We start from the raw sequence: 55,532 nt of genomic DNA, 5'->3' as shown, positions 1-55,532 counted from the left end.
CGGTCCTCGGCGTCCAGCTCAAGGAGCTGGAGTTCGCCGGACTGCAGTGCTTCCTTGTTGACCCGGGCGGTGTCCAGGTCCAGCACGTAGGCCGTACCGCCGGACATGCCCGCGCCGAAGTTGCGGCCCGTGCGGCCGATGATCAGCGTCTGGCCACCGGTCATGTACTCACAGCCGTGGTCGCCGATGCCTTCAACAACCGCGGTGGCGCCCGAGTTGCGGACCAGGAAGCGTTCGCCCACCTGGCCGCGCAGGAACAGCTCGCCGCTCGTCGCGCCGTAGCCGATCACGTTTCCTGCTACGACGTTGCGCTCGGCCTGGAACACGTTGGAGCGGTCCGGGCGGACGATGATCCGGCCACCGGAGAGGCCCTTGCCGACGTAGTCGTTGGAGTCGCCGTACAGGCGCAGCGTGATGCCGGCAGGCAGGAAGGCACCCAGCGACTGGCCGGCGGTGCCGTTCAGCGTGATGTCGATGGTGTCCGTGGCCAGCACGTCCGTGCCGAACGTCTTGGTCACGACGTGGCCCAGCATGGTGCCCACCGAGCGGTCGGTGTTGATGACGTCAACCGTGATCTTTACCGGGGCACGGTCGGTCAGCGCCTCGGCGGCCATGGTGATGAGCCGCTGGTCGAAGTGCTTGTCCAGCTCGTGGTTTTGGCCGGTCAGGTTCCGCAGCGGGGCGTCGTCGTCGAACTCGAGGCCGTGCAGGATCGGATCCAGGTCCAGGCCTTCGGCCTTCCAGTGGCTGATGGCCTCCTGGGTGTCCAGCATTTCGGCGTGGCCGATCGCTTCCTCAATGCTGCGGAAACCGAGCTCCCCGAGGATCTCGCGGACCTCCTCGGCCAGGAACTCGAAGAAGTTGACCACGAACTCCGGCTTGCCGCTGAAGCGGGCGCGCAGCTCGGGGTTCTGCGTGGCGACGCCCACGGGGCAGGTGTCCAGGTGGCAGACGCGCATCATGATGCAGCCTTCAACCACCAGCGGTGCCGTGGCGAAGCCGAATTCCTCGCCGCCGAGCAGCGCGGCAATGACGACGTCGCGGCCGGTCTTGAGCTGGCCGTCCACCTGCACCACCACGCGGTCGCGCAGGCCGTTGAGCATGAGGGTCTGCTGGGTCTCCGCGAGACCCAGTTCCCACGGCACACCGGCGTGCTTGAGCGAGTTCAGCGGCGAGGCGCCGGTACCGCCGTCGTGCCCGGAAACAAGCACGACGTCGGCCTTGGCCTTGGTCACGCCGGCGGCAACTGTGCCGATGCCTACCTCAGAGACGAGCTTGACGTGCACCCGGGCGGAGGGGTTCGCGCGCTTGGCATCGTAGATGAGCTGCGCGAGGTCCTCGATCGAGTAGATGTCGTGGTGCGGGGGCGGGGAGATGAGCCCGACGCCGGGCGTCGAGTGGCGCGTCCGGGCAACCCAGGGGTACACCTTCTGCGCCATCAGCTGGCCGCCTTCGCCGGGCTTGGCGCCCTGGGCCATCTTGATCTGGATGTCGTCCGCGTTAGTCAGGTACAGGCTCGTGACGCCGAAGCGGCCCGAGGCAATCTGCTTGACGGCGGAGCGGCGCTCCGGATCCAGCAGGCGGTCGACGTCCTCGCCGCCTTCACCGGTGTTGGACTTGCCGCCCAGCCGGTTCATGGCGATTGCGAGGGTCTCGTGGGCTTCCTTGGAGATGGAGCCGTAGCTCATGGCACCCGTGGAGAAGCGCTTGACGATGCTGGAAACCGGCTCGACTTCCTCGAGCGGAACGGCCGGGCGGACGCCCTCCTTGAACTTGAGCAGACCGCGCAGGGTCATCAGGTTCTCGGACTGGTCATCCACGCCCTTGGTGTAGGCCTTGAAGATGTCGTAGCGGCGCTCACGGGTGGCGTGCTGCAGCCGGAATACCGTCTCCGGGTTGAAGAGGTGGGGCTCGCCGTCGCGGCGCCACTGGTACTCGCCGCCGCCCAACAGGGGCCGGTGCGGCTGCTCGATGCCACCCTCGGGGTACGCCATCTGGTGCCGCGCGGAAACCTCGGCCGCGATGACGTCCAGGCCCACACCGCCCAGCTGGGAGTGCGTGCCGGCGAAGAATTCATCCACGAGCTCCTGGCCCAGGCCCAGCGCTTCGAACGTCTGGGCGCCGGTGTAGGACGCCACGGTGGAGATGCCCATCTTGGACATGATCTTCAGGACACCCTTGCCGAGGCCCTTGATGAGGTTGTAGACGCCGTCCTGCGGGGTCACGCCCACCACGTCGCCGGCAGCGATGAGCTGTTCGACGGACTCCATGGCCAGGTACGGGTTCACGGCGGACGCGCCGTAGCCCACGAGGACAGCCACATGGTGCGTCTCCCGGACATCGCCGGCCTCAACCACCAGGGCGGTCTTGGTCCGGTTGGCACTCCGCAGCAGGTGGTGGTGCACGGCGCTGACCAGCAGCAGGGACGGGATCGGGGCCCACTGGGCGTTCGAGTCGCGGTCGGAGAGGACCACGTACTGCACGCCGCGGTTGATGGCACCGGACACCTGCTCGCAGATTTCGGTGAGCCGGGCGCGCAGCGCGTTCTCGCCGCCCTCGGGGCGGTAGAGGCCACGGACCTTCATGGCCACCTTGTCGCCGTCGGCGTTCTCGATGTTGGCGATCTTGGCGAGCTGGTCGTTGTTGATCACCGGGAACGGCAGGGAGACCTGCGGCTGGCGCACCTGCTTGGTGTCCAGGAGGTTGCCGTTGGGGCCGATGGCGCAGGTCAGGGAGGTGACCAGCTCCTCACGGATGGCGTCCAGCGGCGGGTTGGTCACCTGCGCGAAGGACTGCACGAAGTAGTCGAAGAGCAAGCGGGGGCGCTTGGACAGGACGGCCACCGGCGTGTCGGAGCCCATGGCGCCCAGCGGTTCGGCGCCGGTGCGGGCCATCGGGCCCAGCAGGATCTTCAGCTCTTCGGTGGTGTAACCGAACGTGCGCTGGCGGATGTTCACGGACGCCGCGGTGTGCACCACGTGCTCGCGTTCCGGCAGCTCGTTGAGGTCGATCAGGTTGTCCTTGACCCACTCGGCCCAGGGGTTCGCCGCGGCAACTTCGGCCTTGACCTCTTCATCACCGATAATGCGGCCGGCCTCGGTGTCCACCAGGAACATCTTGCCCGGCGAGACGCGGCCCTTCTTGACCACCTTTGACGGTTCGACGTCGATAACGCCCACCTCGGAGGCGAAGACGACCAGGCCGTCTTCGGTGATCCAGTACCGGCCGGGGCGCAGGCCGTTCCGGTCCAAGGTAGCGCCCACGAGGGCGCCGTCGGTGAACGAAACAGCAGCGGGGCCGTCCCAGGGCTCCATCAGCAGGGAGTGGTACTCATAGAACGCCCGGCGTGCCGGATCCATCGTGGCGTGGTTTTCCCAGGCCTCGGGGATCATCATCATGATGGCGTGCGTGATGGGGCGGCCGGACAGCCACAGCAGTTCGGCAACTTCGTCGAAGGACGCGGAGTCGGACGCGCCGGGGGTGCAGATCGGGAACAGCTCTTCCGGCGAGTCACCCAGCAGCGGGTTGGCGAGCTGGGACTGGCGGGCGCGCATCCAGTTCCGGTTGCCCTTGACGGTGTTGATTTCACCGTTGTGGGCGATGGTGCGGAACGGCTGGGCCAGCGGCCAGGACGGGAAGGTGTTGGTGGAGAAGCGCGAGTGGACAATCGCCAGCTTGGTCTTGAAGCGCTTGTCCGAAAGGTCCGGGTAGAACGGCTCCAGCTGGGCCGTGGTCAGCATGCCCTTGTAGACGATGGTCCGCGAGGACAGCGACGGGAAGTAGACGCCGAACTTGTTCTGGGCGCGCTTGCGGATGCGCCAGGCGCGGGCGTCCAGATCGTTGCGGTCCAGCTGCTCGCCGGTTGCCGAGGCGAAGAACGGCTGGGAGAAGTACGGCATGCAGGCGCGCGCCATGGCACCGACCAGGTCGGCGACGACGGGAACCTCGCGCCATCCCAGAACGGTCAGTCCTTCATCGGCCGCCAAGCCCTCGATGCCGGCCTTCGCGGCGTCGGCCTCGCGCTGCTCAGCGGGGAGGAAGGCGGTGCCCACCACGTACTGGCCGGGGGCCGGAAGTTCGAATTCGGTGACGGCACGGAAGAACTCGTCCGGCACCTGCATCAGGAGGCCGGCGCCGTCACCCGTCCCCTCATCGGCACCGACGGCACCACGGTGCTCGAGGTTGCGCAGGGCGGTAAGGGCGGCATCGACAATGTCGTAGCCGGGCTCACCGCGCAGGGTGGCAATGATCGCAAGACCGCAGGCATCCTTCTCCTGCTCAGGGTTATAGAGCCCGGAAGCCTCGGGGAGCGCCGCGAACCGCTTGAACGGCGACATGGCGGCGTCCGGCTGGTTCGGTTCAGACCAGCTGGGGCTTGAAAGAGTTTGGGTCATGGGAGACGTCCTTCCTCCTGATCGTGCGTATGGAAGGGACAACGTTGGCCCCACTCAGAGCGCCACTGTGATGGGCACAACAAAGTGTTACTGCTTATTGGAAATTGTAGGGCAGGCATGCGTGCTGAACTAACAGTTACGCAGGCTCACGCCCCGGGCTTGACCGGCCAGCAGCTCTATGCTGACCGGAGTGGGCCCCTGCCACGACGTTGTGGTGGTGGGCGCTCCGAGCGGTAACTCTCTGCTGCCCTGGGTACCGGTGCCTTTTAGCGTGAGCTGTCGGCCTCCGGTGCGGTTCCGGTGTCTGTGCCACCGGACTTTCCGGTGTTCCGCGACTCCGCGGCGGTTGGGGTGCCGCCGGTGGATGCCGGGACTGCTTCCGTTTGGGCAGAAGCTAGGCCGGAACCGTTTTGGTTATCAGGGAGATTATCACGCGATTCACTATCTGAGACAACATGGTCCGTATCACGGACTGGATGGCCGGTCACATTTGGGGCGGTCGACTTCACGCCGTCGGCCTCCCCGGCCACTGCTGCGGCTGGCTCCCGGCCCGGCAGGTAGACAGTGTCCGCGTTACCGTCCTTGCGCCGGCCCAGCACAATGAACACAGCCAGTGCGGCGACGAACACAAAGATGCTGGTCCAGACGTTCAGGCGGGTGGTGATGCCGAAGAGGCTGATCTGCTCGGCATCGTCGATCCGCATGGCCTCAATCCAGACCCGGCCCAGCGTGTAGTACATGGCGTACAGCCAGAAGAGCCTGCCGCGGCGGAAGTGGAACCGGCGGTCGAGGGCCAGGAGGATCAGCACACCCGCGATGTTCCACAGCGATTCATAGAGGAACGTGGGGTGGAAGAGCGTGTCGGCCGGGTACCCGGCCGGGAAGTTGGCGTTGTCCGCGTCCACCTGGAGTCCCCACGGCAGCGTGGTGGGGCCGCCGAAGAGCTCCTGGTTGAAGTAATTCCCCCACCGGCCGATGGCCTGTGCCAGCAGAAGGCCCGGGGCCGCCGCGTCCATGAAGGCCGTGAGCTTAACCCCGGCACGGCGGCAGCCGATCCACGCGCCGAAGGCACCCAGAACCACGGCTCCCCAGATTCCGAGGCCGCCGCGCTGGATCTGCGGAATCAAAGACAGGTCCCCGGTGCCGTCGAAGCCGGGACCGAAGTACGCGTCCGGGGAGGAGAACACGTGGTAGAGCCGGCCACCGATGATGCCGAACGGGATGGCCCAGATGGCAATGTCCCAAACACTGCCTTCAGGCGCTCCGCGCTTGGCCCAGCGGACGGAGGTCAGCCACAGGCCAACCACAATGCCGGCCAGGATGCACAGGGCGTAGGCATGGATGCGGAGCGATCCCCACGGCAGCGGAATATCGAATCCGGACCAGTCCGGGCTCGGGATGCTTGCGGGCACCATGCCGGCTGGAACCAGTGCGGCTGCGGTGAGGAGCGTCTGCATGGTTGCGTTACTTCCTGGTCAGTCCGGTACTGAGGTCTTTGGTGAGCTGTGCGACGGCGTCCACTCCGCCGTCGCGCACGGCCGCCACGAGTGCCGAACCGACGATCACGCCGTCCGCGTAGGCAGCGATCTCCGCGACCTGCTCGGCGGTGGAGACGCCGAGGCCCACGCACACGCGTTCAGCGCCGGCAGCCCTGGCCGCTGCCACGACGCCGGTGGCTGCGTCGCTCACGGCGGTGCGGGCACCGGTGACGCCCATGATGGAGACGGCGTAGACAAAGCCGCGGCTTGCGTCCACGGTCCGGCGCATGCGCTCGGGTGTGGAGGAAGGTGCCACCAGGAAGACACGGTCCAGGCCGTACTTCTCCGACGCGTCCATCCACTCGGCTGCCTCGTCCGGAATCAGGTCCGGGGTGATGAGCCCTGCTCCCCCGGCCTCGGCCAGGCGCCGCGAGAACTCGTCCACGCCCATCCGGACCACGGGGTTCCAGTACGTCATGACCAGGACTGCGGCGTCGGTCTCGCTGGTGATGCCGGCGACGACGTCAAAGACCTGCCGGACGGAGAACCCCTTGGCCAGGGCCTCGGTGGTGGCTGCCTGGATGACCGGGCCGTCCATGACCGGGTCGGAGTACGGAATGCCGACCTCGATCAGGTCAGCGCCGTTACGCGCCAGGGCGATGCCGGCGGCGATGGTCTCCTCGACGCTCGGGTACCCGGCGGGCAGGTAGCCGATCAGGGCGGCGCGGCCTTCCGCGCGGGCCTTGTCGATGGCAATGGCCGACTTGCTGGTGGTCTGCGCTGTAGTCACAGCTGCTCCCCTTCCTTGCCGATGGCTGCTTCGGCCGAGTCCTTGTCCAGAAGGTCGAACCACTCCGCTGCCGTGGCAACGTCCTTGTCTCCCCTGCCGGACAGGTTCACGATCACGATCTTGTCGCTTGCATCACCTTCGGCAGCCAGCCGCTGGCCCACCTTAATGGCGCCGGCGAGGGCGTGGGAGGACTCGATCGCGGGAATGATGCCCTCGGTGCGGCACAGGAGGCGGAACGCTTCCATGGCTTCGCTGTCCGTGATGGGCTCGTAGCTGACCCGCCCAATGTCCGCGAGGTAGGAGTGCTCGGGCCCGACCCCGGGGTAGTCCAGGCCTGCCGAGATGGAGTGCGACTCGATGGTCTGGCCGTCGTCGTCCTGCATCAGGTAGGACCGTGCGCCGTGCAGCACGCCGGGCCGCCCCAGCGTGATGGTCGCGGCGTGGCGGCCGGTTTCGACGCCGTCGCCGCCAGCTTCGAAGCCGTAGATCTTCACCGACGGGTCATCCAGGAAACCGTGGAAGATGCCGATGGCGTTGGAACCGCCGCCGATGCAGGCGCAGACCGCATCGGGCAGGCGGCCGGCCTGCTCGAGGATCTGGGCGCGGGCCTCCTCGCCGATGACTTCGTGGAAGTAGCGGACCATGGCCGGGAACGGGTGGGCGCCCGCCGCCGTGCCCAGGAGGTAGTGGGTGTTGCCGACGTTGGCCACCCAGTCCCGGAGGGCTTCGTTGATGGCGTCCTTGAGGGTCTGCGAACCGTTGGTGACCGGGATGACCGTGGCGCCCAGAAGTTCCATCCTGGCCACGTTCAGCGCCTGCCGGCGGCAGTCTTCGGCGCCCATGTAGACGACGCATTCGAGGCCCAGCAGCGCAGCGGCCGTGGCACTGGCCACGCCGTGCTGGCCGGCGCCGGTTTCGGCAATGACGCGGGTCTTGCCCATCCGCTTGGCAAGCAGTGCCTGGCCCAGCACGTTGTTGATCTTGTGCGAACCGGTGTGGTTCAGGTCCTCGCGCTTGAGGAAGATCCGGACGCCGCCCGCGTGCTCGGCAAAGCGTTTGGCCTCGGTCAGGAGTGAGGGCCGGCCGGAGTAGTTCTTGTTCAGGTCCGCGATCTGGGCGGTGAACTCCGGATCGGCCTTGGCCTTCTCGAACGTGTCCTCAAGCTCGTCCAGGGCGGCGATCAGTGACTCAGGCATCCACCGGCCGCCGTAGGCGCCGAAGTAGGGTCCCGGGGCGTGGCGCAGCGAGGTGCCTCCCTGCAGGAATGCATCCACCGCCCCCTGGTCAGAGCCGGCTGTTGGCGCGTCGGCCATCAGTCTCACCATCCTGTTCACTTTTTCTTATTGATGTCAGGCGCCAACTGTCCGCACGGTGTGCGGACAGTTGGTGCCACGGTTGGGTGGAAGCTCAGGCCCGGGCGGCGATGGCCGCGGCCCCGGCCGCTGTGAACTCCGCAATGCGTTCACGCGGGGTGGCGTCGCTGACGAGCGCCTCCCCCACGAGGATGGCGTTGGCGCCGTGCGCCGCATAGTGCGCGACGTCGTCGGCGTTCCGGACGCCCGACTCCGCCACCACCACAGCGCCAGCGGGAATGCTGCCGGCGAGGGAGGCGAAAACGGAACGGTCGACGTCGAGCGTCTTGAGGTTGCGGACGTTGACGCCGATGATCCGGGCGTTGGCGGCCACGGCGCGCTCGACTTCCTCCGGCGTGTGCGTTTCTACCAGCACGTTCATGCCGAGCTCGCGGCTCAGGGCGCTGAATTCACGCAGCTGCTGGTCGGACAGGGCGGCCACGATCAGAAGGATGAGGTCCGCACCGTGGGCGCGGGCTTCCCAGATCTGGTACTCGTCCAGCGTGAAGTCCTTGCGCAGCAGCGGGACGTCCACGCTGGCGCGGACGGCGTCAAGGTCAGCCAGCGACCCGCTGAAACGGCGCTGCTCGGTGAGCACGCTGATCACCGCGGCTCCGCCGTCGGCGTACTGCACGGCCAGCGACGCGGGGTCCGCGATGCTGGCGAGGTCGCCCTTGGAGGGGCTGCGGCGCTTGATCTCGGCGATGACCTTGAGCTCGCCGCGGTCCGCGGACGTACCCCCGAGGGCAGCCCACGCGTCCCGGGCAGGAGCTGCCGCCAGGGCGCGGTCCTTCAGTTCCGCAAGGGACACGAGGCGCTTCCGGTCCTCCATGTCCTCCCTGACACCGGCATTGATGTCGTCGAGAACGGTCACGATTAGTGGCCGGTGTTCTTGATCTTGCTGCCGCCAACGCCGTAGCCGGCCTTGCGCATGACGTAGCCGGCCAGCAGGCCGACGAACATGACGGCGATGCCTGCCCAGAAGATCGGGCTGTTGGCAATGACGAACGCAATGGAGGCGATGAGGGCGCCGATGAGCATGACGATCACGCAGGTCCAGGCGGCGGGGCTGTTGCCGTGGCCCAGGTCGATGCTGTGGTCGATGCCGTGGTGCTCCTTGGGGGCGGCGGGCTTTGTACCGGAAACAGTGGCTTTGCTCATGTGAATCTCCTCAGGATCAATACTGCTTACATTCTGCCATTTTTTGCCGCGGCCTTCGGCATCGCGGCCGGGGTGCGTGGCTGCGTGACCCGCCGGCTCAGGTGGGGTCGTCGCCCCGGGAGAGCCTGTCCCAGCTGTCGATCTCGTCCACCGGGCCGGCCAGCCCGCCCGCGGGACCCGCCGCTGCGGCGTCGTATTTGGTCCGGGCCTTCCAGTACCGCCCCGCCGGAACCACCAGCAAACCGCACACGGCCAGCAGGGAACCTGCGACGACGGCGAGCACCGGGAAGGCGCTGACGCTCACGTCCGCGGCGCCTCCGGAAACCCCGGTGGCGGCGGCGATGGAACCCTGGGCCGCGGCCAGCGGATCGGCGAGGACGGTGGCGGCCGCGGCGATAATGCCGGCCGCCGCCAGCACGATGATGGCCGTAATGATCCAGCGTGCGATCTTTCCGGCGATGGAGGCCGCGAGCCCGCCTGCCAGCGCGACGAGGGCCAGGGCGGTGACCGTGGTGGCTGCTTTGCTGCCCTGCACCTGGAGGCCGCCTCCGCCCCCGGCCGCCTGGCCCAGCTGCTGGGGGTCCAGGTGGACCGTCAGCCACGTCTGGGTGGTGGTGCCGAAGACCGCCAGCGCCAGGGCCGCGATCAGCAGCACCACCGTGGACTTGCGTGCCCAGCCCGGGACCGTGCTGCGGGTTTTGCCCGGCACGGCGGATCCTGCGGGAACCGCCATCAGGAGTTTGCCTCGGTGGCCGAATCGGCAGCGCCTACGGAATCCGGGGTGATGTTGTGCAGCGAGCCGGCCGTGTGGACAGCCCGCAGCGGGGCCGCCGCCTTGTTGACGGTTTCCTGTGCCTCGGCCGGGTTGCTCGAGTCCGCCACGATGCCCCCGCCCGCCTGGACGTAGGCACGCCCTTCGCGCAGCAATGCGGACCGGATGGCGATGGCCATGTCCATGTCCCCGGCGAAGTCCAGGTAGCCCACCACGCCGCCGTAGATGCCGCGGCGGTGCGGCTCGAGTTCATCCAGCAGGCGCAGTGCCCGGGGCTTCGGGGCGCCGGACAGTGTTCCGGCCGGGAAGGTGGCCTTCAGGACGTCGTAGGCCTTCGCCGTGGGGGCCAGGCGTCCGACGACGGTGGAGACCAGGTGCATGATGTGGCTGAAGCGCTCCACCTCCATGAACTGGGTGACGTCCACGGAACCCGCCACGCAGACCTTCGACAGGTCGTTGCGGGACAGGTCCACCAGCATGAGGTGCTCAGCCCGTTCCTTCTGGTCCGCGAGGAGCTCCTCGGCCAGGGCCTTGTCCGCGTCCACCGTCTTGCCGCGTGGCCGGGAGCCTGCAATGGGGTGGGTGATGACGTCCTCACCGGTGACCGTCACCAGCGCCTCGGGCGACGAGCCGACGATCGAGTACTGCCGGCCGGCGGCGTCCTCAAGGCTGAAGATGTACATGTACGGGCTCGGGTTGGTGTTGCGCAGCACCCGGTAGACGTCCAGCGGCGACGCTCCGCACTCCATCTCGAAGCGGCGGGAGATGACCACCTGGAAGACTTCGCCGTCCACGATCGCCTCCTTGCCCCGGTCGAGGGCGGCTAGGTACTCGGGCTCGTGCCAGCGTTCCTGGACGCTGGCGGCAAAATCGAGGGCCGCCGGCTCCAGGACCGACACCGGCTGCGGCACCGGGGTGCTGATGCGTGCCAGCAGTTCCTTCACGCGGGCGACGGCGTCATGCCAGGCCTCGTCGACGCGTTCGGAGCTGTTGTCGAAGTTGATGGCGTTGGCGATGAGCAGCACCGTGCCGTCCATGTTGTCGTGGACGGCCATGTCCGTGACGAGGTTCAGGGCCAGTTCCGGCAGCTGCAGGTCGTCCTCCGGCGGGCTGGTGAGCTTCTCCCAGTGCCGGACCGTTTCCCAGCCGAGGAAACCCACGAGGCCGGAGGTGAACGGCGGGAGACCGTCGAACCTGTCGGTGCGCAGCGCCTCGATGGTGTCGCGGATGGCGTCAACGGGGTTTCCGTCCACGGGCACACCGGCCGGCGGCTCGCCCAGCCAGTGCGCCTGTCCGTCCTTGGTGGTGAGCGTGGCGCGGGACCGGGAACCGATGAAGGAGTAGCGGGACCAGGCACCGCCGACAGCCGCCGACTCCATGAGGAACGTGCCCGGCTGGCCCTGCGCCAGCTTCCGGTACAGCCCGATCGGCGTTTCAGCGTCCGCCAGCACCTTGAGCCGGACAGGGATGACGCGGCTGTGGGCGGCGAGTTCACGGAACTCTTCCAGGCCAGGGCTGATGATTCCGAGGTCCTGCATCGCTATTGGTTCTCCGTCTGTTCTTGGTTAGTGCCTGGGTGTAAGTGCCTGCCGGGGCAGAGGCCTGTTGGGTGGAAGAGGCGGGCCTAGCTGGCCGGACCTGCCACAACGTCGAGGGCCCGGCCGTCAAAGCAGGTCCGTGTACCGGTGTGGCAGGCAGCCCCCACCTGGTCCACCCGCACGAGGAGGGCGTCGCCGTCGCAGTCCAGGGCCACCGACTTGACCCACTGCACGTGGCCGGACGTGTCACCCTTGCGCCAGTATTCCTGGCGGGAGCGCGAGTAGAACGTCACGCGGCCGGTGGTCATGGTCCGGTTCAGGGCCTCGTCGTCCATCCAGCCCAGCATGAGGACCTCGTTGGTGTCGAACTGCTGCACGATGGCCGCCACAAGTCCGGCACCGTCCCGCTTGAGGGCCGACGCAATGTCGGCTGGCAGGGGGCTCCCCGGCAGAAGGCTTTCGCCGGCACCGGAGGAAGGCGCGCCAAAGGAAGTGGCACCGGCAGGCGAGGCGGGGGCGGGGCTGGGGGCGGGCTGCTCAGACATCACGTCAAGTCTAGTGCCCAGCACGGGACCCTGGCACAAACGCCCTCGCGTCCCTCTGATGAGGCGCTGCAGCCAGTTCGCATGCTCTCCTGCACGTTTTAGTGCCGCAGTCCTTGAAAAGCTTTGAAGGCTCCTCGGATTCGGGGACCGGGCAGGACCACCGTGGCCATGGGCACAAATTCACCGGGATCAACAGACTGCGCAACTCCCCGGGTGACGTGCTAGTTTTCCAAGTGATGCATTTCGTCGATCCGTCCCGAGAAGTCCTGGCCGAGACCCTGCTGGCGGCCGGTCCTGACTCCCCCACGCTCTGCAAGGGCTGGAAGACCAGGGACCTCGCAGCTCACCTGTACCTGCGCGAGCGGAAAGCCGCCGTCGGGCTTGGCCTGATCATCAAAGGCCTGTCCAAGGCCTCGGACAAGGCGACCGCCCGGCTGGCCGCAAAGCTCAAGACGGCCGACGACTACGCCAAGCTTGTGAACTCCTTCCGCGCGGGGCCGCCCGCGCTCTCCCCCATGAAGATCAAGGCGCTGGATGAGAGTTCCAACCTGATCGAATACTTCGTCCATACGGAGGACGTCCGGCGTGCCGTTGACCGCTGGGCCCCGCGGGCCCTCGACGAGGAGTACTCGGACGCCCTGTGGGATGAGCTCGTCAAACGGGCAGCCATCCTCTACCGCGGCGTGGACCTGGGCATCGTCCTGGTCAGCCCCTCCGGCCCCCGGCATGTCGCCAAGCGCGCCCCCGTCTCTGTGGCCATCGTCGGGGAGCCCGGCGAACTGCTGATGCACGCCCACGGCCGCACGCGCCACGCGCTGGTGACCTTCGAAGGCCAGCCGGACGCCGTCGCCCTCCTCCAGTCAGCCGAAGTAGGTCTGTAACAGTCCGGCGGTTGAGCTTGCCGAAATCCCGGTTTCGACATGCTCAACCAGCGAACTTTTTAGCGGACCTCGAAGCCGGCGTCGCGGATTGCGGTCTTGACCTGGGACATCATGTCGTCCGGGCCCCAGTGGAAGATGGAGGCAGCGAGTACGGCGTCCGCTCCGGCCTGCACGGCGGGCGCGAAGTGCGCAGGCTCCCCTGCCCCGCCGGAGGCGATGATCGGAACCTTGACCGCAGACCGGACCAGGCGGATGAGCTCGAGGTCGAAGCCGTCCTTGGTCCCGTCGGCGTCGATGGAGTTCAGCAGGATTTCGCCGACACCGCGGTCCGCCGCTTCCCTGGCCCAGGCGACGGCGTCGATTCCGGTGCCCTGGCGGCCGCCGTGTGTGGTCACTTCAAAGCCCGACGGCGTGGGCTGGGATCCAGGACGGACGCGCCGTGCGTCCACGGAAAGCACCAGGACCTGGGAGCCGAAGTGCCGGGTGATTTCATCGATGACGTCGGGCCGGGCCACGGCTGCGGTGTTGATGGATGCCTTGTCGGCACCGAAGCGCAGCAGCTTGTCCACCTCGGCCACGCCGCGGACGCCGCCGCCGACGGTGAGCGGAATGAACACTTCCTCGGCGGTGCGGCGGACGACGTCGAACGTGGTTTCGCGGTTGCCGGAGGAGGCGGTCACGTCCAGGAAGGTGAGTTCGTCGGCGCCGGCGTTGTCGTAGCGGTGGGCCAGTTCCACGGGGTCCCCGGCGTCGCGGAGGCCTTCGAAGTTGATGCCCTTGACCACGCGGCCGGCGTCAACGTCCAGGCAGGGAATAACGCGGACGGCTACAGCCATGACTTCTCCTGTTGTGCTGCTGGGGTGTGCTGTCTAAGGAAACCGGGTCAGATCCGGCAGGCGTGGATGCTGCTGACCAGGATGGCGCGCGCGCCGAGGTCGTACAGCTCGTCCATGATCCGGTTGGTTTCCTTCTTGGGCACCATGGAGCGGACAGCCACCCAGTCGGAATCGCGCAGCGGCGAGACAGTGGGTGATTCCAGGCCGGGCGTGAGGCCGGCGGCCTGCTCCACGAGCTCCTTGCGGATGTCGTAGTCCATGAGCACGTACTGGCGCGCCACCAGGACACCCTGCAGGCGCCGGATCAGGACGTCGATTTCCCTGGCCGTGCCGTTGGCGGCGCCGCCCTCGCCGGTCCGGCGGATGAGCACTGCCTCGGACTTGAGGATCGGCTCGCCGAAGATCTCCATGCCGGCGGCCTTGAGCGTGTTGCCTGTTTCGACGACGTCGGCGATGGCGTCAGCGACGCCGAGGCGCACGGAGGATTCCACCGCGCCGTCCAGCCGGACCACTTTCGCCTTGATGCCGCGCTCCGCCAGGTAATCGCGCAGGAGGCCGTCGTAGCTGGTGGCAAGGCGCTTGCCCTCGAGTTCATCCACGGTGCTGAAGTCGCCGATCGGTCCGGCGAAGCGGAACGTGGAGGCGGCGAAGCCCAGCGGAAGCAGCTCCTCAGCCTCCACCTGCGCGTCCAGCAGGAGGTCACGGCCGGTGATTCCGACGTCGAGCGTTCCCTGCCCGACGTAAACGGCGATGTCCCGGGGGCGGAGGAAGAAGAACTCGATGTCGTTGTCGGGGTCCACCATGACCAGTTCGCGGCTGTCGCGACGCTGGCGGTAGCCAGCCTCGGACAGCATGGCGGAGGCGGCTTCGGACAGGGATCCCTTGTTGGGTACGGCTACACGCAGCATTAGGAGGTCTTTCTGGTTTGGAAGGTTGGGTCAGGCAAGCGGGGCCACGCAAAGGCGGCTAGAGATGCTTGTAGACGTCTTCCAGGCTGAGTCCTTTGGCGAGCATCAGGACCTGCAGGTGGTACAGGAGCTGCGAGATCTCCTCGGCGGCGGCCTCGTCCGATTCGTACTCGGCTGCCATCCAGACTTCAGCCGCTTCCTCCACGACTTTTTTGCCGATGCCGTGGATTCCCGACTCCAGTTCGGCGACGGTGCGGGATCCCTCGGGGCGGGTCGCTGCCTTCTCGCTCAGTTCTGCGAACAGCGTCTCGAAATTCTTCACGCCCTCCAGCCTACTTGCTCGGGGCCGGGGCCCGCCTGTCGGGCAGTTCCATGACGGCGGGGATGTGAGCGATTGCACACGTTGCATGCTTGCGCCCGCACCCCCGCACGCCCCGGAGCTGGGGAAATGTTCTTAGTACTGCTTGAGCAGCAGTGCCGTGGCCAGTGCTGCCGTGACGGCCTCGTGTCCCTTGTCTTCCGAGGACCCGGGCAGCCCGGCCCGGTCCAGGCCCTGCTCTTCGGTGTCGCAGGTCAGCACGCCGAACCCGACCGGCACGCCGGTGCTGACGCTGACATCGGTGAGTCCCGACGTCGCGGCCTGGCAGACGTAGTCAAAGTGCGGCGTTCCGCCGCGGATGACGACGCCGAGGGCCACGACGGCATCAAAGTGCGGTGCCAGCCGCGCGGCGGCGACCGGAAGCTCGAAGCTGCCGGGGACGCGCAGCACCGTCGGCTCGTTGATGCCGGCATCCTTGGCCGCGCGCAGGGCGCCGTCCAGGAGGCCGTCCATGATCTGCGTGTGCCAGCTTGCCGCCACGATCGCCAGCTTCAGCTGCGAGGTCTCCGCGGGGTCGAGGGTGGTGAGGTCAATCTGGGGTGCGCCGTGTCCGCTCATGAAGTCTTCGTGATCCGTTCAGTCTTGTTCGTGGTCAAAGGTGTCGGTGCCGGTGCGGGGCAGGCCCGCGGTCTCGGTGTCAAGGGTCAGCAGGTGGTCCATGCGGTCCTTCTTGGTCTGCAGGTACCGGAGGTTCTGCTCGCGGGACGGCACCTCGGTGGGCACCATCTCGACGACCCTGACACCCGCGACAGCCAGGCGGTTCTGCTTGTCCGGGTTGTTGCTCAGCAGCCGGATCTCGTGCAGACCCATCTCGGCCAGGATCTGCGCCGCCGCCTTGTAGCAGCGGGCGTCCACGGGCAGTCCGAGCTGCTCGTTGGCCTCGACGGTGTCGAACCCGGCCTCCTGCAGGGCGTAGGCCTTGATCTTGTTGGCCAGCCCGATACCCCGGCCTTCCTGGCCGCGGAGGTACAGCAGCGTGCCGCCGTTCTCGGCGATCAGCTCCAGGGCGTAGGCGAGCTGTTCGCCGCAGTCGCATCGGTAGGAGCCGAAAACATCGCCGGTGAGGCACTCGGAGTGCAGGCGCACCAGCGGCGCCTTGCCGTCCTTGGGCGGAGTCGGGGAGCTGACGGCCAGGTGTTCGGCGCCGGTGACCAGATCGGTCCACGCCTGCGAGACGAAGTTTCCGAACGCCGTGGGCAGCTGGACCACGGGTCCGCTGCTCACCGGATGCGGCTGCCGGCCGTTGCTGCTCGGTTCCGCTGTTTGAGGTGCCGTCATCGTGTTTCCCCTTCTCCGGCCGGACTCGCTTCCAAAGTGCTCTCCTGTGAAGATACACGGTTGCCTGCTCCCAGATAGGCAACCAGGTCCTCGATCGAAATCAAGGGGCAGCCGTGCTCGGCAGCGAATACCCGGAGGCCGTCCAGCCGCATCATCTTCCCGTCGTCGTATACAACTTCGGCGATCACGCCCACCGGCTCCAGTCCGGCGAGCCGGCAGAGGTCCACGGCCGCTTCGGTGTGGCCGGGGCGTTCACGCACTCCCCCTTCAACGGCACGCAGCGGGAAAATATGCCCGGGACGGGTCAGCGTGTCCGGGCCGCTGGCCGGATCGGCAATGACGCGGGCGGTGAGGGCCCGGTCGGTGGCCGAAATGCCGGTACTCACGCCCGTCGCGGCATCGCAGGAGACAGTATAGGCCGTGCCCTTCGAATCCTGGTTGACCTCCACCATGGGCGGCAGTTCCAGCGCATCGGCCCGGGCGCCGTCGAGCGGCACGCAGATGACGCCGGAGCTGTACCGGATGGTCCAGCCCATGAGCGCCGGCGTGGCGTGCTGGGCGGCGAAGATGATGTCGCCTTCATTTTCCCGGTCCTCGTTGTCCACCACCAGGACCGGCCGGCCGGCCGCCATGGCCCGTACAGCGTCCTCAATCGGGTCCAGCCTCACGGGAACAGAGGTCAGGTTGCCCGATACCGCGGCGTCAAGCTTTGCCGTACCGTTCACAGCTGGACCCCGCCTTCAGTAACAGTTACGCCTTCAGTGATTTCCTGGCCGTCCCTGAATTCGGGGCCTGCGGTCCGGAAAGCGAGCAGCCGCTCGGTGTACTTGGCCAGCACGTCCACCTCAAGGTTGACCCTGGCGCCAACCGGCTTTGCCCCAAGGCCGGTGTCAGCAAGGGTGGTGGGGATAAGCCCCACCTCGAACCACGGCGCCGTTTCGGCTGCCGGGCTCACCGCGGTGACGGTGAGGGAAACGCCGTCGATGGCGATAGAGCCCTTTTCCGCGATGTAGCGTGCGAGCCGCTGGGGCACACCGAACCGGAGCCGCTCCCAGTTTCCCTGCGACTCGCGTTCGAGCAGTTCGCCGACGCCGTCCACGTGGCCCTGGACGACGTGGCCGTCAAGGCGCCCGCCGGCGGGGACGCAGCGTTCCAGGTTGACGGGGTCGCCCGCGGCAAGCTCGCCGATGGTGCTGCGGATGAGTGTCTCGCCCATGACGTCGACGCTGAAGTCCTTGCCGTCGATGGCCGTGGCGGTGAGGCAGACGCCGTTGACGGCGATGGAGCCGCCCAGCGGCAGCCCGTCAGCGGTGCCGGGGGCGTGCAGGCGCAGCGTTGCGCTTGTGTCCCCGTTCCGGTCCACGGAGAGGACCTTTCCCTGTTCGGCGATAATTCCGGTGAACATCAGTAGCCTCCCATGGCTGTGCCCGCTACTGTACGGGCAGATAGTGAATCGGTTGACGTTGGTTGTGTTGCTGTTGAACGTGCGGATGTTGACTCTGCCGCGGCAGGCTGGTCCTGGGTCCGGTGGGGCACGGTGGCTTCCTCCGGGAGCAGGTGCAGGCGGAGGTCCCTGCCGAGGAACTGGACCGCGCCGCCGGAGGCTGCATCCCATTCCCAGCGCTGCGCCTGTGCGAGCGTTTCGATGCCGAGGCCGTTGAGGGCCGGCGTTCCGGAGCCCAGCAGCGTGGGCGCCAGGTAGACGATGAGTTCGTCCACGAGTCCTTCGGCCAGGAAGGCGCTGAGGATCCTCGATCCGCCCTCCACCATGACGTGCCTGGTGCCCGCGGCGAACAGCATGGCAAGGGCCTCGCGCGGGTCCCGCGTCTGAAGGTGCATGACTTTGCCGTCGTCGCCGCGCACGGCAGCGTCGGCCGGCACGTGGCGAAGTCCCATGACCGCGCGCAGCGGCTGCTTTCCGGTGGTGTCGCCGTTGGCATCGCGGGCTGTCAAGCGGGGATTGTCCACCAGCACGGTCTGCGTTCCCACGAGGATGGCGTCAATGCGGCTCCGGATGCCGTGGTTGTCGGCCAGCGATTCCGGGCTGGAAATCCACTGGCTGGTGCCGTCGTCGGCCGCGATCCGGCTGTCCAGGGTCTGGGCTATGTGCAGGGTGACAAAGGGGCGCTTGGCGTCGACGGCCCGGAACCAGCGCCGGTTCAGCTCCAGCGCACGTTCTGCTGCCAGTCCGCTGCGCACGCTGACTCCAGCCGCCCGCAAGGTGGCAGCCCCGCCGGCGGCGGGATCATGGGGGTCGTCGACGGCGTACACGACGTCCGTTATCCCGGCGTCGATGATGGCCCGGGCGCACGGTCCCGTGCGGCCTATGTGGTTGCACGGCTCCAGGGTGACCACCATGGTGGATCCGTGAAGGTCGACGCCGGCACTGGCCGCCGCCGCTATCGCGTCAGCTTCTGCGTGCGCGGTGCCGGCACCGCGGTGGTATCCGGTCACCAGCTGGCGGCCGTCAGGTCCGACGACGACGGCGCCCACCAGCGGATTGGCCCCCCGGGGGCCCTGCAGGGCAGCTTCCAGGGCAGTGTCCATGGCGGCTGCTTCAGCAGCGGTGAAGGCCGATATCGGGTTCTGGGCAGCAGTCACTTGGACACCGCCGGGTCCGGGAAGGCAGTCTCAACCTTGACGTTGGACACGTCCGCCGCGGCCTGTGTCCGGGACGCCCGCCACCAGACGATGAAACCGGCCAGGGTAAAGAATCCGTAGAACAGGTACATGAAGGCGCTGGCGAAGTATCCGGCGCTGAAGAGCAGCGGAACGCCCACCACATCGACGGCCACCCAGATTAGCCAGAATTCCGTCCATCCGCGGGCCATGCCGTAGGTGGCCAGCAGGGAGCCCATGAAGGTCCACGCGTCGGCCCACACCGGCGGGTAGGAGCCCAGCGCGTCGAAGAGCGGAGTGAGGGCGGCGGTTCCGGCCACCAGCGCGAGTACCAGCGCCACACGGGTCCTTGCACTGGCCCAGGCCGGTGCGATTGCCGTCGAAGACCCTGCCGCCTGGCGGCTTTGCCGCCACCGCTGCCAGCCATAGACGGCCACGATGATGAACATGACCTGCCGCCCGGCCTGGCCCCAGAGCGTGGCAGGCGTGGCGGAGCCGAAGACGTTGCCCACGAAGACCGTCAGGAGCAGAAGGTTGCCCGCGATGCCGGCCGGCCATGCCCAGACCTTGCGCCGCATGCCGCCAAGGGCACTGGCCAGGCCAAAAATGTTTCCCAGCACTTCGCGGAGAATGAGCACTGATCCGCCCACGGGGATCTGTGCCTCGAAGAGCCAACGCAGGATGTCCATGCGTGCGTGTCGTTCCTTCCCTCAAGAGCCGAGACTGCTCCGGGGGTATACGACAGCGAAACGCAGCGGCGTTGTGGAACGCCACAAGTACAGCTGTACGTGCTTCTCTCATCCAGACTTTAACTGTCGGTACCGGAATTTCACCGGTTCAACCGTCCGCCGGGCTTCCGTAATGGGAAACACCGGCTCGCGGGTCGCGGACTGTCACCGCCGGTTCGGACTTACACCGACCCCGGAGCACGTATTGTGTGTTGCTATTGTGGCACAACTTGGCCAGTGCCCAGGCTATTCCCGCTACAAACCGTCATGCGGCCGTCATGGAGGCCGGTGGCACCTCCATGACCTGGCCCTTGATTGGGTCCGTGGCCACTGGGCTCGTGGTGAGCAGGCCCGGCCCGTGATGGCCGGAGGCTAGAGGCTGCCAGCCTTGCGCAGCCGGTCGATGGCGCCGGACGGATCCGGGGCGCCATACACGGCGGACCCGGCAACGAAGACGTTCGCTCCGGCTTCCGCGGCACGCACAATGGTTTCCTCGGTGATTCCGCCATCAACCTGGATGGCGACATTCACGCCAGATCCCTCGATCGCGGCGCGGGCGCGGCGGATCTTGGGCAGCGTGAGGTCAAGGAACGCCTGGCCGCCAAAGCCGGGCTCGACGGTCATGATCAGCAGCATGTCCAGCTCCGGAAGCATGTCCAGGTACGGCTCTACCGCGGTGGCGGGACGAAGTGCCATCCCGGCCTTCGAACCCCGGGCCCGCAGCTCCCGGGCCAGCTTCACCGGTGCGATGGAGGCCTCGGCGTGGAACGTCACGGAAGCGACGCCGGCGTCAGCGTAGCCCGGGGCCCAGCGGTCGGCGTCGGAAATCATGAGGTGGGCGTCCAGCGGAACCGGGCTGACCTCCTGGATCCGCTGGACCACGGGAAGCCCCAGAGTGAGGTTGGGGACAAAGTGGTTGTCCATCACGTCCACGTGCACGGAATCAGCGTTGCTGATTTTCTGCAGCTCGGCTTCGAGGTTCACGAAGTCGGCGGAGAGGATGCTGGGGTTGATGCAGCACTGCGTCATGCGGGTCCTTTCGCTGGACGGAAGTCCGGGGTGTGTGGGATCAGGCGGAAGCCGGCGCTTCCTGGGAGTCAGGACTTGCGGCGGATGAGGGCGAGGAACATTGCGTCCGTGCTGTGGATGTGTGGCCACAGCTGCGCGGTCTTCTCATGGCCCGCGCCCAGGCCGCCCAGGCTGACGGCGTCCAGCACGCTGCCGGCGTCCAGGAGTTCCAGGTCGTCTCGTTTGCGCAGGGCATCGCTGACCACAGCTGTGGTTTCGGCCGGGTGCGGCGAGCAGGTCACGTAGGCCACCACGCCGCCGGGCCGCACGGCTGCCAAGGCAGAGTTCAGCAGTTCGCGCTGCAGCGGGCCCAGGTCGGCAAGGTCCTTGGGTGTGCGGCGCCAACGGGATTCGGGCCGGCGGCGCAAGGCTCCGAGTCCGCTGCAGGGCACGTCCACGAGCACGCGGTCAAAAGCGGCAGGCCGTTCCGAACCAACCTCCCGGCCGTCACCGGTCCTGACGGTCCAGACGTCCCGGGGGACAGCGGACAGTGCCTGGCTGACCAGTTTGGCCCGGTGCGGGGCGGGCTCATTGGCGAGGAGCGTAGCTCCGCGTTCGTTCGCCAGCGCGCCCAGCAGGGCCGCCTTGCCGCCAGGTCCGGCGCAGAGATCGAGCCAGGCTTCCCCGGCGGTGTTTTCTCCCGTTAGGGCGCCTTCCGCATCCGCCACGCTGTCGCCAGGCCCGGCGTCGAGGCTGGTAGCCGCCAGGGCCCTGGCCACCAGCTGGGAACCGACGTCCTGCACGCGCGTCGTGCCGGACCGGACGGACTCCAGCCTGCCAAGGTCACCGCCACTGGAAAGGGCGGACCCTTCCACCAGTTCGCCCGGGACGGCGCCGTTTTCCAGTGCCTCGTCCAGGCTTCCCAGCCCGGGAAGCGCCACCAGGTTGACCACGGGCGCAGCGTTGTCCGCTTCCAGGAGGTCATTGATTTCGCCGACCGGGCGCCCGTGTGCCACCAGGGACTGCCGCAGGGCGCGCACAATCCACTCGGGATGGGCGTAGCGGACGGAAGCCACTTTGTTCTCATCCTGCTCGCCGGCAACCAGCTCGTCCAGCCACTCGTCCAGGCTGCGGGCCGCCACCTTGCGGAGCACGGCATTGATCAGTGCCGACGGACCGGCACCGATGACCGCGCGGGCCAGGCCGACAGTCTGGTCAAGGGCCGCGTGTGCAGGTACACGCATTGCCACCAGCTGATGGACCCCGATGCGCAGGGCATCCAGGACAGCCGGATCCAGCTTGTCCAGGGGCCGGTCCACGCAGCGGGCGAGGATGGCGTCGTACGTGCCCTGGTTCCGGAGGGCCCCGTAGCTCAGTTCGGTGGCGAATCCGGCGTCGCGCCGGTCGAGGCCGTGCTGCCGGATGCGTGCGGGCAGCACGAGATTGGCATAGGCATCCTCGGCCGCGACCGCGCGTAGAACTTCAAACGCCACCAGCCTGGCGGGGTCAGCCCTGCGGGTGCGCTGCGACGGCGCGTTCTCGGTGAAGCTGCGCTGGGGGCCGCGGTTGCGCTCCCTGCCCTGCGCGTTGCGGCGGCTGGCTCCTCCCCCGCCCTGGCGCTGGCCCGACCCTCCACCGCCCGGGCCTCCACTGCCCACGGCGCCGGAGCCCGAACCGCCGGCGCCTGTACCGCGCTGGCCGCCGCGGCTGGATCGGCCCTGGCCTGACCCGCTTCTGCCGGAGTCACTCATTGGAATACCACGCTTTCGAGGGGTGCCTGGCCGCGCGCCCAGTCGGCTGCGGCCATCATTTTCTTGCCTGCAGGCTGCACATTGGTGAGCTCGACGGCATGCGAACCCGTGCCCACCAGCACACTCTTGCCGGCCATAGCCAGTTGTCCCGGCTGAACAGCTGTGACGTCGGGACGGAGCCGCACCGGCTCAAGCTTCAGCCGCTGGCCATCAAGGGTGGTCCAGGCACCCGGTTCCGGTGTCACGCCGCGCGCCCGGCGGCCCACGGACAGGGCCGGCTCCGACCAGTCGATGCGGCCGTCGTCGATGGTCAGCTTGGGCGCCAGGCTTACTTCCCCCTGCTGGGGAACCGGAGAGGCCGCGCCGGACGCGACGGCGGACAGCGTCTGGGCGAGCAGGACGGCGCCGCTGTGGGACAGCCGCTCAAGCAGTGCCCCGGAAGTGTCCTCGGGACCGACGGCTTCGGTCAGCGTGCCGATGACAGGGCCGGTGTCGAGTCCCTCCTCGAGCTGGAATGTCACGGCACCGGTGATGTCATCTCCGGCAATGACGGCCCGCTGCACAGGGGCCGCGCCGCGCCAGGCCGGCAGCAGTGAGAAGTGCAGGTTGATCCAGCCGTACGGCGGAATATCGAGGGCCGCGCGGGGCACAAGCCCGCCGTAGGCCACAATCGCCGCTACGTCGGGGCGGGCTTCGGCGATCCGGTCGGTGACGGCCGCGTCCACCCGGGATGCGTGGATGACCTCGATGCCGAGCTCGGCGGCCCGGGCGGCAACGGGCGACGGCGTGAGCACACGTTTCCGTCCCACCGGCGCGTCCGGCCGCGTCAGCACCGCGACGATCTCGAAGCCGGCGGCCACCAGCGCATCCAGCGAGGGGACAGCTACGGACGGTGTTCCGGCGAAGAGGACCCTCATCCGGCAGCACCGAAGCTGCCGGTTCCGGACGTTGCCGCCCCGAAGCTGCCGCCGCCGAAACTGGAGCCGACGGTCTTGGCGCGCTTGGCGGTGGTCTTTTCGGTGATGGAGTCGTAGTTGGCGTTGCGGATGGACCGCAGGGCGGCCTTGCGGTCTTCACCTTCGAGCCGGTCGGTGAAGAGGATGCCGTCCAGGTGGTCGGTTTCATGCTGGAAGCAGCGGGCAAGCATGCCCTCGGCCTCCACCGAGACGGGGTTGCCGTTCATATCGACGCCGGTTACACGGGTACTGCGGTAGCGGCGGACCGGGAAGCCCAGGCCGGGGATGGAGAGACACCCCTCCACTTCATCCGGTTGGAAATCATCACTGTTTTCCAGCACCGGGTTGATGACGTGGCCTTCAACACCGCCGATCCGGTAGGTAAAGACCCGGAGGCTGACGCCGATCTGGGGCGCTGCCAGGCCTGCGCCTTCCACGTCCTCCATTGTTTCGGTCATGTCGGCAACGAGCCTGGCCAGCTCCGGCCCGAAATCCGTGACAGGGTCGGCAACCGTGCGAAGCACGGGATCGCCGATGATACGGATATTCAGAATTGCCATGTGCAGTCATTTCCTCACGGTGACGGGTAACGGGATCCAGTCCAGTTTAGTTGCTGCTGCCTGGCCGGCGCAGATGGCAGCGGGAGCGTGCCCGGCCAGCCCGGGTAACGGAAAGGGTCAGGAGTACACCGGCGGCGCCAACGGCAGGAGCGCGGGCCCCGCGCTGACGGTATCCGCCGACATTTCCCACACGCGACGCAGGGCACAGAACTTCCACCAGTGGTGCTTCAGCACTTCCGGATTGGCGCGGACGGGCCGCACCTCGGTTTCACCGATCGCGACGGCGAGCAGGACCGGGGCATCGCCGTGCTGCCACGGTTCCCATTCCCCGGCCACAGGATCCACCAGGCTTTCCTCCGCCTTCATGCCGGCAACAAGCTGCATGACGACTTTGTCGTCCAAGGGCTTGACCTGGCCGTCGCGAGTGGTTCCCTTGGTCTTGTAGTCGATGAGGCAGGTGCGTCCGTTGATCTTGGCGACGAGGTCCAGTGTTCCCGCATATCCCACCGTCTTGTTCCACACGGTGATCTCGGGCGCGATCGGCTCCACCCGGAACAGCTCCCACCACTCATCGAAACGGGAAGCGAAGGCTTCCTCGCCGTTGGAGGCCAGTGCCTCACGGGCTTCCTTCATCTGGTGCGGCCGTCCGAGGGCACGCAGTGCCACCTGCTCGCAGTAGTAGTGAACCCGGTCCCCGCGCTGCGCGGCCTCGTCCCGGTACGTTTCGGCTGCCTTGGCCGCGCGGTTCACTGCCTGCCGCACCCGCGCAGGGCTGCCGAGGATCTCCGGCAGCGAGGGATCCTTGGCAAGGCTGCTGGCTCCCATGTAGCCGAACCAGCCGTCCAGTCCGTGGGCCTGCTGCCCAATGACTGTGGTGATGGAGGGAACCGTGAACTGCTCCGTGGTGGAGCGGGCGTACATTCGGCCATATTCCGTGGAATGGGCGAGGAGTGGAGCGGTCATGGTGAGACTCTTTCACGGGGGTCAGACATTGATGCGGAAACAGAAAAGTCCGCCCCGCCCAGTTTCTTTCTCCTGGGCTGAACGGACTTTCTATCGGTGGGCGATACTGGGTTCGAACCAGTGACCTCTTCGGTGTGAACGAAGCGCGCTACCACTGCGCCAATCGCCCCGATGCATTTGAATGCTAGCGGACAATCGCGGGTTAACGGAAATCGGCGCACTGGCCCATGGAAAAGGTCAACGGTGCATGGTGCCCTGGGAACGCGAGACGCCAGGATCCTGGATGGTGCCAGCCGGTCACCCCGTCCGAAACTACACACCTGTAATTCAAAAATTTCCCTAGAATTCAGGGAAGTACGGCTTCCCCGGCCACGCCGCCGGTCCTCGATTTGGAGTTTCCCGGAACCTCCTATAGAGTTCTTACTCGTTGGAACGCGACGAACTGCCGAATACGGCAAGGAATCGCGGCTCCGAAATGCGGACGTAGCTCAGCTGGTAGAGCACCACCTTGCCAAGGTGGATGTCGCGAGTTCGAATCTCGTCGTCCGCTCGCAGGACACTGTCACGGCAATGGTTCCCCGGAACCGACGCTTACACGGTGGGTTGGCCGAGAGGCGAGGCAGCGGCCTGCAAAGCCGTATACACGGGTTCGAATCCCGTACCCACCTCGGTGAAAACCATGGTTTCCGGTAACGCCGGATGCGATGGGCGATTGGCGCAGCGGTAGCGCGCTTCCCTGACACGGAAGAGGTCACTGGTTCGATCCCAGTATCGCCCACCAGAGCAAGGAAACTTGCTTGTAGCAGAACGTTCGGCCACGCGGCTGAAGTTCAAAAATGCGGACGTAGCTCAGCTGGTAGAGCACCACCTTGCCAAGGTGGATGTCGCGAGTTCGAATCTCGTCGTCCGCTCTCTCGATCCTTACGGATCCGAACCCAGGATACCGCCGGTTTCACCGGCTCCGGGCGATTGGCGCAGCGGTAGCGCGCTTCCCTGACACGGAAGAGGTCACTGGTTCGATCCCAGTATCGCCCACGAAACGAAGCAGCTCCCCGGAGCTGCTTTTTTCTTGCCTTCCTATAGTTTGACAAAGTTTGTCAAGAACTCCTTGGCACGCACCGCCTTCCGGGCTAGGATCGAATGCGGAGGAGCGAACTGGCTCCGCGATTGAAGGGAGGTGCTCGTGGGTTTACTTGACGATCTAAAGGGCAAGGCTCAGGGTCTGATCCGCGGCAACGAGCAGGCCATCAAGGACGGCATCACCAAAGCAGGTGATTTTGTCGACACCAAGACGGGCGGCAAATACACCAGCCAGGTAGATAAGGTCCAGACTGGCGCTTCCACTCTCGTTGACAAAGCCAATGAGAGGCCTACCCAGGGACCGGCGGACAACGTGCCGCCGGTAGAGAAGGCTCCGTAGCCAGGAGTCACCGGGCTTCGCCCCTGAACGTCAAAAGGTGCCGGTCCCGCCGAGAGGCGGCGCCGGCACCTTTCGTTTGCCCGAAGAGTCCTAGCCCGAAACAGTCGGTTGTCGGAAAGAATGCTCGCGTGTTTACAAGAGCCCGCGCCTAGGAGGGCTCGTGGTTCTGGCCTTCGCGGGCCAGCGCTGTCAGCCGGGATACCGCCCGGAAGTATTTCTTCATGTAGCCGCCGCTCATCATTTCCTCGGTGAACAGCTTGTCGAACGGAACGCCGCTGGCAAGGATCGGAACGTCCTTGTCGTAAAGGCGGTCGGCGAGCACCACAAACCTCAGTGCCACCGCCTGCTCGGTGATGGTTTCTACGTCCCGCCAGACAACGCCGTCCACGCCGTCAATCAGCTTGCGGTAACGGCTCGGATGGACACCGGCGAGGTGTGAGATGAGGGTGCCGAAGTCATCCTCGGCAACGGTCTTGCCGTCGAACTCCGCTTTCATGTGCGCGTGGAGTTCGCTGTTCCGCAGCGGTGCCGGCGCGGCCGGAAGGCCGCGGTGGCGGAAGTCCTCGCCGTCAATTCTGATGACGTCGAACTGGTCCGCCAGGACCTGGATTTCACGCTGAAAGTCCACGGCCGCAAACCGGCCGTCACCCAGCGATCCGGGCAGGGTGTTGGAGGTGGCCGCAAGCTTCACGCCGGCGTCGGCCAGTTCCCGCATGAGCCGGGACATCAGGACCGTGTCGCCTGGATCGTCCAGTTCAAACTCATCGATGCACACAAGCTTGTAGGAGCTCAGAGCGTCCACGGTCTTCCGGAAGGACAGGGCACCCACCAGGTTGGTGTATTCCACGAAGGTGCCGAAAGCCTTTGGGCCGGGGGCGGCGTGCCACAGCGATGCCAGCAGGTGGGTTTTTCCCACGCCAAATCCGCCGTCGAGGTAAATGCCGGCGCGGGTCGTGTCCTTCTTGCCAAAGAACTTCTTGAACAGTCCCCCGCCGTCCGCGGCGCCGACTCCTCCGGCGAAAGCCTGCAGTGCGTGCACTGCCGCCGCCTGGCTTGGCTGCTTCGGGTCCGGCCGGTAGCTTGCAAAGGACACCTGCCCGAACCTGGGCGATGGGTAAAAACCTTTGAGGAGCTCATCCACCGACACCGCCGGCGTCCGGGTGGCGAGCTTTTCGATCTGTACCAAGGTGGTCCATTCTGCTGGTGATTTGTCCCCAGCAAGAATACCGGCATCTGCAGCCCGCCCTGCGGGCAAGGCCTTGCTCCCGGCGATGCCGTGAGCAACCACACATTTCGTCCTGTTAACACACAGGAGCATTCGTACCGGCCCGTGGCTAGTGTTGGACCAGTGACCTGCCGTCCCCCGGCGGTCTGACCTGACCGTTTAGTGAAAGGCCATACGCATGTCCTACCCCGTTGAACAGAACGAGAAGTTCGCCGCCTACGCGCACCCGGAGCGGCTTGTTTCCACCGAGTGGCTGGCTGCGGCCATCGACGCCGGCGCCCTTAATGACGGCAAGCTCGTTGTGGTGGAGTCCGATGAAGACGTCCTGCTCTACGAAACCGGCCACATTCCCGGGGCGGTCAAGATCGACTGGCACACCGACCTCAACGACGAAGTGACCCGTGACTACGTGGAGGGCGAGGCTTTCGCCGCCCTGGCAGCAGCGAAGGGCATCTCCCGCGACACCACCGTTGTCATCTACGGCGACAAGTCCAACTGGTGGGCCGCCTACGCCCTCTGGGTCTTCAGCCTGTTCGGCCACGAGGACGTCCGCCTGCTCGACGGCGGCCGCGACAAGTGGATCGCCGAAGGCCGTCCGCTGACCACCGACATCCCCTCCCCGGCCGTCGCCGATTACCCGGTGGTGGAGCGCAACGACACCCCGATCCGCGCTTTCAAGGAAGACGTCCTGGCCCACCTCGGCAAGCCGCTGATCGACGTCCGCTCCCCCGAGGAATACACCGGCCAGCGCACCCACATGCCTGCCTACCCCGAGGAAGGCGCGCTGCGTGGCGGCCACATTCCCACCGCGGCCTCGATCCCGTGGGCACGGGCAGCAGCAGAGGACGGCACCTACCGCAGCCGCGCCGAGCTTGAGGCCCTGTACCTGGGTGAGGCAGGACTCACCGAAGGTGACGACGTTGTGGCTTACTGCCGCATCGGCGAACGCTCCAGCCACACCTGGTTCGCACTGAAGTTCCTCCTCGGTTTTGAAACCGTCCGCAACTACGACGGCTCCTGGACCGAATGGGGCAACGCCGTGCGCGTGCCGATTGCCAAGGGTGCGGAACGCGGCTCAGTGCCGGCAGTTGCCGCCAGGTAAGTAAGCGTAAAAAAGCGGCGGACGGGGACAACCTGCGTAAGCTGGAAGTGATGAGTACTCAAGCACTTCCCACCGCCTTGGCGGAGATTGTCGACGACTTCCAGGCATTGAGCGAGCCCGAGCGGCTGCAGCTCCTGCTGGAGTTCTCCCGCGGCCTGCCGGAGCTGCCGGAGCGCCTGAACGACCACCCCGAGCTGCTGGAGCAGGTGGTGGAATGCCAGTCGCCCCTTTTCCTCACCATTGAGGCGGAAAACAACGACGGCGGATCCCCCGCCTTCCGGCTGTTCTTCAAGGCGCCGCCGGAGGCCCCCACCACGCGTGGTTTCGCCGGAGTGCTCCATGAAGGGCTGGACGGCCTGACCGCCGAGGAGATCCTGGCTGTACCCGACGACATGCCGGAACTGCTCGGCCTGACCCGCGCCATTACGCCGCTGCGCATGCGCGGCATGACCGCGATGCTCGGGCGCATCAAGCGCAAGGTGGCCGCCGCGGCCCGGCTCTACGCGTAGGAGCCGGACCCCTGCATGGCGCGAAAAAACACGTCACAGGGAACGCCTGCCACAGCCGTACTGGCTGCGGCGGGCGTTTCCTTTAATCTGCACCCGTACAGCCATGATCCGGCCGCGGCCAGTTACGGCATGGAGGCGGCCGAGGTGCTGGGGATCGATCCAGCGAGGGTCTTCAAGACGCTCATGGTGGAGATCGACGGCAAACTGGCGGTCGGCGTCGTTCCCGTCAGCGGAAGCCTGGACCTGAAAGCGATAGCTGCGGCACTGGGCAGCAAAAAGGCCACCATGGCTGACCCGGCGGCGGCTGAACGGCGCACCGGCTACGTGCTGGGCGGAATTTCGCCTTTGGGACAGCGGCAGCCCTCCCCCACGGTCATCGACCAAAGCGCCCTCACCCTGGACACCATCCTGGTGTCCGGCGGCCGGCGCGGCCTGGACATCGAACTGGATCCCCGCGACCTCGTGCGCCTCACCAAAGCCGTCACAGCCGCGATCGGGACCGGCTCTCAGGCAGGCTGAACAGGACTGGAACCCGGATTTACCCGCGGCGCCAGCTGCTGCTGCAGCCACGCGCGGACGGTGGTTTCCCAGCGGACCGGGTCGGCGTTCCACTCCTTGGCATGCCGCGCCCCCTCGAATGGCTCGAACGTGACCATTTCCGGGTTCTTTTCGGCGAGCAGGGCCGACGGCTGGTAGGGAACGTATTCATCGTCCACGCTGTGGATGATGAGCGTCGGCGTCCGGAGTTCGACGGCCCGCGACACCCAGTCCATTGATTTAAGGTCCACCGGCGCAGCAAGTCCCGTGAGCCGGCGGCCCACCTTGTGGCCCATCATCAGCTGGCCGTACCGGCCGACGGCCGACGGGATCCGGTTCAGCTCAGCGTGGTGGGCCAGCACATTCACCCAGTCGATGACGGGCGCGTCCAGGACCATGGCCCGGATGACATGCCTGTGCTCCGACAGGTCCGCGGTCTGCAGGCAGATGGCGCCGCCCATCGACCAGCCGAAGAGAACAACCTCCCGGGCACCGCGGGCCAGTGCAAAGGAGATGGCAGCGTCGATGTCCCGCCACTCCGTCGAACCCAGCCCGTACCGGCCGTCGAATGCTGCCGGTGCCAGGCCGTCGTTCCGGTAGGAAACCAGCAAATTCGGCAGCCCCAGCTCGTGGGCCACCCGCGCTCCACGCAGGCACTCCTGCCGGGTGGCCCCACGCCCGTGGACCATGATGGCCCAGGTCCCGGCCCCTGGTTCGCCCGGGATCAGCCAGCCCGGGGCAGTTCCGCCCTCAACCTCAATGGCGACATCTTCCGACGCCAGTCCGACGTCGGAGGGGTGCTGGTACGTGGCGCCTCCCCACCAGCCGCGGCCCGCGGTTTCCAGGTTGCCGCTGTAGACGGCCTCAACATCGCGCAGCACTGTGCGCTCGGCCGGGGAATAGGACAGGATCCTGCCGATCCGGGCATGCCCGGCACCGGCATCGAAAAAGAGGCTGTACACGCCATTGTGTGTTGTCTCCGGCGTGGCAGCGAGGATGACCTGCAGATCCCTTCCGTCCCTGATGACCGCCAGGACTTCCTGGTCCGCAGCCCTCGCCCTGGCCGGGGTGAGGACCCGGCGGGCAAAGTAGAGCGCGAGGGCCGACGATCCGGCGCCGAGCAGGGCAGCCGCGCTGCCGCCGGCAATGATTCCCCCGAGCGTCCATTTCGCCCTCAGGGTCATCGCACTGCCCTGGGCAGTAGACGGGGTTGTTAAGGCAGCCTGCGCGGAATCCATGCCACCCATCTTGACGGATCCGGCGCCTTCCGGCACATTCGCGGCCACATGCCGGCGGCCAAATGCATGCCGGCCAAATACATGCGGGCACTGGCGGGCGGGACTAGGCTGATGCCATGAGCGATCCAATCGTCATTCTGACTGAAGAGCCGCTGGGTGCGGACGACCGCGTGAACATCGAACGCCTGGTGGACGGGGGTGACGCGCCCCTGGTTGTGCTGGTGCCTGCCAATACCGAACGGCATCTGCTGGTGGACTTCCTTGAGAACCTGTCGATGCTGGACATCGCCAAGGCCTTCCGGGAGCTGACCTCCCACGCGCCGGACCCTGCAGAGGAACGGGCAGCGGCGGATGCGACGCTGGCCACCTCGGTCAGCGCGCTGGAAGGACTCGGCGGCGGCGTTGCCGGCGAGGTGGTGGCCGGCGGGGCCGTTAACGGTCTCGTGGCCAAGGTCAAGGAGCTTGGGGCTGCCCAGGCCGTCGTCATCACCAGGCCGCATGCGGTGTCGGACACGTTCCATACCGACTGGGCCAACAGGGCGCAGGACAAGCTGGGCCTGCCCGTACTGCATCTTTACGCGGGCTCGGGATTTATCGGGGACTCCTGAGCGTTGGTCCGACTATGAGCACTCCTGAAAACACTGACCTCACGAACACCTCCGGAACCCCTGCCGCCGGCCGGTCCGACGAAGACTGGCGGCAGGAACTGACACCGGAGGAGTACCACGTGCTGCGCCAGGCCGGCACGGAACGCCCGTACACCGGCGAATACTGGGACACCCACACCGCCGGTGTCTACAACTGCCGCGCATGCGGGACCGAGCTGTTCACCAGCAAGGAGAAGTTCGATTCGCACTGCGGCTGGCCCTCATTCTGGGCACCGCTGGCTGAAGGGCGCGTGCGCTACATCCACGACCGCACCCTGGGAATGGACCGCATCGAGGTGCGGTGCGCCAACTGCGACTCGCACCTCGGACATGTCTTCGAGGGCGAGGGCTACGGGACGCCGACCGACCAGCGCTACTGCATCAACTCCATCTCACTGAAGCTGGTCCCGGCAGCCGACAGCCCGCAGGACTGAGGTTGCCGGGCGCTGCGCCTAGAAGTCATAGGAACAGCCTCGAGCACTCCAGTTACTTACGCTCGGGCCTATGATCCATTAGGAAGCCTTTCTGCTTGCTACGCTCGCCGTGGAAGCTCAGATAACCCGAAAGGCGAGGCCAGCGATGACCGTAACCGTACACACAGCACCACCCCGGATCTCCGCAGAACACCCGGCATGGCAGCGGCTCAAGGCCGCGGCCATTGCCCTGCGGGAACTGCAGGTGCAGGACGGCTCCATCCCGGACCAGGCCGGCCATGCGGCCGCCCACGGCCACGTAGAAGCCTTGGTCAGCGCCATCGAGGCGCTGGCACCGGCATTCCCCCACGATTCCCTGTACCTGGACCTGGCCTGCCGCGACTTTGGCCGCTGGGCCGCGGGCGGGTTCGGCGTACCGGATTTCCTGGACTCCCTGCTGGCGTTCCAGCCGCAGGCGGACCGCGAAAACGGCCTGCAGCACCTGGTGGTCTTCCCCATGTACACGCAGAACGGCAGCAGCAGCCGGCTCGTGGAGGCTGTCCTCATCGACGTCGTGTGGCCCGACTTCATTGCAGGCCTGGAACAGGGCGACTACTCAAACCGCCTGTTCGTGCCCATCCGCTTCATAGACTTCACCCCCGGGTACGACAGCAACTCCGCCGTGCTGTTCCCCGAAACCGTTGGCGTGCGCGCGACACCCCGGTTCACCTGGGGCGCCATTTTCGCCGACCGGGAAGCGGCGCGCTTCCGCCGCGTCCTGCGGGCCGCTGCCGACATCACCTCGCTTGAGCTGCCGGCGGGGGCCGTGGAACTCCTCGAGGACCAGGAGCTCACCGAGAAGACCTTCGTCATGTGGGACTTGATCCATGACCGCACGCACATGCGCGGGGACCTGCCGTTCGATCCCTTCATGATCAAGCAGCGGATGCCGTTCTTCCTGTACTCCCTCGAGGAGCTGCGCTGCGACCTGACAGCGTTCCGGGAATCCGTGAAGATCGAGAAGGACGAAGCGGCGGACCCGGAAGCCCGCCGGCACGCCAAGCTCGTGCAGTACGCCGTCATTTTCGACCGCATCTTCCGGTTCGCCATCACCGGCAGCCGGGTGCGCAACTACGACGGGCTCGGCGGCCAGCTGCTGTTCGCCTGGCTGCACCAGCACCGTGTCCTCCACTGGACCGACAGCCGGCTGAGCATCGATTGGGAACACGTCGCCGGCGTCGTGGTGGAGCTGGGCGCCCGGATCGAGGAACTCTACTGGCGGTCCATCGACCGGCCCAAGACAGCCCACTGGCTGGCGGCCTACGAACTGATCTCGGGCACCGTCACGCCAAGCCCGGCTTCTGTCTGGGCCAAAGGGCCGGACGCCCTCCCGCTCGACGGGCCGCCGCGGGGCCTCACCGACCAGGTCCTGGATGATGAGTTCCCGCTGTCCATGTTCTACGAGGCCCTGGAAAAGAAGATGCGCCCCGTCATCGAATCCACCGCAGGCATCACCGGTTCCACCGACCCTGCCCTGCCGGCGGACAGCCCGGCGGCAGCCGCAGCATGACTGACGGCAGCATGACCGGCTCCGGCCCGGCTGGTTCGGAGCGGGCCATCTCCGGGCCGGCCGGCGGCAGGCCACCGCGCGTGCTGGTCACGGGCGGCAGCGGACCATCAGGGGTCGCAGCCGCCCGCGCCCTGCTGCGGGCCGGCTTTGACGTCTACACCGCGGGTTCGGACAAGGTGCGCATCGAGGCCGCTGCGGAAACCGCGGGCGGCGCCACGCCACTCGTTTGTGATCTGGGCGACCTCGCAGCCGTCCGCGAACTGCAGCAGGAACTCGCGCGCACCGCAGGAAAAATCGACGGCATCATCCACCTGGTGGGCGGCTGGCGCGGCGCGCAGGGCATCACCAGCCAGACCGATGAGGACTGGGATTTCCTGGAACGCAGCGCGGTCACGACGCTCCGGAACGTGACCCGCGTCTTCTACGACGACCTCGCTGCCTCGCCCTACGGACGGTTTGCCATGGTGTCCTCGACGGCAGTGGACAGCCCCGCCGCCGGCGTCGCGAGCTACGTGGCTGCCAAGGCTGCCGCGGAAGCATGGACCATGGCCGTGGCGGAGGGGTTCCGCAAGGACGGCCCGGCCAATGGGTCCCAGCACAGCGCCGCCGTCATCTTTGTGGTGAAGGCGCTGGTGGACGCAGGCATGCGCAGCAGCCAACCCAAACGGAAGTTTCCCGGCTACACGGACGTCGAGCAGCTGGCGGCGGCCGCCGTCGGGCTCTTCAGCCGGCCCGCCGCCGAGCTGAACGGTCAGCGGCTGGTGCTGGCCCCTGTGCCCGCCGGCGCTGCAAGCGCACAGAGCGCCCCAACTACCTAGACTGAAAGCGTGACCAAAGAGATGACAACAACGGTTGAAACCGCCGGCAGCGGCACCATGTCCAGACTGCACGACGCCGCGGTCCGCGGCTTTGCCTCGGACAACTACTCAGGGGTGCACCCCGAGGTGCTTGCCGCGCTGGCCGCCGCCAACGAGGGGCACCAGGTGTCCTACGGCGAAGATGCCTACACGGCCCGCCTGCAGGAGCTGATGGAGGAGCACTTCGGGCCGGGCATCGAGTGCTTCCCCGTCTTCAACGGCACAGGCGCCAACGTGCTGTCCCTGCAGTCCCTCCTCCCGCGCTGGGGTGCTGTGGTCTGCGCATCGACGGCACACATCAACATGGATGAGAACGGCGCCCCGGAGCGCGTGGGCGGCATGAAGCTGCTGCAGGTGCACACTTCGGACGGCAAGCTCACCCCAGAACTCATCGACCGCGAGGCCTGGGGCTGGGGCGACGAGCACCGCGCCCAGCCGCTGGCGGTATCCATCACCCAGACCACCGAACTGGGCACCTGCTACACACCAGAGGAAGTCCGGGCGATCGCCGAGCACGTCCACGCCAAGGGCATGAAGCTGCACATGGACGGGGCGCGGCTGGCCAACGCGGCTGCGCACCTGGGCGTCCCCCTCCGGGCTTTCACGCGCGACGCCGGCGTGGACATCCTGTCCTTCGGCGGAACCAAGAACGGGCTGCTGTTCGGCGAGGTGGTGGTGGCGCTGAACCCCGACGCCGCGCAAGGGCTGCTTTTCCTGCGCAAGATGAACATGCAGCTGGCCTCCAAGATGCGGTTCATGTCCGCGCAGTTCATTGCCCTGCTCGAAGGTGACCTGTGGCTTCGTTCGGCCGCACACGCCAACGCCATGGCCTCGCGGCTGCGGGCGGCGGTGGAGGGCATTGACGGCGTGGAGCCGACTCAGAAGACGGAATCCAACGGCGTCTTTGCGGTCCTGCCTGAAGGGGTGGCTGACAGGCTGCGGGAGTCCTTCCGCTTCTACGACTGGAACGAGGCCACCCGGGAGGTCCGCTGGATGTGTTCGTTCGACACCAGCGAGGAGGACGTCGACGCCTTCGTGGCAGCCATCAAAGCCGAACTCGCCCGGCACGGATCCTTACCGGCGGCGGCCCAGTAACATGCGCAGGATTGCGTGAGCAGGCGGCGAGCCTGCCGGAACCGGCGGTTTCCAATGCGTACCCTGCCATTGTGAACGCACTTGCCCAGGTTCCCGCGAATTTCCTGTATGCGCTGGGAACGCTCCGCAAAGCACGCTGCCGCAGCGAACTGCGCCTCGACGAGATCCCGGCGCCCGCCCGGCTGGCGCCTTTCGCCGTCGCGCTCGGCGCCGAGGTCATAGTTCCCAGCGGCGGCAAGGACCGTTCCACGGTCCACGGGCCGGCGGCGATGGCGCTGGCCCGCTCGGCCGCCGCCGGAGCCTCCCAGGGAGATGATGATGACGACGGCGAGGAACTCGCCACCGGTCGCTTCATCCTGCTGCACGACCCGGACGGTTCGGCCGTGTGGGACGGGGAGTTCCGGATCGTCACCTATATCCGGGCGCAGCTCGACGCCGAGATGGGCAACGATGAGATGCTCGGCCCGGTGGCGTGGACGTGGCTCGTCGAAGCCCTCGAAACCCACCATGCGCCGTACCGCGCCGCCGGCGGGACGGCCACCCGCGTGCTGTCCGAAAGCTTTGGCACGCTGGCCGACCGGCCGGCCTCGATCGACATCGAGCTGCGCGCGTCATGGACTCCGGCGAGCGCCGACGTCCAGGCCCACCTCGAGGCGTGGTCGGACATGGTGTGCACCTTCGCCGGCCTCCCGCCGTTGCCCGACGGTGTCTCCGCACTCCCCCGGAGACGCCGCACCTAGGCAGCGCCATTCCCCAATCCCAGGGCTGCCCCAACCGGTGGAGTAATTTCCCCGGTAATTACGGCATGATTCTTTTGCCTAATCGCCTTCGGCGTGTAAAGTCCCGTGCTTAGGTGAGCCTAAGACGGGCTCCCCCGGCAGAAGGTGCTTTACATGACAGCCAACTTCCTCATCGGCCTCCGGGAGGGCCTCGAGGCGACGCTCATCGTCGTCCTGCTGATGGCTTACCTGACCAAGAGCGACCGCCGTGCGCTGCTCCCCCGGTTGTGGGCGGGCGTGGGACTTGCTGTTGCTGTGTCGGTCGGATTCGGTGCCCTGCTGACCTTCGGGCCGCGGGGACTGACCTTCGAAGCGCAGGAAGCCATCGGCGGCGGCCTGTCCATCGTCGCCGTCGGGCTGGTCACCTGGATGGTCTTTTGGATGGCCCGCACGGCCCGCACGCTGGGCAGCGGACTGCGCTCCCGGGTTGATGGCGTGGCCGACGGCGCCGCCTGGGGCCTGGTGCTTGTCGCGGCTCTGGCCGTCGGTCGGGAAGGCCTCGAGACAGCACTCTTTTTGTGGGCCGCAGCCCAGGCCAGCGGCGAATCCGGAACCCCGCTGTTCGGCGCCCTGCTAGGCCTCGCCGTGGCGGCCGGGCTCGGCTACCTGCTGCACCGCGGCGTCCTTAAGGTCAACCTGTCCCGCTTCTTCACCTGGACAGGCGTGGCCCTGGTAGTTATCGCCGGCGGCGTCCTCGCCTACGGCGTCCACGACCTGCAGGAGGCCGGCATCCTGCAGGGGCTGCACAGCCTTGCGTTCGATGTCTCGGCCGCCGTCCCGCCGTCGTCCTGGTACGGCACCCTGCTGAAAGGGACCCTGAACTTCTCCCCCGCGACGACGTGGCTGGAAGCATTCGCCTGGGTCCTGTACGTAGTCCCCGTCATGTTCTTCTACCTGCGGGTCAACTTCCGCCCGGCGCTCCGGCCGACGGAAGCTCCTGCCGCAGCGGCAGCCGCCGCCTCCTGAGCGGCAGCCCCTGCGGCCAGCCAAACACCGTACCCAACCAACCCCCGCATCCCCAACACCCCCAAGGAATCCCCATGCCTGGCTTGACCTCGCCCAAAATCCGCCGGACTGCCGGTGCCCGCCTCGCCGTCGTGGCAGCCACCGCAGTCCTCCCGCTGGCACTCGCATCCTGCACCGACAACGCCAACGCCAACGCGTCCGGAGCCACTGACGGGCCCATCCAGGTGACCAGCACTGACGCCGAGTGCAAGGTCTCAGCAACTGAGGCCCCGAGCGGGAACCTGACCTTTGCCGTGAAGAACGACGGCGCCGAAGTCACCGAGTTCTACGTGCTCGCAGAAGACGGCCTGCGGATCGTGGCCGAGGTGGAAAACATCGGCCCCGGGATCACTCGGAACCTGGTGCTCACTGCCCCGGCAGGCAAGTACATCACCGCCTGCAAGCCGGGAATGAAGGGAGATGGCATCCGCGCGGACTTCACCGTCAAGGACTCGGGCAAGCAACCCACCGTTGACGCCAACCTCCAGAAGCTCGTGGACACCGGAGTCGCCCAGTACACGGCCTACGTCAAGGACCAGACCGAACAGCTGGTGGCCGGAACCGAGGAATTCGCCGCGGCCTACGCTGCAGGCGACGCAGCCAAGGCCAAGAGCCTGTACGCCGCCACCCGCATGCACTGGGAACGGATCGAACCCGTGGCCGAATCCTTCGGGGATCTCGATCCCAAGCTCGATGCCCGTGAGGCGGACCTTGAACCGGGACAGAAGTGGACCGGCTGGCACCGGGCCGAGAAGGACCTGTTCCCGCCGGCCGGATACAAGGCGCTGACCGCAGCTGAGCGCTCGGCACTCGCCAAGCAGCTGGTGGCCGACACTGAGGAACTCGCCACCCGCACCCGCACCGTGGAGCTCAGCGCGGACAAGCTGGGCAACGGCGCCAAGGAACTCCTGGATGAGGTTGCCCGCGGCAAGGTCACCGGCGAAGAGGAAATCTGGTCGCACACTGACCTCTGGGATTTCCAGGCCAACGTGGACGGCGCCCGGATTGCGTTCGAGAACCTCAAGCCTGCCCTGCAGCAGAAGGACGCCGCACTGGCCACCGACCTCGACGCCAAGTTCAGCGCCCTGCAGGCTGAGCTGAGGAAGCACGCCAAGGGCGACGGCTTTGCCTACTACAACGAGCTGAGCAAGGCCGAGGTCCAGCAGCTCAGCGCCCTGGTCGACGCCCTCGGCGAGCCGCTGTCTAAGCTCACCGCGGCAGTGGTGCTGTGAGCGGCTGCCCCTTCGGCGGCGGCGAGCAGCCGCCTGCCGGCGCGCACCCCGACGCTTCAGTCCCGTCGGCGGAGGCGTCCGACGGCGATAACCGCCGCCTGTCCCGCCGCGGACTTCTGGGACTGGCCGGCGTGGGCGGCGCGGGAGCGGTGGCGGGAATCGCCGCCGGCCTGCTCGGCCACGACGCGCTGGCGGCCGCCGCAGCACCGCCCGCTGCCAACGATTCCGTCATCCCCTTCTTCGGCGACCGGCAGGCGGGGATCACCACCGCGGCGCAGGACCGCCTCCACATGGCGGCCTTCGACGTCACCACCGAAGACCGCGCGGCGCTCATCGAACTCCTCAAGGACTGGACCGCGGCCGCGGCGGCCATGACCGCCGGCCTCACCACGGGGACCACCGGGGCCGTCGACGGCCCGTACGATGCCCCGCCGGAGGACACCGGCGAGGCGCTGGACCTCGAGGCTGGCCGGCTCACCATCACGTTTGGCTTCGGCGCCTCGCTGTTCGAAAAGGACGGCAAGGCCCGCTTTGGCCTCGCCGGAAAGCGGCCCGATGCCCTGATCGATCTGCCGCACTTCCCCGGCGACGCGCTGGAGCCGGCCCGCACAGGGGGCGACATCGTGGTGCAGGCCTGCGCCGACGACCCCCAGGTGGCGGTGCACGCCATCCGCAACCTCGCCCGCATAGGCTTCGGCAAGGCACGCGTCCGCTGGTCCCAACTGGGCTTCGGCCGCACGTCGTCGACGTCGCGCGCACAGCAGACCGCGCGCAACCTCTTCGGCTTCAAGGACGGGACCAACAACCTCAAAGCCGAGGACACGTCCCTCCTCGACCAGCACGTGTGGGCCGGCGCCGGATCCCGTCCAGGCGAAGCCTGGATGGAGGGCGGGAGCTACCTGGTGGCGCGCCGCATCCGGATGCACATCGAGATCTGGGACCGTACCTCGCTCCGCGAACAGGAAGGCCTGATCGGCCGGACCAAGGGAGAAGGCGCTCCCCTGTCCGGCGGCAAGGAATTCACCGCCCCCGACTTCGCCATCAAGGGCAACGACGGCGAGCCACTCATTGCCATGGACGCCCATGTCCGCCTGGCCCACGCAGACCAGAACGACGGCGTGCGGATGCTCCGCCGCGGCTACAACTACACCGATGGCTCGGACGGGCTGGGCCACCTCGACGCCGGGCTGTTCTTCATTGCCTTCGTCAAGGACCCGCGGACGCACTACGTGCCGATGCAGATGACCATGGCCAAGGAGGACGTCCTCGCCCTGGAATACCTCAAGCACACAGGATCCGGCCTCTTCGCCGTCCCGCCGGGTGCCAAGCAGGGCGGCTTTATTGGCGAAGGCCTCTTCGCCTGAGCTGTGGCCGCCCGGGCAAAGTCTCGAATGGGCAAAGTCTCGTTTCGGCACAGTCCGTTAAGCACAGTTTCGTCTGTGCTCGCGTAATCACCGCGCCGCCGTCGGTTCCGACGGCGGCGCGTGCCGTCCCGGAGCGGCCCTTGCGCCTGCTGCCGGTAAACTAGGGTCATCATGACCCCTCAAATTCCGGATAACACCACAGCCGGCGCTCCGGCTGCTGAAACCACACCCCACATAACGGTGGAAGGCTTTGACAGCCGGGTCCCCGTTGTCATTGATCTCGATGCCCCCCGCGACGGCGTGCCCCTGGTCATCGAAACCCAGGCCGGGCTGGAGCGTTGTGCTGCCGCGATCGCCGCTGGCACGGGACCGGCCGGAGTCGACGCCGAGCGTGCCTCGGGCTTCCGCTACGGGCAGCGCGCGTTCCTCGTCCAGATCCGCCGGGAAGGTTCGGGAACCTGGCTGATCGACCCCGAGCCGTTCGGGGACCTGCGGATCATCAACGATGCCCTGCGGGGTGTCGAATGGATCCTGCACGCCGCCAGCCAGGATCTGCCCTGCCTGTCGGAACTGGGCATGTGGCCGGACAAACTTTTCGACACTGAACTGGCAGCCCGCCTGGCAGGCCTTCCCCGTGTCGGCCTCGCAGCCGTGATCGAGCAACTGCTTGGTTTTGGGCTCGCCAAGGAGCACTCGGCAGCCGACTGGTCCACCCGTCCCCTGCCGGAACCCTGGCTCCGGTACGCAGCGCTCGACGTCGAAGTTCTGACGGAACTGCGCGAGGAACTCATCGAACTGCTGGAAGCGGACGGAAAACTCGAGTACGCCGAACAGGAGTTCGCCGCTATCCTGTCCGCCGGGCTCGCAGCGCCCAGGGTAGACCCCTGGCGCAAGACATCCGGGCTCCACCAGATCAGGGACCGTCGCCAGCTCGCCGCGGTGCGGGAGCTGTGGCTGGAACGCGATGCCCTGGCCCAGAAGCGCGATGTTGCCCCCGGCCGGCTCATTCCCGACTCTGCCCTCGTCGCCGCTGCCAAGGCGATGCCGACGACCGTGCCGCAATTGCTCGGCACCAAAGGGTTCCACGGCAGGGCAGCCCAGCGCGAGGCCCCCCGCTGGCTGCGGTGCATCGCAGCCGCCCGGGCACTCGAAGACCTTCCGCCGCTCCACCTCCCCACAAACGCGCCGCCGCCCCCGCGCGTCTGGGCCGACCGCGACCTTCCCGCGGCAGAGCGGCTGCAGACCGCCAGGCCCCTGCTGCAGGAAAAGGCGGACGAGCTCAAGCTGCCGCTCGAAAACCTGCTGACCCCGGACTACCTCCGCCGCGTCGCGTGGCGGCCACCGGCGGATATCAGTGAAGCGGCCATCGCCGAGGAACTGCGCGAGCTGGGCGCCCGGCCGTGGCAGGTGGGGCTGGCAGCGCCGCTGATCACCACGGCATTCCTCAACCCCCAGCCGCTTCCGCCCAAGGAAGCCAGGGAGCCAAAGGAAGCCTCGGCGTAGGCCTGGCGCCGGATCGGCGTTCCGAGGACACTGCAGCCAGGAGGACAGTCCCCTAGGTCCGCGCCATTGTGTGGCGTAACGGGGCCGGGTGCCACGTGGCGTGGTGCCTCCGGACCGATGCTGTGTGGCGGAGTTAATGTCGTAGCCCCCTGTCATGCTGTGGGTATGGATGGCAAGGCAGCAGTGGAGACGCTGGAGGGCATCGAGTCCTCCGTCGCTGCGTTGGCTGTTGTTGTGCGTCGGGCCGCCGGGACCGAGGCTAGTTCTGCGGGTTTGGCTGGCGCTGATCCCCTGGCCGGTGCTGGTGCTACCGAGGCAGGTTCTGGGACGGGCGCTGACCATCTGACCGGCGCTGGTTCACTTGCCGGTGCAGGTACCGGGTCGGTCGCGGATCCTTTGGGGGATCGGGCCGATGCATGGCTGGACGTACTGGCCGAGGCAACAAGGTTGGAGGCCCGGGTGGCCGCGCTGAAAGCGCACGCCGCGGCCGGCTTCGCCGGCACTGTCGAGGCCACGGCGCCGCCGGACGCGTCCGCACAGGAACAGGCCGCCACGCAGATGTCTGTGACTGCGCAGGTGGCCTGTGCGCTGACCGTGAGTGAAGGGTCGGCGGCACGGTTCCTGGCTGAATCCGCCACGCTGGGCAGGTACCTGCCCCTGACGCTGGCCGCGCTCGGGGCGGGGACCCTGTCCTGGCAGCACGCCCGGGTGATGTGCGATGAAACAGACGGGCTGGACCGGGCCACTGCGGCCGCGTTTGAGGCGCATTTCCTGGACCCTGACGCGCCCAGCGCGGCGCGGGGCTGCCCGGCCGGGGAACTGACAGCGTCCAGGTTCCGGGCCAAGGCGCGGTACTGGCGGGAACGGCACCACCCGGTCGGCATCGAAACCCGCCACCGCAACAGTGCCAAGGACCGCCGGCTGGAGTACGCGCCGGACCGGGACGGCATGGCCTGGCTGTCCGCATATCTGCCCGCGGACCAGGCCACCGGGATCTGGGACCGCGCCACCACCGCCGCCCGCGCCCTGCAGGGCCCGACCGAGTCCCGGACCCTGACCCAGCTGCGCGTGGACGTCGCCGCCGCGTGCCTGCTCGGCCCAGCTTCGGGAGTTATCCGTGCACCTGGCCACCGGGCGGCAGGATCGTTTCCCGCAGGTTCCCTGCCCGCAGGATCGGCGCCGTCCGGTGAGGAGCAGGCCGGTGGCGTGCCGGCGAGCCCTCTGCAGGCCGGTGAGGTTCCGTCTCCGGCGGCGCAGGTCCTGGTCACGGTTCCGGTGTTCTCCCTGCTCGGCCTGACCGAGGAACCAGCCACACTCGACGGGTACGGACCGATCCCGCCATCCATGGCCCGCCGGCTCGTCGCCCACGGCGCTTCATCATTTTTTCGGGTCCTGACCGATCCGCGGGACGGAGCTCCGCTGGAGATCGGACGCACCAGCTACCGGCTCACCAAGCCAATGCGCCAATGGCTCCGGCTCAGAGACGCGCGGTGCACCTTCCCGGCCTGCAACAACCACTCCCTGGACAACGACGCCGACCACATCCTGGCCTGGGCCAACGGCGGGACCACCGGGATCAGCAACCTTGGCCAGCCCTGCCCGAAGCACCACAGACTCAAACACACCACAGCGTGGAAACCTGTCGGAGCCACGCGGGACACCCCACCGGGCTGGATTTCGCCATCGGGCCGGTCGTACCCCAGCGAACAGCAGGACTGGGAACCACCAACCTGGCCCGAACCGCCGGATGAGCCAGACGAACCCGATGACTTCGACGTGTTCGGCGACGTTGACGATGTCGAGAACCCAGGAACCCTCGACGGCCCCGGACATCCACTGCCAACGGATCCCTGGCCCGGCTGGACATCGTTCAGGGCAGCGTAGATGCCCCATGCCCGGACACCAGGGTCGCCAGCAAGCAACCACGCACCGCGACAGCGCAACTGGAGACTGGGGACTGGGCCCCGTTTGCCACGCCGAAGTCGCGCCTACAACTTGTCGCTTACGTTCGCACACTCCTACAGCCCCACCCGCACACCGATACATCCGTACACCCGTAACACCGGGAAACGCTCTAGGCTTGGCCCCACAGGCAGGAACCGCACCGGTTGCAGCCAATGTTACTCGCGAGTAACATTAGGACCACTAAAGCCCGGCCCGGCTGTCCCTGCCCGGACCGGCCCGCCCGTCTCAATGAGGAGCCACAAAATGAGCGCCGCAGATTTCCGCAAGCTTGCCGATCTCTTCCCGGATGAGGCGGTCACTCATTCGTCAGTGCAGGACATCGAGCTCCCGGCCGCTGACGGCCAGGCCAGTCCGGGCATCCTTGCCCTCATCACGCTGGACAATGGGCTGGGTCCTTCCAAGCCCACCACGCTTGGCCCCAACACCCTCGTTGAACTGGGCACCGTCCTCGAGGGCCTGCGCGAGCGGGCGGCAGCGGGCGGGATCGTGGCTGTGGGTGTAACCGGCAAGCCGAACTTTTTCGTCGCCGGTGCCGACCTCTCCGCCGTCACGAACCTGCATGAGCGGGAGCATGGCCTCTGGATGGCGCAGCTCGGCCACGAGGTCTACGCCACACTGGCCAACCTCGGCGTTCCCAGCTTCGCCTTCATCAACGGCGTGGCACTGGGCGGCGGCCTCGAAATCGCCCTGCAGTCCACCTACCGCACCGTGTCCACCGCGGCCGGGGCGCTGGCACTTCCCGAGGCCTTCCTGGGGCTGGTACCCGGGTGGGGCGGCGTGTACCTGCTGCCGCGCCTGATCGGGCCCGAGAACGCGGTGAAGGTGATGATCGAGAACGCGCTGAACAACAACCGCACACTGTCCGGCCCCGAAGCCTTCAAGCTCGGCATCGCGGATGCGCTGTTCGAGCCGGAGGATTTCCTGGCGCAGTCGGTTGCCTGGGCTGCTGGCGTTCTTTCGGGCGCAACACCGGAACGGCCCGCCGCCGTCGATCCTGCCGACCCGGCTGTTGCCGCGCGCTGGGCGGACGCCGTCGCAACGGGCCGCGCCATCATCGAAACCAAAACCTCCAATGCCTCCCCCGCGCCGGCCGAGGTGCTGAACATCATGGCGGCGAACCGCACCCTGACCCAGGCCGAATCTGCCGCGCTCGAATGCGAAACGTTGGCAGGCCTCATGCAGACCGACGAGTTCCGTGCCACGGTTTATGCCTTCCTTGACCTCGTGCAGAAACGGGCCAAGCGGCCCGCAGGCGCCCCCGGCCGCGAGCTCGCCCGGCCGGTTACGAAGATCGGCGTGGTGGGTGCCGGCCTGATGGCCAGCCAACTCGCCCTGCTGTTCGCCCGACAGCTCGGGGTTCCCGTGGTCCTGACCGACATCGACCAGGACCGGGTGGACAAGGGAGTCGGCTATGTCCACAACGAAGTGGACAAGCTCGTGGCGAAGGGCCGGCTGGCCGCCGACGTTGCCACGAAGACCAAGGCACTTGTGACAGGGTCAGTTTCCAGGGAGCCGTTCGCGGACGCCGACTTTGTCATCGAGGCGGTGTTCGAGGAACTGAACGTCAAGAAGCAGGTCTTCGCCGAGCTGGAGGCCGTCGTCTCACCGGAGTGCATCCTCGCCACCAACACCTCCTCGCTGTCCGTGACGGACATGGCCGCGGACCTCCAGCACCCCGGCCGCCTGGTGGGGTTCCACTTCTTCAATCCCGTGGCTGTCATGCCGCTGCTGGAAATCGTCCGGGCACCGAAGACCGACGACGCCGTGCTCGCCACGGCTTTCGAACTCGCCCGGGGACTGAAAAAGACGGCCGTCCTGGTCAAGGACGCCCCCGCCTTCGTGGTCAACCGCATCCTGCTGCGGCTCATGGGCGAAGTCACTGCCGCCTTCGACGAAGGCACGCCGGCCAAGGTTGCGGATGGTGCGCTGCGCCCCATGGGTCTTCCCATGACGCCGTTCACCCTCCTCGCCATGGTGGGACTGCCGGTGGCACAGCACGTTCAGGAATCCCTCCACGCGGCCTTCGGTGACCGTTTTCCGGTCTCGCAGAACCTGCAGAAACTGGTCGACAACAATGTCAGGTCACTGTGGTCCGCGGCGGCGGACGGGACGCAGGAGATACCCGAGGCCACTAAGGCCCTGATGTCCTTTGGCAGCACTCCGTCAACCGCAGACGAGGTGCTGCGCCGGACCCAGGACGCCCTGGCCGAGGAGATCGGGCTGATGCTCGAAGAGGGCGTGGTGGCAGCTCCCCAGGACATCGACCTCTGCATGATCCTGGGCGCCGGCTGGCCGATGTTCCTGGGCGGGATCACCCCCTACCTCGACAGGGTGGGGGCCTCGGAGCGCGTCAACGGCAAGCGGTTCCTGCCGCCGGGCGTGGCTTCCCGTTCCTGACCGGCATTTTCCCCACCGGCATTTCCCCACTGTCATTTCGGCACAGGAACTGCCCCAACCCGGGGGGCTTTAGTGCGGTCGGAGCCGGCCGCCGTCGAGCCTGAGGAGTCGGTGGGAGTGTGCCTTGGCGAACCCTAGGTCGTGCGTGACCATCACGACGCCGGCGCCGCGGCCGGCCGCCGCTGACACGGCGGCGGTGAGCCGCTTCAGGCCGTGGGCGTCCAGGGCCACCGTTGGTTCGTCGAGCGCGAGGACTGACGGATCACGCGCCAGGACCGTGGCGAGAGCCAGCAGCCGCTGGCCGGACGCCGGCAGCTCATGGGGGTGGGCGTTTTCGCTGTCTCCAAGGCCGACGGCGGCCAGGGCTGCCCTTGCCCGTTCCGGCGCCTCGGTACCGACTAGGCGGTCCAGCCCGAACAGCACCTCCCGCAGCACGGTCCGCTCGAACAGCTGGTCATGTGGATGCTGGAACAGGAGCCCCAGCCGGCGGGCCACCATGCCCGGAGGAACCCCCGCAATGGACTCGCCAGCCACGCGGACGTCCCCGCGAAGCGGCCGGTACAGTCCGTTGAGGAGCCGGAGCAGCGTGGACTTGCCGGCGCCGTTGGGTCCTGTCACGGCCACGACTTCCCCGGGCATCACCTGCAGGTCCACGCACTCCAGGACTAAGCTGTCCTCCGAAGCCGTTTGGCCTGCCCCGAATCCGAAGGCCACATCCGCCAGCTCCAACGCCGCGGTGGTTCCGGCCCCGGCCTCCGCCGCGGAAAGCTTCGAGGCTGCGGAAAGCGTCGAGGTGGCGGGAATCGCCGAGGCAGCGGGAGGCGGCGGTTCCCGGGACGGGATGACGACGCCGGACGCGGCCAACGCCGTCCCCTGCAGGATCCGGCCCGGTGGCCCCGCCGCTGTCACCTTCCCATCCTTCAGGACCAGCCAGCGTTCCGCGGCGTGAGTCAGTGCATCGGCGTGCTGGCTCAGCACCACAATGGCGGTACCCTGCGCCAGCTCGGCACGGACCAGCTCCATCACGGTCCGGGTCCCGGCCTGATCCAGGGACTCGAGCGGCTCGTCGAGGACCAGGATGCCGGGACCGTCCACCACGGCGCAGCCCACAGCCAGGCGGCGGAGCTCGCCGCCGGACAGTGTGGCCGGGTCCCGCTGCAGGAGCCCGTCGAGCCCGGTCCGGCCGGCAGTATTGGCGACGGTGCGCACCATATCCTCGCGTGGAACCCCGCGGTTTTCCAGGCTGAAGGCGAGTTCCTCCGCCACCGTCCCGCGAACCGCCGACAGCATGGACGCTGCGTCCTGCGGCACGTAGCCGACGTGCCGGGCCCACGCCCCGGGATCGATCCGCGGATCATCGGGCGACCCGGCAAAGGACAGCGCACGGCTGCTGGCCAGCTGCCCGGCCACCTCCAGCTGCAGGCTCCCGGCCAGCGTTCCGTCCCGCCCGCCGAGCAGCCAGGCACCGAGGAGCCGTCCCAGCGTTGATTTTCCGCTGCCGGATCCCCCAAGCACCGCCGTCAGCGTGCCGGGCGCGGCGGCCACCTCCACCCCGCGCAGCGCGGGGCTGGCATCGCCGTGGTAAGAAAACGAGGCAATGGAGGCCAGCAGCGTGGTTGCGGCCGTCCTGTCCGCGTTCATCCCGGGCCAGCCCCGGCGGTAGGCGACAATGCCGACGACGGCACGGCAGAAAGCGCTTCAGCGATCCGCCAGCCCACGGCCGCCAGGGCAAGCAGGACAGCCACGATGCGGAAGGCCGCCTGCGCGGCTGAATCCCGGACCTCCGTGTAGCTGGTCCGGGGACCGGCGCTCCTGAATCCCCTGGCATCCAAAGACTGCGCCCTGATGCCGGCGTCGTGGACCAGGCCCAGCACCAGCGGGACCATCTGCAGCCGGATGGCCGCAACCCTGCTGCCAATCCCCCGTCCCACCACAAGCCCGCGCGACTCCTGCGCCTGCCGAACCTTCTCCAGCCGCGCGCCGACCAGCGGGGCAAGCAGCAGCGTGGAGGCCAGCACGTATCCAATCTGCGGCGGGACCCGGCGGGCAGTCAGGGCGGCAACCAGTTCGGGGACCCGTACGCTGAAGGAAAACACCATCAGCACCAGGACGAAGGCCGCGGTGCGGAGCCCCATCTCCAACGCGAAGGACAGCCCCTCCGCCGTGACCCGGGCGGGACCCCAGCTGGCCAGCACCGTGCGCCCCTCCGGGAAGAAGAGGCCATGGATCACCAGCAGCGACAGCCAGAACGGCACAATGATGGCCGCCGCGGCCGGAAGGACCCGCCGCAGGGAGCCGGCGGCGACGGACAACAGAACTGCGCCAACCGCCACGGTGAGGGATACCGCCCAACTGTCCGCCGCCGTCGTAATGACAAGGACGGCAGCGGCGGCCGTCAGCGTGGTCAGCGGGTTGAGGCGCGGGGACACCTGACCGGCTGTTCTTGAGTCAGGAATTCCGCGCCGCCGGCTCCTTGCCGGCCAGGACGCGGAAGCGGCGGACGAATAGGAACTGGAACGTGGTGCGCCGGGGCAGGGCATAAACCAGCAGGGCGGCGATGGCGAAGACTATGGCCTTGTCCATGGGGTCGGAGATCAGGGCCTGTTTGGTGATGGCGGCCAGCAGGGTGTCGCCCATGGCCCGGAAGGCGCTGACAATCGCACCCGTGCCTGCCCCGGAGGTGCCGCCGAAGACGAACGCGGCGATCGGTGCGGACACCACACCGGCAACAATACCCGTGACAAAGCCTGCGACCGGGGCCAGGTAGAAGCGGCGGAACAGCCCGTACCGTGCGGCCACGCCGGCCAGGAAGCCGATCAGCGCGGCGCCGGCGGCGAAGGGCAGGACCGTTGGGTTGAAGAACGACCACACGATGCTGCTCAGGGCTCCGGTGGCGGCGCCGGCCGCAGGTCCGGCCAGGACGGCGATGAGCACGGTGCCGATGGAGTCGAGATAGAACGGCAGCCCGCTGGTGCCCATGAGCTGTCCCAGCACGATGTTCAGGACCAGGGCCACGGGAATGAGCACCACGGTGGACGTGGGCAGGGTGGGGAGCACGCCCACGCTCAGCAGCAGGGCACCGAGAAGAAAGCCGCCCAGCGCGACGAGCGAGGAAACGCTGCCCGTCCCGCCAGCAATGTCGGCAGGCTGGGTGAGGACCAGGAAGATGAACGTGGCGGCGATGGCAGCGGCGCCGAGCAGTTCGAAGAGCCTCCGGCGGCGGACAGCCTTCGGGTCGGCAGGAGGAAGGGTCAGGGACGGCTGTGACATGGTGGATCCTTAGGCTGAAAACGGCGGGTCCCGCACCCGTGGCGTGATCTTTCGCGTACGCGGAAGCAGGCGCCTATGTCACCTTGGCGCGGCTACCATCCTACCGACCCGCGGGCACGGCGTGCTACGGGCGCTTCCCCACCGCGGAGGCCAGTGCGCCCACCGAGGAGATCAGTTCGTCGAAGCACTGCGCGGGGTCGTTTGAGGTGACGATCCTGGCATTGAACGGCTCCTTCCAGATGCCCCGGAAATCGGCAACGGTGGTCCCGACCAGCCGGGGCGCCTCCGTTTCCACGTGAACGGTGGCCGGCCGCGTGCCGTACGGCGTTCGCCCGATCGCCGCCGCGGCGGCGAAGGCGTCATGCATGTGGGCGATGTAGCCCTGGTCGTACAGCCGGTGGAACTCCATGTAGAAACGGATGGCATCCGACAGGCACGCCACCAGCGGGTTGCCCGAGCGGCTGCGCTGGCCCTCCGGCTGCTCTGGCAGCACCAGTTCGGGTTCGCTTCCGGCAGCCTCGGCGAGCCGCTGCAGGTGCTCGGGCCGCAGCTCAATGCGTTCCGTGGTCTCGAGCGCACACACCACGGGAAGGCTCTCCTCCGGAAGGCCGCTGTAGGCGGCGAAGACCTCCGCTGCAGCATGCGGGTCCACCGAAACGTTCCACTCCGCCGTCGGCGTCGTGTTGCCCTGGTAGTTGAAGCAGCCGCCCATGATGACCAGCCGCTTGAGCAGCTTGGGAAGGTCGGGCTCCGCCCGCAGCGCAAGGGCGAAGTTGGTCAGCGGCCCGGTGACGAGCCCGGTGACCTCACCGGGGCGGGCACGGGCCGTATCCACCCACACGTCCACCGCATGCCGCGGCGAAATCTCCTGCTTCGGCGGCGGGAGCTCGGCATAGCCGATCCCCTGCGGGCCGTGGGTTTCCTCGGTGGTGACGAGCGGGATCTCCAGCGGCACTTCCGCGCCCACGGCAACTTCTATTCCTGCCCGGCCGCAGAGTTCCAGCAGGGCGAGGTTGTTCAGTGCCACCTGGCGGGCACCCACATTGCCCGCCGTGCAGGTGATGGCCTCGATCCGGACCTCCGGCCGGGACAGCAGGTAGACCAGCGCGAGGGCGTCGTCGATCCCGGTGTCAACATCCATGAGGATGGTCGGCATCAGAACAGGGCCACCTTGGGGGTCTGCGGAAAGATGTCATCCAGTTCGTCGAGCTCGGACCGGTCCGGCACCCAGGCCACCGCCCCGGCGTTCTGCCGGACCTGCTCCGGACGGGTGGCGCCGGCAATCACGCTGCTGACCGACGGCTGCGCCGCAAGCCAGGAGAAAGCCACCTGCACTTCTGTCAGGTCGCGGGCAGCGGCAAAGGCGCTGAACGCCTTCAGCTGCTGCCAGTCGGCGTCGTGCACCAGGTTGGTCCGCGTGTGGCTGAGCCGTGAACCTTCCGGGGCCTGGTCCTGCGCGTACTTGCCGGTCAGGAGACCGTTGGCCAGCGGGAAATAAGGCAGCACGCCCAGCCCGTAGGCCTCCGCCGCGGGGGTGACCTCCTGCTCGGCACGGCGGTCCAGGAGGTTGTAATGGTTCTGCGCGGAGACAAACCGGGCGCCGCCGCGGGCACGGGCCACGAATTCGGCCTCGGCGATCTGCCAGCCTGCGCGGTTCGAGTGGCCAATGTAGCGCACCTTGCCGCTGGTGACGAGGTCGTTCAGCGCGTCGAGTGTCTCCTCGATCGGCGTCAGGGGGTCAGGCGTGTGGAACTGGTACAGGTCAATGTGGTCGGTGCCGAGCCGGCGCAGCGAGGCTTCCGCGGCACGGATGATGTAGCTGCGCGAACCGCGGGCACCGAAGTCCTCGCCGTTGGCTCCGCGCATGTCCATACCGAACTTGGTGGCCACCACGACGTCGTCCCGCCTGGCGCCAAGTGCCTTGCCGAGCATTGTTTCGCTCAAGCCCGGTTCGCGGCCATAGGTGTCCGCGACGTCGAAGAGCGTCACCCCGGCGTCCAGGGCGGCATGCACGACGGCGTCCGTGCCCTCCTGCGATTCGGTTACCGTGTTTGCCCGGCCCAGGTTGTTGCAGCCCAGGCCCACGACGGAGACGGTCAGTCCGGATTTTCCAAGACGGCGGTATTCAGTCATGGAATCACCCTATAACGGCGCCGGCGGCAGCTTTCGCGGCCAGCCTTCACATCCGGCTTCCCGGGGCTGGGCTCAGGCTGAGGCGAACTCCAGGCCGTGCTCCTCCAGCGCATCCTGGAGCTGGGCCAGGGTGCGCGGGCAGATGCCCGGCAGCGCCGCCAGCTGGCGCCGCCCCAACTGCGCCAGCTGCTCAAGGGACTCCACGCCGGAATGTGCGAGGATTCTGCGGTCGGGCGAGGCGAGGCCCCGCGGAAGCGGCGTGCGTCCCTGCTGGGCTGACTTCTTCGTCATGACGTTCTGCCTTCCTGTGCTGTGACTGCTTGAGGTGCTGAACTGCTTTAGAGGGTGAAGCCGGTCGCCTGCTTGGGTGAATGCTTGAGCTTGAGGGCCGAGGGGTCGCTGAAGGGGGCGGCTCCAATACTCAGCTTGGTGAAGTCCAGGTCCTCGCCGCGGATGCAGACCTTGATCGCGTTCACGGCCTTGTTCACGTCCGGGCAAAGGCAGAAGATGTTCAGCTTGGCGTCGCTGAATTCCGACCGGTCCACGATGCCCAGGCCGCGCCAGGCCAGATGGCCGGACAGCGCATCCTTCGCCTTTTCCTCCAGGTAGCGGTCGCGGCTGGTGCCTTCCTTCGTCTTGAGTGCGTACTGGGCCACCACCCAGTACTGCTCCTCATCCGGAATCTCGGCATAGCCGTCCTCGGTGCACGCCATCTCGAAGGCGTCCATCAGGCGTTCGGCGGCCTCAGCGTCCGGCACGTCCGTTTCCTGCGTCTTGCTCTGGTGGCCCACGGCGCCGTGGTTCATGACGAACTGGCTGTAGTCCTCGTCATACCAGGCTTCCCGGAACAGCAGGGTCCCCTCGTCGTCGCGCTTGTAGACCCGGATAATTCCGCTCATGCCCGTCCTTTCATAAACCAGCTGGTGTCGGTGCCGTCGAAGGGAGCATCCTGGCCCTTGACGGCAAGGAACAGGGCGTCGCACTCAGCCTGCATGGCGCGCACCAGCGTCTCAGGGTACTCCATGCGGAGCCGGTGCGCAGCGAACTCGTCCTCATCGTCGACGAACACGCCGCGCTTCACCGAGCGGATCACGTCGAGGTCCATGTCGATGACGTGGAACTCGGTCAAGCCAGGCTTGATCCTGCGCCACTCGTGGCAGGTGGCCAGGTCGACGTAGACGCGGAAGTCGCCCGGGTAGGTGTCGTCGTAGAAGGTGACAACGAACTCCCCGGTCCGCGGAACCAGGAGCACGGCATCGGATGCGGTGTAGAAGGCCGCGCCGGGGCGGGAGCAAAACTCATTGGCCGGCTGGAAAATCCACCAGCCATGCCGGTCCTCGCCAAGGTACCTGCCGGGAACCACCCAGTGTGCCGAACCGTCCCATTTGCGGTTCCGGGACACCACCAGTTCGCCTGGCTGGAGGGATTCGGGCTCCCTCACAGTTTGGGCAGGCTTCCCGTGGTGGGGTGTTCCTGGCCGGGCAGCGGACGGGCGAACGGAACCTTGGTCCCGAGAACCTGGGCGACGACGTCGTGGGTGATCTGCTGGGCGGTGAGACCCACCCGCGTCAGCACCTGGCTCCGGCTGCCGTGGTCCAGGAACTCGACCGGCAGGCCCACCTCGTTCAGGGCTGTGTCCACGCCGGCGGCGCGCATCTCCTGACGGATCCTGGACCCGACTCCCCCGGCGCGGACGCCGTCCTCGATGCAGATGACGAGGCGGTGCCTTGCGGCCAGGGCGATAATCGACTTCCTGACCGGGAGCACCCAGCGCGGGTCCACGACGGTGGAACTGATGCCCTGGGCGCCCAGCCGGTTGGCGACGTTCAGGGCCAGCTCCGACATGGCGCCCACGCTGACGATCAGGACATCGTTCTCGGTGGATCCGGCCGGGCGGCGGGACAGCACGTCCACGCCGTCGGCCAGCCGTTCAATGGCCTCGACCTCGGCGCCGACGGTTCCCTTGGAATAGCGGATGACAGTGGGGGCGTCCCCGATGGCGACGGCTTCGCGGAGCTCCTCGCGTAGGCGTGTGGCGTCGCGCGGCGCCGCCAGGTGCAGCCCGGGAACGATCTGGACCATGGCCATATCCCACATCCCGTGGTGGCTGGCGCCGTCCGGACCGGTGACGCCGGCGCGGTCCAGAACAACTGTGACCCCGGCCTTGTGCAGGGCAACGTCCATCAGCAGCTGGTCAAAGGCGCGGTTGAGGAAGGTGGCGTAGACAGCCACCACCGGGTGCAGCCCGCCGAACGCCATGCCCGCCGCGGAAGTGAGGGCATGCTGTTCGGCGATGCCGACGTCGAACACGCGCTCCGGGTACCGTGCAGCGAACTTGTGCAGCCCGACCGGGATCAGCATGGCGCCGGTGATGCCGACGATGTCCTTGCGCTCATCGGCGATGTCGGCGATTTCATCGGCGAACACCGACGTCCAGGATTTGGCGCCGCCGACTTCTGCAGGCTCGCCTGTTTCGGGGTCAATGATTCCGACGGCGTGGAACTGGTCCGCTTCGTGCGCCCGGGCCGGCGCGTAGCCATGGCCCTTCTCCGTCATGGCGTGCACGATGACCGGGCCGGCGTAGTTCCTGGCCGTGGACAGTGCGTGTTCCATGGCCTGGAGGTTGTGGCCGTCCACCGGGCCGATGTACTTCATGCCGAGGTCCTCGAACATGCCCTGCGGGGCCCACCAGTCCTTGATGCCCTTCTTCATGGCGTGCAGGCTCTTGTAGGTGAACTGACCGACCGGACCGCCGTTCTGGAGCTTCTTCTTCCACCAGTCCAGTGCGCCTTCGTAGGCGGGGGCGGCACGGAGGGAGTCGATGGTGGGGCGAAGGGACGCCAGGTAGTCGGCAAAGCCGCCGACGGTGGGTGCGTAGGAGCGGCCGTTGTCATTCACGACAATCACAACGCGGCGCTTCTTGTCCGCCGCGATGTTGTTGATGGCTTCCCAAGCCATGCCGCCGGTGAGTGCGCCGTCCCCGACGACGGCCACGACGTACCGGTCGCCGTCACCGGTCAGCTGGCGGGCCCGGGAAATGCCGTCGGCCCAGGACAGCGAGGATGACGCGTGGGAGCTTTCGACGATGTCGTGCTCGGACTCAGCGCGGTCGGGGTAGCCGGACAGGCCGTCCTGCTGCCGGAGGGTGCTGAAATCGTGCCGCCCGGTGAGGAGCTTGTGCACGTACGACTGGTGTCCGGTGTCGAAGACGATGCTGTCGCGCGGCGAATCGAAGATCCGGTGCACCGCCATGGTCAGTTCGACGACGCCGAGGTTGGGACCCAGGTGCCCTCCCGTCTGGGAGACGTTGCCAATCAGGAATTCCCTGATCTCGGCGGCCAGCTGATCCAGCTGCGCCGCGGACAACTTGCTCAGGTCCTGCGGATTCCGGATGGTCTCCAAGATTCCCAACGGCCCCTCCTTCGGCTGTAGACATGCCTATTAACTGTAGCGCCTCCGCGCTGGCAGCAATGCAGAGGCCCCGGCCGGTCTGCTGACCGGCCGGGGCCTCAACGCACTGCTCACCGGGACTGGCCCGGCTGGATCCCGCTAGTTAGCGGAGATCTGGCGCAGAACGTACTGCAGGATACCGCCGTTGCGGTAGTAGTCCGCTTCACCCGGGGTGTCGATGCGGAGCACTGCGTCGAAGGACTTGGCGGAGCCGTCCTCGGCGGTGGCGGTGACCTTGAGGGTCTTGGGCGTGGTGCCTTCGTTGAGGGCGGTGACGCCCTCCACAGCGAAGGTTTCCGTGCCGGTCAGGCCCAGCGTGGCCGCGGACTCGCCGGCCGGGAACTGCAGCGGAAGAACGCCCATGCCAATGAGGTTGGAGCGGTGGATACGCTCGTAGCTCTCGGCGAGGACGGCCTTGACGCCCAGCAGTGCCGTGCCCTTGGCTGCCCAGTCGCGGGACGAACCGGAGCCGTACTCCTTGCCGGCCAGGACCACCAGCGGGGTGCCGGCTGCCTGGTAGTTCTGGGCGGCGTCGTAGACGTAGGCCTGCGGGCCGTCAGCCTGGGTGAAGTCGCGGGTGAAGCCGCCCTCCACGCCGTCCAGGAGCTGGTTCTTGATGCGGATGTTCGCGAACGTGCCGCGGATCATGACCTCGTGGTTGCCGCGGCGCGAGCCGTAGGAGTTGAAGTCCTTGCGCTCCACGCCGTTGGCCAGCAGGTACTGGCCGGCGGGGGTGTCGGACTTGAACGAACCGGCCGGGGAGATGTGGTCCGTGGTGACGGAATCGCCGAGCTTGAGCAGCACGCGGGCACCGGTGATGTCCTGGACAGGTTCCGGCTGGGCCTTCATGCCCTCGAAGTACGGGGGCTTCCGGACGTACGTGGACTTCTCATCCCAGGCGAAGGTGTCACCGGCGGGGGTGTC

General features: G+C 67.4%; 52 protein-coding genes, 6 tRNA genes and 1 riboswitch (2 of these 59 cut by a window edge). Of the genes, 22 read left to right on the top strand and 36 right to left on the bottom strand.

Going from position 1 to position 55,532, the window contains the following annotated elements; translation table 11 throughout:
• The 9 genes from gltB to hisI all read right to left on the bottom strand — a co-directional run.
• On the bottom strand, positions 1–4,394 hold the 5' portion of the coding sequence (gene gltB, locus AC5RWD_RS11870; RefSeq protein ID WP_494020190.1) for a glutamate synthase large subunit. It extends 223 nt beyond the left edge of the window; 4,394 of the gene's 4,617 nt are visible here — the first part of the coding sequence; it begins with the start codon at positions 4,392–4,394; the stop codon falls past the left edge of the window.
• A 266-nt stretch (positions 4,395–4,660) separates the two neighbouring features.
• Entirely contained in the window at positions 4,661–5,851 is a 1,191-nt protein-coding gene (gene lgt, locus AC5RWD_RS11865) for a prolipoprotein diacylglyceryl transferase (protein WP_494020189.1), read from the bottom strand.
• 7 nt (positions 5,852–5,858) lie between these two features.
• Positions 5,859–6,662, bottom strand: a complete 804-nt coding sequence (gene trpA / locus AC5RWD_RS11860) for a tryptophan synthase subunit alpha (protein WP_494020188.1) — start codon at positions 6,660–6,662, stop codon at positions 5,859–5,861.
• Positions 6,659–7,975 (bottom strand): tryptophan synthase subunit beta, encoded by a 1,317-nt coding sequence (gene trpB / locus AC5RWD_RS11855; RefSeq protein WP_494020187.1) that lies wholly within the window; start codon positions 7,973–7,975, stop codon positions 6,659–6,661. The genes trpA and trpB overlap by 4 nt, the downstream gene beginning before the upstream one ends.
• 94 nt (positions 7,976–8,069) lie before the next feature.
• Positions 8,070–8,888 (bottom strand): indole-3-glycerol phosphate synthase TrpC, encoded by an 819-nt coding sequence (gene trpC / locus AC5RWD_RS11850; RefSeq protein ID WP_494020186.1) that lies wholly within the window; start codon positions 8,886–8,888, stop codon positions 8,070–8,072.
• 2 nt (positions 8,889–8,890) lie between these two features.
• Positions 8,891–9,175: an HGxxPAAW family protein gene (locus tag AC5RWD_RS11845; protein ID WP_494020185.1), complete on the bottom strand. Its 285-nt coding sequence runs from the start codon at positions 9,173–9,175 to the stop codon at positions 8,891–8,893.
• Positions 9,176–9,272: 97 nt separating this feature from the next.
• Positions 9,273–9,908, bottom strand: coding sequence for a Trp biosynthesis-associated membrane protein (locus tag AC5RWD_RS11840; protein ID WP_494020184.1), 636 nt, complete (start codon positions 9,906–9,908; stop codon positions 9,273–9,275).
• Positions 9,908–11,485, bottom strand: a complete 1,578-nt coding sequence (locus tag AC5RWD_RS11835) for an anthranilate synthase component I (RefSeq protein WP_494020183.1) — start codon at positions 11,483–11,485, stop codon at positions 9,908–9,910. The genes AC5RWD_RS11840 and AC5RWD_RS11835 overlap by 1 nt, the downstream gene beginning before the upstream one ends.
• 86 nt (positions 11,486–11,571) lie before the next feature.
• The gene (gene hisI, locus AC5RWD_RS11830) at positions 11,572–12,030 is read right to left on the bottom strand and encodes a phosphoribosyl-AMP cyclohydrolase (protein ID WP_494020182.1); all 459 of its coding nucleotides are present in this window, start codon (positions 12,028–12,030) and stop codon (positions 11,572–11,574) included.
• 236 nt (positions 12,031–12,266) lie between these two features.
• Here hisI and AC5RWD_RS11825 point away from each other — a divergent pair, with 236 nt between their 5' ends.
• Entirely contained in the window at positions 12,267–12,911 is a 645-nt protein-coding gene (locus AC5RWD_RS11825; protein ID WP_494020181.1) for a TIGR03085 family metal-binding protein, read from the top strand.
• Positions 12,912–12,970: 59 nt separating this feature from the next.
• On the opposite strand, the gene hisF is transcribed toward AC5RWD_RS11825, so the two are convergent.
• From hisF to AC5RWD_RS11750, 15 genes are all read right to left on the bottom strand, one after another.
• Positions 12,971–13,747: an imidazole glycerol phosphate synthase subunit HisF gene (gene hisF, locus AC5RWD_RS11820; protein WP_494020180.1), complete on the bottom strand. Its 777-nt coding sequence runs from the start codon at positions 13,745–13,747 to the stop codon at positions 12,971–12,973.
• Positions 13,748–13,794: 47 nt separating this feature from the next.
• Positions 13,795–14,655, bottom strand: coding sequence for an ATP phosphoribosyltransferase (hisG, locus tag AC5RWD_RS11815; protein WP_494020179.1), 861 nt, complete (start codon positions 14,653–14,655; stop codon positions 13,795–13,797).
• A 58-nt stretch (positions 14,656–14,713) separates the two neighbouring features.
• Positions 14,714–14,977 carry a phosphoribosyl-ATP diphosphatase gene (locus AC5RWD_RS11810; protein WP_003801526.1) on the bottom strand — a complete coding sequence of 88 codons (264 nt, stop codon included), beginning with the start codon at positions 14,975–14,977 and terminating at the stop codon, positions 14,714–14,716.
• Positions 14,978–15,109: 132 nt separating this feature from the next.
• A complete protein-coding gene (gene ribH, locus AC5RWD_RS11805; protein ID WP_377994028.1) occupies positions 15,110–15,592 on the bottom strand; it encodes a 6,7-dimethyl-8-ribityllumazine synthase in 483 nt (160 codons plus the stop codon).
• An 18-nt stretch (positions 15,593–15,610) separates the two neighbouring features.
• Positions 15,611–16,312 (bottom strand): GTP cyclohydrolase II, encoded by a 702-nt coding sequence (gene ribA / locus AC5RWD_RS11800; RefSeq protein WP_494020178.1) that lies wholly within the window; start codon positions 16,310–16,312, stop codon positions 15,611–15,613.
• Complete coding sequence (ribB, locus tag AC5RWD_RS11795) at positions 16,309–17,037, bottom strand: 3,4-dihydroxy-2-butanone-4-phosphate synthase (protein ID WP_494020177.1); 729 nt, start codon at positions 17,035–17,037, stop codon at positions 16,309–16,311. Before ribB ends, ribA begins: the two co-directional genes overlap by 4 nt.
• Positions 17,034–17,717: a riboflavin synthase gene (locus AC5RWD_RS11790; RefSeq protein ID WP_494020176.1), complete on the bottom strand. Its 684-nt coding sequence runs from the start codon at positions 17,715–17,717 to the stop codon at positions 17,034–17,036. Before AC5RWD_RS11790 ends, ribB begins: the two co-directional genes overlap by 4 nt.
• On the bottom strand, positions 17,717–18,859 hold the full coding sequence (gene ribD, locus AC5RWD_RS11785; protein ID WP_494020201.1) for a bifunctional diaminohydroxyphosphoribosylaminopyrimidine deaminase/5-amino-6-(5-phosphoribosylamino)uracil reductase RibD: 1,143 nt from the start codon (positions 18,857–18,859) through the stop codon (positions 17,717–17,719). Before ribD ends, AC5RWD_RS11790 begins: the two co-directional genes overlap by 1 nt.
• 50 nt (positions 18,860–18,909) lie before the next feature.
• The gene (gene pnuC, locus AC5RWD_RS11780; protein WP_494020175.1) at positions 18,910–19,620 is read right to left on the bottom strand and encodes a nicotinamide riboside transporter PnuC; all 711 of its coding nucleotides are present in this window, start codon (positions 19,618–19,620) and stop codon (positions 18,910–18,912) included.
• Positions 19,621–19,715: 95 nt separating this feature from the next.
• Positions 19,716–19,865: riboswitch (FMN riboswitch) on the bottom strand.
• Positions 19,866–20,031: 166 nt separating this feature from the next.
• A complete protein-coding gene (rpe, locus tag AC5RWD_RS11775) occupies positions 20,032–20,688 on the bottom strand; it encodes a ribulose-phosphate 3-epimerase (RefSeq protein WP_494020174.1) in 657 nt (218 codons plus the stop codon).
• Positions 20,689–20,756: 68 nt separating this feature from the next.
• On the bottom strand, positions 20,757–22,418 hold the full coding sequence (locus tag AC5RWD_RS11770) for an RsmB/NOP family class I SAM-dependent RNA methyltransferase (protein ID WP_494020173.1): 1,662 nt from the start codon (positions 22,416–22,418) through the stop codon (positions 20,757–20,759).
• Positions 22,415–23,335: a methionyl-tRNA formyltransferase gene (gene fmt / locus AC5RWD_RS11765; protein WP_494020172.1), complete on the bottom strand. Its 921-nt coding sequence runs from the start codon at positions 23,333–23,335 to the stop codon at positions 22,415–22,417. Before fmt ends, AC5RWD_RS11770 begins: the two co-directional genes overlap by 4 nt.
• On the bottom strand, positions 23,332–23,934 hold the full coding sequence (def, locus tag AC5RWD_RS11760; protein WP_494020171.1) for a peptide deformylase: 603 nt from the start codon (positions 23,932–23,934) through the stop codon (positions 23,332–23,334). Before def ends, fmt begins: the two co-directional genes overlap by 4 nt.
• A gap of 117 nt (positions 23,935–24,051) precedes the next feature.
• Entirely contained in the window at positions 24,052–24,897 is an 846-nt protein-coding gene (locus tag AC5RWD_RS11755; protein WP_494020170.1) for a cytochrome, read from the bottom strand.
• A gap of 97 nt (positions 24,898–24,994) precedes the next feature.
• A tRNA-Val gene (locus AC5RWD_RS11750) sits at positions 24,995–25,066 on the bottom strand.
• 308 nt (positions 25,067–25,374) lie between these two features.
• Here AC5RWD_RS11750 and AC5RWD_RS11745 point away from each other — a divergent pair.
• The 6 genes from AC5RWD_RS11745 to AC5RWD_RS11720 all read left to right on the top strand — a co-directional run bounded on the left by AC5RWD_RS11745 (position 25,375) and on the right by AC5RWD_RS11720 (position 26,317).
• Positions 25,375–25,447 (top strand) — tRNA-Gly (locus AC5RWD_RS11745).
• Between the two features lie 47 nt (positions 25,448–25,494).
• Positions 25,495–25,565: transfer RNA gene (locus AC5RWD_RS11740), tRNA-Cys, on the top strand.
• A gap of 38 nt (positions 25,566–25,603) precedes the next feature.
• Positions 25,604–25,678, top strand: a tRNA-Val gene (locus AC5RWD_RS11735).
• 57 nt (positions 25,679–25,735) lie between these two features.
• Positions 25,736–25,808, top strand: a tRNA-Gly gene (locus tag AC5RWD_RS11730).
• Between the two features lie 52 nt (positions 25,809–25,860).
• Positions 25,861–25,932 (top strand) — tRNA-Val (locus AC5RWD_RS11725).
• A 148-nt stretch (positions 25,933–26,080) separates the two neighbouring features.
• Complete coding sequence (locus tag AC5RWD_RS11720) at positions 26,081–26,317, top strand: antitoxin (protein ID WP_494020169.1); 237 nt, start codon at positions 26,081–26,083, stop codon at positions 26,315–26,317.
• Between the two features lie 148 nt (positions 26,318–26,465).
• Here AC5RWD_RS11720 and zapE read toward each other — a convergent pair whose 3' ends face one another.
• Positions 26,466–27,503, bottom strand: coding sequence for a cell division protein ZapE (gene zapE, locus AC5RWD_RS11715; protein ID WP_494020168.1), 1,038 nt, complete (start codon positions 27,501–27,503; stop codon positions 26,466–26,468).
• 217 nt (positions 27,504–27,720) lie between these two features.
• Between zapE and AC5RWD_RS11710 the strand changes: the two genes are divergently transcribed.
• The 3 genes from AC5RWD_RS11710 to ybaK are packed head-to-tail and all read left to right on the top strand — an operon-like array spanning position 27,721 to position 29,672.
• Positions 27,721–28,644 carry a sulfurtransferase gene (locus AC5RWD_RS11710; RefSeq protein WP_494020167.1) on the top strand — a complete coding sequence of 308 codons (924 nt, stop codon included), beginning with the start codon at positions 27,721–27,723 and terminating at the stop codon, positions 28,642–28,644.
• 50 nt (positions 28,645–28,694) lie between these two features.
• Positions 28,695–29,153: a SufE family protein gene (locus tag AC5RWD_RS11705; RefSeq protein ID WP_494020166.1), complete on the top strand. Its 459-nt coding sequence runs from the start codon at positions 28,695–28,697 to the stop codon at positions 29,151–29,153.
• A gap of 15 nt (positions 29,154–29,168) precedes the next feature.
• Positions 29,169–29,672: a Cys-tRNA(Pro) deacylase gene (gene ybaK, locus AC5RWD_RS11700; protein ID WP_494020165.1), complete on the top strand. Its 504-nt coding sequence runs from the start codon at positions 29,169–29,171 to the stop codon at positions 29,670–29,672.
• Here the strand turns inward: ybaK and AC5RWD_RS11695 are convergent.
• Positions 29,660–30,928 carry an alpha/beta hydrolase family protein gene (locus tag AC5RWD_RS11695; protein WP_494020164.1) on the bottom strand — a complete coding sequence of 423 codons (1,269 nt, stop codon included), beginning with the start codon at positions 30,926–30,928 and terminating at the stop codon, positions 29,660–29,662. The two genes, ybaK and AC5RWD_RS11695, sit on opposite strands and share 13 nt — an antisense overlap.
• Before the next feature lie 116 nt (positions 30,929–31,044).
• Here AC5RWD_RS11695 and AC5RWD_RS11690 point away from each other — a divergent pair, with 116 nt between their 5' ends.
• From AC5RWD_RS11690 to AC5RWD_RS11635, 12 genes are all read left to right on the top strand, one after another.
• Positions 31,045–31,536 carry a hypothetical protein gene (locus AC5RWD_RS11690; protein WP_306922438.1) on the top strand — a complete coding sequence of 164 codons (492 nt, stop codon included), beginning with the start codon at positions 31,045–31,047 and terminating at the stop codon, positions 31,534–31,536.
• 14 nt (positions 31,537–31,550) lie between these two features.
• A complete protein-coding gene (msrB, locus tag AC5RWD_RS11685) occupies positions 31,551–32,009 on the top strand; it encodes a peptide-methionine (R)-S-oxide reductase MsrB (RefSeq protein ID WP_494020163.1) in 459 nt (152 codons plus the stop codon).
• 145 nt (positions 32,010–32,154) lie between these two features.
• Positions 32,155–33,558, top strand: coding sequence for a DUF6421 family protein (locus tag AC5RWD_RS11680; RefSeq protein ID WP_494020162.1), 1,404 nt, complete (start codon positions 32,155–32,157; stop codon positions 33,556–33,558).
• Positions 33,555–34,376 carry an SDR family NAD(P)-dependent oxidoreductase gene (locus AC5RWD_RS11675; RefSeq protein ID WP_494020161.1) on the top strand — a complete coding sequence of 274 codons (822 nt, stop codon included), beginning with the start codon at positions 33,555–33,557 and terminating at the stop codon, positions 34,374–34,376. The genes AC5RWD_RS11680 and AC5RWD_RS11675 overlap by 4 nt, the downstream gene beginning before the upstream one ends.
• A 21-nt stretch (positions 34,377–34,397) precedes the next feature.
• Positions 34,398–35,510, top strand: a complete 1,113-nt coding sequence (locus tag AC5RWD_RS11670) for a threonine aldolase family protein (RefSeq protein ID WP_494020200.1) — start codon at positions 34,398–34,400, stop codon at positions 35,508–35,510.
• 68 nt (positions 35,511–35,578) lie between these two features.
• Positions 35,579–36,250 carry a DUF3000 domain-containing protein gene (locus tag AC5RWD_RS11665; protein ID WP_494020199.1) on the top strand — a complete coding sequence of 224 codons (672 nt, stop codon included), beginning with the start codon at positions 35,579–35,581 and terminating at the stop codon, positions 36,248–36,250.
• 153 nt (positions 36,251–36,403) lie between these two features.
• Complete coding sequence (efeU, locus tag AC5RWD_RS11660) at positions 36,404–37,255, top strand: iron uptake transporter permease EfeU (protein WP_494020160.1); 852 nt, start codon at positions 36,404–36,406, stop codon at positions 37,253–37,255.
• A 74-nt stretch (positions 37,256–37,329) separates the two neighbouring features.
• Complete coding sequence (gene efeO / locus AC5RWD_RS11655; protein ID WP_494020159.1) at positions 37,330–38,526, top strand: iron uptake system protein EfeO; 1,197 nt, start codon at positions 37,330–37,332, stop codon at positions 38,524–38,526.
• Positions 38,523–39,890: an iron uptake transporter deferrochelatase/peroxidase subunit gene (gene efeB / locus AC5RWD_RS11650; RefSeq protein ID WP_494020158.1), complete on the top strand. Its 1,368-nt coding sequence runs from the start codon at positions 38,523–38,525 to the stop codon at positions 39,888–39,890. The genes efeO and efeB overlap by 4 nt, the downstream gene beginning before the upstream one ends.
• A gap of 171 nt (positions 39,891–40,061) precedes the next feature.
• The gene (locus AC5RWD_RS11645) at positions 40,062–41,393 is read left to right on the top strand and encodes an HRDC domain-containing protein (RefSeq protein ID WP_494020157.1); all 1,332 of its coding nucleotides are present in this window, start codon (positions 40,062–40,064) and stop codon (positions 41,391–41,393) included.
• A 165-nt stretch (positions 41,394–41,558) separates the two neighbouring features.
• Positions 41,559–43,277, top strand: a complete 1,719-nt coding sequence (locus AC5RWD_RS11640) for an HNH endonuclease signature motif containing protein (protein WP_494020156.1) — start codon at positions 41,559–41,561, stop codon at positions 43,275–43,277.
• 324 nt (positions 43,278–43,601) lie between these two features.
• Positions 43,602–45,755, top strand: a complete 2,154-nt coding sequence (locus AC5RWD_RS11635; RefSeq protein WP_494020155.1) for a 3-hydroxyacyl-CoA dehydrogenase NAD-binding domain-containing protein — start codon at positions 43,602–43,604, stop codon at positions 45,753–45,755.
• Between the two features lie 69 nt (positions 45,756–45,824).
• Here AC5RWD_RS11635 and AC5RWD_RS11630 read toward each other — a convergent pair whose 3' ends face one another.
• The 10 genes from AC5RWD_RS11630 to AC5RWD_RS11585 all read right to left on the bottom strand — a co-directional run.
• The gene (locus tag AC5RWD_RS11630) at positions 45,825–47,396 is read right to left on the bottom strand and encodes an ABC transporter ATP-binding protein (protein ID WP_494020154.1); all 1,572 of its coding nucleotides are present in this window, start codon (positions 47,394–47,396) and stop codon (positions 45,825–45,827) included.
• Complete coding sequence (locus tag AC5RWD_RS11625) at positions 47,393–48,184, bottom strand: energy-coupling factor transporter transmembrane component T (RefSeq protein WP_494020153.1); 792 nt, start codon at positions 48,182–48,184, stop codon at positions 47,393–47,395. Before AC5RWD_RS11625 ends, AC5RWD_RS11630 begins: the two co-directional genes overlap by 4 nt.
• Positions 48,185–48,203: 19 nt before the next feature.
• Positions 48,204–49,025 carry an ECF transporter S component gene (locus tag AC5RWD_RS11620; protein ID WP_494020152.1) on the bottom strand — a complete coding sequence of 274 codons (822 nt, stop codon included), beginning with the start codon at positions 49,023–49,025 and terminating at the stop codon, positions 48,204–48,206.
• Positions 49,026–49,149: 124 nt separating this feature from the next.
• Positions 49,150–50,181 carry a nucleoside hydrolase gene (locus AC5RWD_RS11615; protein ID WP_494020151.1) on the bottom strand — a complete coding sequence of 344 codons (1,032 nt, stop codon included), beginning with the start codon at positions 50,179–50,181 and terminating at the stop codon, positions 49,150–49,152.
• On the bottom strand, positions 50,181–51,158 hold the full coding sequence (locus AC5RWD_RS11610; protein ID WP_494020150.1) for an aldo/keto reductase: 978 nt from the start codon (positions 51,156–51,158) through the stop codon (positions 50,181–50,183). Before AC5RWD_RS11610 ends, AC5RWD_RS11615 begins: the two co-directional genes overlap by 1 nt.
• Positions 51,159–51,230: 72 nt before the next feature.
• Complete coding sequence (locus AC5RWD_RS11605) at positions 51,231–51,449, bottom strand: helix-hairpin-helix domain-containing protein (protein ID WP_494020149.1); 219 nt, start codon at positions 51,447–51,449, stop codon at positions 51,231–51,233.
• Between the two features lie 47 nt (positions 51,450–51,496).
• Positions 51,497–52,057 (bottom strand): hypothetical protein, encoded by a 561-nt coding sequence (locus AC5RWD_RS11600; RefSeq protein WP_494020148.1) that lies wholly within the window; start codon positions 52,055–52,057, stop codon positions 51,497–51,499.
• Positions 52,054–52,599 (bottom strand): DUF402 domain-containing protein, encoded by a 546-nt coding sequence (locus tag AC5RWD_RS11595; protein ID WP_494020147.1) that lies wholly within the window; start codon positions 52,597–52,599, stop codon positions 52,054–52,056. The genes AC5RWD_RS11600 and AC5RWD_RS11595 overlap by 4 nt, the downstream gene beginning before the upstream one ends.
• A complete protein-coding gene (gene dxs, locus AC5RWD_RS11590) occupies positions 52,596–54,569 on the bottom strand; it encodes a 1-deoxy-D-xylulose-5-phosphate synthase (protein WP_494020146.1) in 1,974 nt (657 codons plus the stop codon). The genes AC5RWD_RS11595 and dxs overlap by 4 nt, the downstream gene beginning before the upstream one ends.
• Before the next feature lie 138 nt (positions 54,570–54,707).
• Positions 54,708–55,532, bottom strand: the 3' portion of a protein-coding gene (locus tag AC5RWD_RS11585; protein ID WP_494020145.1) for an aconitate hydratase. Its footprint extends 2,001 nt past the window's final position; only the last 825 of its 2,826 coding nucleotides appear in the window; its start codon lies off the right edge, out of view; it ends in the stop codon at positions 54,708–54,710.

It is taken from the genome of Arthrobacter sp. CMU6 (assembly GCF_059090205.1).
Note: the sequence above shows the minus strand (reverse complement) of the source record. Positions and strands in the feature narration are given on the sequence as shown.

What these genes read in the sequence shown, in the direction of transcription:
- AC5RWD_RS11640 (WP_494020156.1), top strand. Translation starts at nt 41,559, where the DNA reads ATGGATGGCAAGGCAGCAGTGGAGACGCTGGAGGGCATCGAGTCCTCC.
- msrB (WP_494020163.1), top strand. Translation starts at nt 31,551, where the DNA reads ATGAGCACTCCTGAAAACACTGACCTCACGAACACCTCCGGAACCCCT.
- AC5RWD_RS11615 (WP_494020151.1), bottom strand. Translation starts at nt 50,181, where the DNA reads ATGCCGACCATCCTCATGGATGTTGACACCGGGATCGACGACGCCCTC.
- AC5RWD_RS11630 (WP_494020154.1), bottom strand. Translation starts at nt 47,396, where the DNA reads ATGAACGCGGACAGGACGGCCGCAACCACGCTGCTGGCCTCCATTGCC.
- fmt (WP_494020172.1), bottom strand. Translation starts at nt 23,335, where the DNA reads ATGAGGGTCCTCTTCGCCGGAACACCGTCCGTAGCTGTCCCCTCGCTG.
- AC5RWD_RS11825 (WP_494020181.1), top strand. Translation starts at nt 12,267, where the DNA reads ATGCATTTCGTCGATCCGTCCCGAGAAGTCCTGGCCGAGACCCTGCTG.
- ribD (WP_494020201.1), bottom strand. Translation starts at nt 18,859, where the DNA reads ATGGACACTGCCCTGGAAGCTGCCCTGCAGGGCCCCCGGGGGGCCAAT.
- AC5RWD_RS11645 (WP_494020157.1), top strand. Translation starts at nt 40,062, where the DNA reads ATGACCCCTCAAATTCCGGATAACACCACAGCCGGCGCTCCGGCTGCT.
- AC5RWD_RS11610 (WP_494020150.1), bottom strand. Translation starts at nt 51,158, where the DNA reads ATGACTGAATACCGCCGTCTTGGAAAATCCGGACTGACCGTCTCCGTC.
- lgt (WP_494020189.1), bottom strand. Translation starts at nt 5,851, where the DNA reads ATGCAGACGCTCCTCACCGCAGCCGCACTGGTTCCAGCCGGCATGGTG.
- AC5RWD_RS11675 (WP_494020161.1), top strand. Translation starts at nt 33,555, where the DNA reads ATGACTGACGGCAGCATGACCGGCTCCGGCCCGGCTGGTTCGGAGCGG.
- ybaK (WP_494020165.1), top strand. Translation starts at nt 29,169, where the DNA reads ATGGCGCGAAAAAACACGTCACAGGGAACGCCTGCCACAGCCGTACTG.
- AC5RWD_RS11605 (WP_494020149.1), bottom strand. Translation starts at nt 51,449, where the DNA reads ATGACGAAGAAGTCAGCCCAGCAGGGACGCACGCCGCTTCCGCGGGGC.
- AC5RWD_RS11705 (WP_494020166.1), top strand. Translation starts at nt 28,695, where the DNA reads ATGAGTACTCAAGCACTTCCCACCGCCTTGGCGGAGATTGTCGACGAC.
- hisF (WP_494020180.1), bottom strand. Translation starts at nt 13,747, where the DNA reads ATGGCTGTAGCCGTCCGCGTTATTCCCTGCCTGGACGTTGACGCCGGC.
- AC5RWD_RS11835 (WP_494020183.1), bottom strand. Translation starts at nt 11,485, where the DNA reads ATGCAGGACCTCGGAATCATCAGCCCTGGCCTGGAAGAGTTCCGTGAA.
- AC5RWD_RS11680 (WP_494020162.1), top strand. Translation starts at nt 32,155, where the DNA reads ATGACCGTAACCGTACACACAGCACCACCCCGGATCTCCGCAGAACAC.
- hisG (WP_494020179.1), bottom strand. Translation starts at nt 14,655, where the DNA reads ATGCTGCGTGTAGCCGTACCCAACAAGGGATCCCTGTCCGAAGCCGCC.
- def (WP_494020171.1), bottom strand. Translation starts at nt 23,934, where the DNA reads ATGGCAATTCTGAATATCCGTATCATCGGCGATCCCGTGCTTCGCACG.
- ribH (WP_377994028.1), bottom strand. Translation starts at nt 15,592, where the DNA reads ATGAGCGGACACGGCGCACCCCAGATTGACCTCACCACCCTCGACCCC.
- AC5RWD_RS11620 (WP_494020152.1), bottom strand. Translation starts at nt 49,025, where the DNA reads ATGTCACAGCCGTCCCTGACCCTTCCTCCTGCCGACCCGAAGGCTGTC.
- AC5RWD_RS11840 (WP_494020184.1), bottom strand. Translation starts at nt 9,908, where the DNA reads ATGGCGGTTCCCGCAGGATCCGCCGTGCCGGGCAAAACCCGCAGCACG.
- AC5RWD_RS11695 (WP_494020164.1), bottom strand. Translation starts at nt 30,928, where the DNA reads ATGGATTCCGCGCAGGCTGCCTTAACAACCCCGTCTACTGCCCAGGGC.
- AC5RWD_RS11690 (WP_306922438.1), top strand. Translation starts at nt 31,045, where the DNA reads ATGAGCGATCCAATCGTCATTCTGACTGAAGAGCCGCTGGGTGCGGAC.
- efeU (WP_494020160.1), top strand. Translation starts at nt 36,404, where the DNA reads ATGACAGCCAACTTCCTCATCGGCCTCCGGGAGGGCCTCGAGGCGACG.
- AC5RWD_RS11770 (WP_494020173.1), bottom strand. Translation starts at nt 22,418, where the DNA reads ATGAGTGACTCCGGCAGAAGCGGGTCAGGCCAGGGCCGATCCAGCCGC.
- efeO (WP_494020159.1), top strand. Translation starts at nt 37,330, where the DNA reads ATGCCTGGCTTGACCTCGCCCAAAATCCGCCGGACTGCCGGTGCCCGC.
- AC5RWD_RS11845 (WP_494020185.1), bottom strand. Translation starts at nt 9,175, where the DNA reads ATGAGCAAAGCCACTGTTTCCGGTACAAAGCCCGCCGCCCCCAAGGAG.
- hisI (WP_494020182.1), bottom strand. Translation starts at nt 12,030, where the DNA reads ATGTCTGAGCAGCCCGCCCCCAGCCCCGCCCCCGCCTCGCCTGCCGGT.
- AC5RWD_RS11600 (WP_494020148.1), bottom strand. Translation starts at nt 52,057, where the DNA reads ATGAGCGGAATTATCCGGGTCTACAAGCGCGACGACGAGGGGACCCTG.
- trpB (WP_494020187.1), bottom strand. Translation starts at nt 7,975, where the DNA reads ATGGCCGACGCGCCAACAGCCGGCTCTGACCAGGGGGCGGTGGATGCA.
- pnuC (WP_494020175.1), bottom strand. Translation starts at nt 19,620, where the DNA reads ATGGACATCCTGCGTTGGCTCTTCGAGGCACAGATCCCCGTGGGCGGA.
- AC5RWD_RS11635 (WP_494020155.1), top strand. Translation starts at nt 43,602, where the DNA reads ATGAGCGCCGCAGATTTCCGCAAGCTTGCCGATCTCTTCCCGGATGAG.
- AC5RWD_RS11755 (WP_494020170.1), bottom strand. Translation starts at nt 24,897, where the DNA reads ATGACCGCTCCACTCCTCGCCCATTCCACGGAATATGGCCGAATGTAC.
- ribA (WP_494020178.1), bottom strand. Translation starts at nt 16,312, where the DNA reads ATGACGGCACCTCAAACAGCGGAACCGAGCAGCAACGGCCGGCAGCCG.
- AC5RWD_RS11710 (WP_494020167.1), top strand. Translation starts at nt 27,721, where the DNA reads ATGTCCTACCCCGTTGAACAGAACGAGAAGTTCGCCGCCTACGCGCAC.
- rpe (WP_494020174.1), bottom strand. Translation starts at nt 20,688, where the DNA reads ATGACGCAGTGCTGCATCAACCCCAGCATCCTCTCCGCCGACTTCGTG.
- AC5RWD_RS11670 (WP_494020200.1), top strand. Translation starts at nt 34,398, where the DNA reads ATGACAACAACGGTTGAAACCGCCGGCAGCGGCACCATGTCCAGACTG.
- AC5RWD_RS11790 (WP_494020176.1), bottom strand. Translation starts at nt 17,717, where the DNA reads ATGTTCACCGGAATTATCGCCGAACAGGGAAAGGTCCTCTCCGTGGAC.